48 protein-coding genes, 1 tRNA gene and 2 pseudogenes (1 of these 51 running past the window's edge) are annotated in these 57,671 nt (G+C 59.6%); 26 read left to right on the top strand and 25 right to left on the bottom strand.

The window, feature by feature from the left end:
- Nucleotides 1-530: 530 nt before the first annotated feature.
- The 10 genes and pseudogenes from AB4874_RS02910 to AB4874_RS02955 all read left to right on the top strand — a co-directional run.
- Entirely contained in the window at nt 531-788 is a 258-nt protein-coding gene (locus tag AB4874_RS02910; protein WP_368390867.1) for a transposase, read from the top strand.
- Nucleotides 789-1,111: 323 nt separating this feature from the next.
- Nucleotides 1,112-1,561, top strand: coding sequence for a hypothetical protein (locus AB4874_RS02915; protein ID WP_368390868.1), 450 nt, complete (start codon nt 1,112-1,114; stop codon nt 1,559-1,561).
- 282 nt (nt 1,562-1,843) lie between these two features.
- Nucleotides 1,844-2,016 (top strand): annotated as a pseudogene (locus AB4874_RS02920) (transposase); the annotation flags it as partial.
- An 86-nt stretch (nt 2,017-2,102) separates the two neighbouring features.
- Nucleotides 2,103-2,291 (top strand): methylation-associated defense system helix-turn-helix domain-containing protein MAD1, encoded by a 189-nt coding sequence (gene mads1, locus AB4874_RS02925; RefSeq protein WP_368390869.1) that lies wholly within the window; start codon nt 2,103-2,105, stop codon nt 2,289-2,291.
- Nucleotides 2,288-3,832, top strand: coding sequence for a type I restriction-modification system subunit M (locus tag AB4874_RS02930; protein WP_368390870.1), 1,545 nt, complete (start codon nt 2,288-2,290; stop codon nt 3,830-3,832). The genes mads1 and AB4874_RS02930 overlap by 4 nt, the downstream gene beginning before the upstream one ends.
- Nucleotides 3,829-5,079 (top strand): restriction endonuclease subunit S, encoded by a 1,251-nt coding sequence (locus tag AB4874_RS02935; protein ID WP_368390871.1) that lies wholly within the window; start codon nt 3,829-3,831, stop codon nt 5,077-5,079. Before AB4874_RS02930 ends, AB4874_RS02935 begins: the two co-directional genes overlap by 4 nt.
- Nucleotides 5,076-6,257 (top strand): AAA family ATPase, encoded by a 1,182-nt coding sequence (locus AB4874_RS02940; protein WP_368390872.1) that lies wholly within the window; start codon nt 5,076-5,078, stop codon nt 6,255-6,257. Before AB4874_RS02935 ends, AB4874_RS02940 begins: the two co-directional genes overlap by 4 nt.
- Entirely contained in the window at nt 6,250-9,351 is a 3,102-nt protein-coding gene (locus AB4874_RS02945; protein WP_368390873.1) for a type I restriction endonuclease subunit R, read from the top strand. The genes AB4874_RS02940 and AB4874_RS02945 overlap by 8 nt, the downstream gene beginning before the upstream one ends.
- A 231-nt stretch (nt 9,352-9,582) precedes the next feature.
- Nucleotides 9,583-11,460 carry an ATP-dependent nuclease gene (locus AB4874_RS02950; RefSeq protein WP_368390874.1) on the top strand — a complete coding sequence of 626 codons (1,878 nt, stop codon included), beginning with the start codon at nt 9,583-9,585 and terminating at the stop codon, nt 11,458-11,460.
- Nucleotides 11,439-11,716 (top strand): annotated as a pseudogene (locus AB4874_RS02955) (transposase); the annotation flags it as partial. The gene AB4874_RS02950 and the pseudogene AB4874_RS02955, both read left to right, overlap by 22 nt.
- A 199-nt stretch (nt 11,717-11,915) precedes the next feature.
- Here the strand turns inward: AB4874_RS02955 and AB4874_RS02960 are convergent.
- The gene (locus AB4874_RS02960) at nt 11,916-14,426 is read right to left on the bottom strand and encodes an adenosylcobalamin-dependent ribonucleoside-diphosphate reductase (protein WP_368390875.1); all 2,511 of its coding nucleotides are present in this window, start codon (nt 14,424-14,426) and stop codon (nt 11,916-11,918) included.
- Between the two features lie 124 nt (nt 14,427-14,550).
- Here AB4874_RS02960 and AB4874_RS02965 point away from each other — a divergent pair, with 124 nt between their 5' ends.
- The gene (locus AB4874_RS02965) at nt 14,551-14,973 is read left to right on the top strand and encodes a DUF1489 family protein (RefSeq protein WP_295532894.1); all 423 of its coding nucleotides are present in this window, start codon (nt 14,551-14,553) and stop codon (nt 14,971-14,973) included.
- Here AB4874_RS02965 and AB4874_RS02970 read toward each other — a convergent pair.
- The 7 genes from AB4874_RS02970 to AB4874_RS03000 form a co-directional block, all read right to left on the bottom strand.
- Nucleotides 14,970-15,290, bottom strand: coding sequence for a hypothetical protein (locus tag AB4874_RS02970; RefSeq protein ID WP_368390876.1), 321 nt, complete (start codon nt 15,288-15,290; stop codon nt 14,970-14,972). The two genes, AB4874_RS02965 and AB4874_RS02970, sit on opposite strands and share 4 nt — an antisense overlap.
- A gap of 78 nt (nt 15,291-15,368) precedes the next feature.
- Complete coding sequence (pgi, locus tag AB4874_RS02975; protein WP_368390877.1) at nt 15,369-16,976, bottom strand: glucose-6-phosphate isomerase; 1,608 nt, start codon at nt 16,974-16,976, stop codon at nt 15,369-15,371.
- 2 nt (nt 16,977-16,978) lie between these two features.
- Nucleotides 16,979-17,650 carry a 6-phosphogluconolactonase gene (gene pgl / locus AB4874_RS02980; RefSeq protein WP_368390878.1) on the bottom strand — a complete coding sequence of 224 codons (672 nt, stop codon included), beginning with the start codon at nt 17,648-17,650 and terminating at the stop codon, nt 16,979-16,981.
- Nucleotides 17,647-19,101: a glucose-6-phosphate dehydrogenase gene (zwf, locus tag AB4874_RS02985; RefSeq protein WP_295532898.1), complete on the bottom strand. Its 1,455-nt coding sequence runs from the start codon at nt 19,099-19,101 to the stop codon at nt 17,647-17,649. The genes pgl and zwf overlap by 4 nt, the downstream gene beginning before the upstream one ends.
- A 106-nt stretch (nt 19,102-19,207) precedes the next feature.
- Complete coding sequence (locus AB4874_RS02990; RefSeq protein WP_368390879.1) at nt 19,208-19,708, bottom strand: DUF2478 domain-containing protein; 501 nt, start codon at nt 19,706-19,708, stop codon at nt 19,208-19,210.
- Between the two features lie 96 nt (nt 19,709-19,804).
- Entirely contained in the window at nt 19,805-20,347 is a 543-nt protein-coding gene (locus tag AB4874_RS02995) for an RSP_2648 family PIN domain-containing protein (protein WP_368390880.1), read from the bottom strand.
- On the bottom strand, nt 20,344-21,540 hold the full coding sequence (locus tag AB4874_RS03000) for an RSP_2647 family RNA methyltransferase (protein ID WP_368390881.1): 1,197 nt from the start codon (nt 21,538-21,540) through the stop codon (nt 20,344-20,346). The genes AB4874_RS02995 and AB4874_RS03000 overlap by 4 nt, the downstream gene beginning before the upstream one ends.
- A 196-nt stretch (nt 21,541-21,736) precedes the next feature.
- Between AB4874_RS03000 and edd the strand changes: the two genes are divergently transcribed.
- Both edd and eda read left to right on the top strand, forming a co-directional pair.
- Complete coding sequence (edd, locus tag AB4874_RS03005; protein ID WP_368390882.1) at nt 21,737-23,542, top strand: phosphogluconate dehydratase; 1,806 nt, start codon at nt 21,737-21,739, stop codon at nt 23,540-23,542.
- A 135-nt stretch (nt 23,543-23,677) separates the two neighbouring features.
- Nucleotides 23,678-24,319 carry a bifunctional 4-hydroxy-2-oxoglutarate aldolase/2-dehydro-3-deoxy-phosphogluconate aldolase gene (gene eda / locus AB4874_RS03010; protein ID WP_368390883.1) on the top strand — a complete coding sequence of 214 codons (642 nt, stop codon included), beginning with the start codon at nt 23,678-23,680 and terminating at the stop codon, nt 24,317-24,319.
- An 8-nt stretch (nt 24,320-24,327) separates the two neighbouring features.
- Here eda and AB4874_RS03015 read toward each other — a convergent pair whose 3' ends face one another.
- Both AB4874_RS03015 and glnE read right to left on the bottom strand, forming a co-directional pair.
- Nucleotides 24,328-24,594: a hypothetical protein gene (locus AB4874_RS03015; protein ID WP_295532973.1), complete on the bottom strand. Its 267-nt coding sequence runs from the start codon at nt 24,592-24,594 to the stop codon at nt 24,328-24,330.
- 15 nt (nt 24,595-24,609) lie between these two features.
- Entirely contained in the window at nt 24,610-27,384 is a 2,775-nt protein-coding gene (gene glnE / locus AB4874_RS03020) for a bifunctional [glutamate--ammonia ligase]-adenylyl-L-tyrosine phosphorylase/[glutamate--ammonia-ligase] adenylyltransferase (RefSeq protein WP_368390884.1), read from the bottom strand.
- Nucleotides 27,385-27,519: 135 nt separating this feature from the next.
- On the opposite strand from glnE, the gene AB4874_RS03025 reads away from it, so the two are divergent.
- The 4 genes from AB4874_RS03025 (at nt 27,520) to AB4874_RS03040 (ending at nt 31,013) form a co-directional block, all read left to right on the top strand.
- Nucleotides 27,520-27,987 (top strand): YbaK/EbsC family protein, encoded by a 468-nt coding sequence (locus tag AB4874_RS03025; protein ID WP_295532905.1) that lies wholly within the window; start codon nt 27,520-27,522, stop codon nt 27,985-27,987.
- Between the two features lie 129 nt (nt 27,988-28,116).
- Entirely contained in the window at nt 28,117-28,581 is a 465-nt protein-coding gene (locus AB4874_RS03030; RefSeq protein WP_295532906.1) for a DUF2852 domain-containing protein, read from the top strand.
- Between the two features lie 153 nt (nt 28,582-28,734).
- Nucleotides 28,735-29,565 (top strand): arginyltransferase, encoded by an 831-nt coding sequence (locus AB4874_RS03035; RefSeq protein ID WP_295532907.1) that lies wholly within the window; start codon nt 28,735-28,737, stop codon nt 29,563-29,565.
- Nucleotides 29,566-29,900: 335 nt separating this feature from the next.
- Nucleotides 29,901-31,013 carry a TRAP transporter substrate-binding protein gene (locus AB4874_RS03040; protein WP_368390885.1) on the top strand — a complete coding sequence of 371 codons (1,113 nt, stop codon included), beginning with the start codon at nt 29,901-29,903 and terminating at the stop codon, nt 31,011-31,013.
- Between the two features lie 72 nt (nt 31,014-31,085).
- Here the strand turns inward: AB4874_RS03040 and AB4874_RS03045 are convergent, their stop codons facing one another.
- From AB4874_RS03045 to AB4874_RS03055, 3 genes are all read right to left on the bottom strand, one after another.
- Nucleotides 31,086-31,253, bottom strand: coding sequence for a hypothetical protein (locus tag AB4874_RS03045; RefSeq protein WP_295532909.1), 168 nt, complete (start codon nt 31,251-31,253; stop codon nt 31,086-31,088).
- Between the two features lie 119 nt (nt 31,254-31,372).
- The gene (locus tag AB4874_RS03050; protein ID WP_368390886.1) at nt 31,373-33,097 is read right to left on the bottom strand and encodes a TRAP transporter large permease; all 1,725 of its coding nucleotides are present in this window, start codon (nt 33,095-33,097) and stop codon (nt 31,373-31,375) included.
- Nucleotides 33,097-33,666, bottom strand: coding sequence for a TRAP transporter small permease subunit (locus AB4874_RS03055; protein WP_368390887.1), 570 nt, complete (start codon nt 33,664-33,666; stop codon nt 33,097-33,099). The genes AB4874_RS03050 and AB4874_RS03055 overlap by 1 nt, the downstream gene beginning before the upstream one ends.
- 511 nt (nt 33,667-34,177) lie before the next feature.
- Between AB4874_RS03055 and AB4874_RS03060 the strand changes: the two genes are divergently transcribed.
- The 3 genes from AB4874_RS03060 to AB4874_RS03070 all read left to right on the top strand — a co-directional run bounded on the left by AB4874_RS03060 (nt 34,178) and on the right by AB4874_RS03070 (nt 37,663).
- Nucleotides 34,178-35,923 (top strand): acetolactate synthase 3 large subunit, encoded by a 1,746-nt coding sequence (locus AB4874_RS03060; RefSeq protein WP_295532912.1) that lies wholly within the window; start codon nt 34,178-34,180, stop codon nt 35,921-35,923.
- An 84-nt stretch (nt 35,924-36,007) separates the two neighbouring features.
- Nucleotides 36,008-36,568: an acetolactate synthase small subunit gene (ilvN, locus tag AB4874_RS03065; protein ID WP_295532913.1), complete on the top strand. Its 561-nt coding sequence runs from the start codon at nt 36,008-36,010 to the stop codon at nt 36,566-36,568.
- Between the two features lie 105 nt (nt 36,569-36,673).
- Nucleotides 36,674-37,663 (top strand): glycosyltransferase, encoded by a 990-nt coding sequence (locus AB4874_RS03070; protein WP_368390888.1) that lies wholly within the window; start codon nt 36,674-36,676, stop codon nt 37,661-37,663.
- Here the strand turns inward: AB4874_RS03070 and AB4874_RS03075 are convergent.
- The 6 genes from AB4874_RS03075 to AB4874_RS03100 form a co-directional block, all read right to left on the bottom strand.
- The gene (locus AB4874_RS03075) at nt 37,660-38,865 is read right to left on the bottom strand and encodes a glycosyltransferase family 4 protein (protein WP_368390889.1); all 1,206 of its coding nucleotides are present in this window, start codon (nt 38,863-38,865) and stop codon (nt 37,660-37,662) included. The genes AB4874_RS03070 and AB4874_RS03075 overlap by 4 nt on opposite strands.
- Nucleotides 38,862-40,220, bottom strand: coding sequence for an O-antigen ligase family protein (locus AB4874_RS03080; protein ID WP_368390890.1), 1,359 nt, complete (start codon nt 40,218-40,220; stop codon nt 38,862-38,864). Before AB4874_RS03080 ends, AB4874_RS03075 begins: the two co-directional genes overlap by 4 nt.
- Nucleotides 40,221-40,282: 62 nt before the next feature.
- A complete protein-coding gene (locus tag AB4874_RS03085; RefSeq protein ID WP_368390891.1) occupies nt 40,283-42,424 on the bottom strand; it encodes a right-handed parallel beta-helix repeat-containing protein in 2,142 nt (713 codons plus the stop codon).
- A 146-nt stretch (nt 42,425-42,570) separates the two neighbouring features.
- Entirely contained in the window at nt 42,571-43,431 is an 861-nt protein-coding gene (locus tag AB4874_RS03090) for a glycosyltransferase family 2 protein (RefSeq protein WP_368390892.1), read from the bottom strand.
- Nucleotides 43,424-44,593, bottom strand: coding sequence for a polysaccharide pyruvyl transferase family protein (locus tag AB4874_RS03095; protein WP_368390893.1), 1,170 nt, complete (start codon nt 44,591-44,593; stop codon nt 43,424-43,426). Before AB4874_RS03095 ends, AB4874_RS03090 begins: the two co-directional genes overlap by 8 nt.
- On the bottom strand, nt 44,590-45,831 hold the full coding sequence (locus tag AB4874_RS03100) for a Coenzyme F420 hydrogenase/dehydrogenase, beta subunit C-terminal domain (RefSeq protein WP_368390894.1): 1,242 nt from the start codon (nt 45,829-45,831) through the stop codon (nt 44,590-44,592). Before AB4874_RS03100 ends, AB4874_RS03095 begins: the two co-directional genes overlap by 4 nt.
- Before the next feature lie 213 nt (nt 45,832-46,044).
- Between AB4874_RS03100 and AB4874_RS03105 the strand changes: the two genes are divergently transcribed.
- Nucleotides 46,045-47,448, top strand: coding sequence for an oligosaccharide flippase family protein (locus AB4874_RS03105; protein ID WP_368390895.1), 1,404 nt, complete (start codon nt 46,045-46,047; stop codon nt 47,446-47,448).
- Nucleotides 47,449-47,605: 157 nt separating this feature from the next.
- Here the strand turns inward: AB4874_RS03105 and AB4874_RS03110 are convergent, their stop codons facing one another.
- The 6 genes from AB4874_RS03110 to pdxH form a co-directional block, all read right to left on the bottom strand.
- Entirely contained in the window at nt 47,606-47,854 is a 249-nt protein-coding gene (locus AB4874_RS03110; protein WP_295532922.1) for a hypothetical protein, read from the bottom strand.
- An 80-nt stretch (nt 47,855-47,934) separates the two neighbouring features.
- Nucleotides 47,935-51,606 carry a vitamin B12-dependent ribonucleotide reductase gene (locus tag AB4874_RS03115; protein ID WP_368390896.1) on the bottom strand — a complete coding sequence of 1,224 codons (3,672 nt, stop codon included), beginning with the start codon at nt 51,604-51,606 and terminating at the stop codon, nt 47,935-47,937.
- A 519-nt stretch (nt 51,607-52,125) separates the two neighbouring features.
- Nucleotides 52,126-52,202, bottom strand: a tRNA-Pro gene (locus AB4874_RS03120).
- Between the two features lie 42 nt (nt 52,203-52,244).
- Complete coding sequence (locus AB4874_RS03125) at nt 52,245-52,781, bottom strand: DUF192 domain-containing protein (RefSeq protein WP_368390897.1); 537 nt, start codon at nt 52,779-52,781, stop codon at nt 52,245-52,247.
- Nucleotides 52,751-53,305, bottom strand: coding sequence for a cold-shock protein (locus AB4874_RS03130; RefSeq protein WP_368390898.1), 555 nt, complete (start codon nt 53,303-53,305; stop codon nt 52,751-52,753). The genes AB4874_RS03125 and AB4874_RS03130 overlap by 31 nt, the downstream gene beginning before the upstream one ends.
- Before the next feature lie 116 nt (nt 53,306-53,421).
- Entirely contained in the window at nt 53,422-54,045 is a 624-nt protein-coding gene (gene pdxH, locus AB4874_RS03135) for a pyridoxamine 5'-phosphate oxidase (protein ID WP_295532926.1), read from the bottom strand.
- 138 nt (nt 54,046-54,183) lie between these two features.
- Here pdxH and fabI point away from each other — a divergent pair, with 138 nt between their 5' ends.
- The 5 genes from fabI to AB4874_RS03160 form a co-directional block, all read left to right on the top strand.
- Nucleotides 54,184-55,005 carry an enoyl-ACP reductase FabI gene (gene fabI, locus AB4874_RS03140; protein ID WP_295532927.1) on the top strand — a complete coding sequence of 274 codons (822 nt, stop codon included), beginning with the start codon at nt 54,184-54,186 and terminating at the stop codon, nt 55,003-55,005.
- Nucleotides 55,006-55,020: 15 nt separating this feature from the next.
- On the top strand, nt 55,021-55,638 hold the full coding sequence (locus AB4874_RS03145) for a LysE family translocator (RefSeq protein WP_368390899.1): 618 nt from the start codon (nt 55,021-55,023) through the stop codon (nt 55,636-55,638).
- A 10-nt stretch (nt 55,639-55,648) separates the two neighbouring features.
- Nucleotides 55,649-56,155, top strand: coding sequence for a xanthine phosphoribosyltransferase (gpt, locus tag AB4874_RS03150; protein WP_295532929.1), 507 nt, complete (start codon nt 55,649-55,651; stop codon nt 56,153-56,155).
- Between the two features lie 10 nt (nt 56,156-56,165).
- Complete coding sequence (locus AB4874_RS03155; RefSeq protein ID WP_368390900.1) at nt 56,166-56,678, top strand: DUF2127 domain-containing protein; 513 nt, start codon at nt 56,166-56,168, stop codon at nt 56,676-56,678.
- Between the two features lie 99 nt (nt 56,679-56,777).
- Nucleotides 56,778-57,671: the 5' portion of an aminotransferase gene (locus AB4874_RS03160; RefSeq protein WP_368390901.1), read on the top strand. Its footprint extends 291 nt past the window's final position; only the first 894 of its 1,185 coding nucleotides appear in the window; its start codon is at nt 56,778-56,780; the stop codon falls past the right edge of the window.

The following is a 57,671-nucleotide window of genomic DNA, read 5'->3' on the forward strand; positions in this document are numbered from 1 at the left end:
GCCATGCGGTCATTTGAGAGGCTAGCCATGACGATACCGCTCCTGATCGGATTGCGCAAAACAGCGTGCGATGGTGCGGCAGGGGGCGAGCGTTTGGGGGGATGCGATGATAGACATGGAGGTCTCCTATGGTTGGAAAAACCGAGGGGACCGCGGGCAAAGGCCCGGCATGATTGCGTCAAAGCTGCTGGATTTAGACAGTCGTGACCGGCCCCCAAGGTGGGGTTCAGATGGCGCGTATTACGCGCTGAATATGCCGGTTACTGAGTGTCATAGTGGACGCTGGATAATTCGGGCGCGGGTTGAAGTCAATTCAGGATTTGCCCGGTCAGCCGTCAAGCTATTGTTCCGCTGCGATAAAAAGCGAATTTTTATGCGGGTGTAATGGCTGGTTGCATAGGAGGTGCCCACCTGAGCAGTAGCGGAATTTCAGATCACAGAATCTTGGCCGAGATGGCCCAAGGGGCACCGGAAGATTATGATCTTAGCCATAGAGGCTCGCTTATGACCCAACGGATTGCCTCGGCCACATGTTCGTCATATGTTCTCATCATGCCAGTCTCGCACCCACCCGCCAATCCCTTTCGCGCGCAACGTCTCGCGCAGGCCGCCTTGGACCAGCCTCCGCGGCAATGTTGATCGCCGAACTGCCGGAACTCGGTCGGATGACAGCAGGCGAAGCCGCAGCCATGACAGGCCTGGCACCGGTCCCTCACGATAGCGGGGCGATGAGAGGTCGAAGAGCTATTGCGGGCGGGCGCCGGTCTCCACGGCATGTGCTGTTCTAGGCTGCTCTAGCCGCCGCCTATCATAACCCGGTCCTGAAACCGGTCGCAAAACGCCTCAAAGAACGTGGAAAGCCACACAAACTCGTCATCATTGCAATCGCACGCAGACTGGTCACCATCGCCAACGCAATCATCAAAACCGGCACCCCATGGCAACATCAGTTCGCTGATTAGACGTAGTTGCTAGGCTCCCGAGGGCAAATCCATGGATCGCAGAAATGCGCGCAGCGAACCTATGGAAATTGCGGCTAATATGATTTCGGCGGGTTGTCTAATTCGAGATCTTGGCGCTTATTCGTCGAGCAGCCAACTTTGGAGGAAAAATGCTCAAACGAATTTCAAAAGTATTCTTGATTGCAGCAACCGTCGCATTGTCCGGTTGCGCGTCGCAGAGCATGTTGCCCTCAAGCAGTTCAGACGCGGATTTCTCAGCGCCTGAGGGGAAGGTAGGCTGGTCTTCCTATCGAGAAACCGCGCTATTCCGTAATGCGAGCGAAGAACAAGTGTATGACGCTGCGAAGTTGGCTCTTGGAGAAACTGGCTTTGCCCTTAGATCGGCCGACAGGTCGGCTCGACGCGTAACCGGTGAACATGGCATCACCCTCCACGATTGGAATGTGATCGCTGGCATTTACTACACACCGACACCGGCTGGTATCCGTGTCCTCGTGCAGGTCGAAGGTTCAAAAGACACAGGCTTCAGCGGTGATGTGACCGGAGACGGTTGGACCGGGAAAATCATGAGTAGGATGCGTCAGCATATCGGACGCTGAACACCCGCGCTCGGGAATAGTCGCTTCGAATAGGGAGGGCCAAAGAGCCCTCCCACCTTTTGACGAAAGTCGCGTCCTCACTCTTCCTTAAAGGACATCACGCGGTTCACGTCGACCGTTTAAAGTCGAGGTCGGCCGGGGATAGCGCGCGAGGGTTTATTCCGGCTGACCTGCCACTGAACTTTCATCCAGCCGCGACTTGAGCCCGGTTGGTGTTGACCTGCCCCCCGCGAAATCCCCCATTCTAATGTAGAGTCTGCCCAATCTTGAAGGAGCAGACGAATGCGAAAGAGCCGTTTTACCGAGGCGCAGATTATCCGTTGCCCGACAGGGCATTGCGTAGCAATGGCCCGAGAGGGGGGATGATTAAGGAGCAGGAGGCGGGCATGCCGACGGCGGAGGTGTGCCGCAGGCATGGCCTCAGCCCGGCGACGTTCTACAAGTTCAAGTCCAGGTAGGCACCACGCGCAATTGCCGACTTGCCGCGCCCCCCTGAGTTCCTCTAGTTTCAACCCGGATCCATCTGAAAGGACATTCCCGAATGCCCAACGATGACATCATGACCGTGAAAGAACTCGCCGACTATCTCAAGATCGCGGAAAAAACCGCCTATCGGTTCGCTTCCGAAGGAAAGGTTCCCGGGTTCAAGGTCGGAAGCGCGTGGCGATTTCGCAAGAGCGAGATCAATCGCTGGATCACCCAGCAGGAACAGGAGGGGGGACAAAAATGACCAGCCAGCAACAACGTGACGAACTGCACCGCCAGATCTGGAGCATCGCGAATGACGTGCGCGGGGCCGTCGACGGCTGGGACTTCAAGCAATTCGTCCTAGGGGCTCTGTTCTATCGCTTTATTAGCGAGAACTTCACCACCTACATCGAAGGCGGCGACAGCAAAGTAAACTATGCCGCAATGTCCGACGCCGACATCTCGCGCGAAGTGATCGACGATGCCGTCAAAACCAAGGGCTATTTCATCTACCCTTCGCAGCTTTTCAAGAACCTGGCCAAATCCGCCAACACCAACGAAAGCCTGAACACCGACCTTGCCGCCGTCTTCAAGGCCATCGAAGGCTCGGCCAACGGCTACCCGTCCGAGCAAGACATCAAAGGCCTGTTCTCGGATTTCGACACAACCAGCAACCGCCTTGGCAACACCGTTGCCCAAAAGAATGACCGCCTTGCCAAGGTGCTCAAGGGCGTCGAAAGCCTTAAACTTAATTACACCGAGGCCGAGGGCGATCTTTTCGGCGATGCCTATGAATTCCTGATTTCGAACTATGCCGCCAATGCGGGCAAGTCGGGTGGCGAATTCTTCACCCCGCAGCATGTGTCCAAACTGATAGCCCAGCTTGCCATGCACGGGCAATCCCGCGTCAACAAGATCTATGACCCCGCCTGCGGATCGGGGTCGCTGCTCTTGCAAGCGCGCAAGCATTTCAAAGATCACATCATCGAAGACGGCTTCTTCGGGCAGGAAATCAACTACACTACCTATAACCTCGCCCGCATGAATATGTTCTTGCACGACATCAACTACGACAAATTCAACATCCAGCACGGCAACACGCTGGAAGCCCCGCATTTCCAGGACGACAAGCCCTTTGATGCCATCGTTTCGAACCCGCCCTATTCGGTGAAATGGAAGGGCTCGGATGATCCGACCCTGATCAACGACGAACGCTTCGCCCCCGCTGGCGTGCTGGCCCCGAAATCCAAGGCCGACTTCGCCTTCGTGCTGCATGCGCTGCATTACCTGTCGTCGCGTGGCCGCGCGGCGATTGTCTGCTTTCCGGGCATTTTTTACCGTGGCGGGGCCGAACAGAAAATCCGCCAATATCTGGTGGAGAACAACTATGTCGAAACCGTCATTGCGCTGGCCCCCAACCTGTTTTTCGGCACCACCATTGCGGTGACCATCCTTGTGCTGGCCAAGAACAAGCAAAACACCGATGTGCAGTTCATCGATGCAAGCGGAGAGGCGTTCTTCCGCAAAAGCACCAACACCAACCTGATGGAAGACCGGCATATTGACGAGGTGATCCGCCTTTTCGCCGCCAAAGAAGATGTCCCCCATGTCGCCGCCTGCGTCGATCAGCGTCGGATTGCCGAGAACGGCTATAACCTGTCGGTCAGCGCCTATGTGGAGCCGAAAGACACCCGCGAGGTCACGGATATCGTGGCGCTGAATGCGGATCTGAAGGTCACCGTCGCGCGGATCAATGAGTTGCGCGCCGAGATTGACGCGATTGTCGCGGAGATCGAGGCGTGAGCGGTTTGGGGTATCTGGAGCGGCTTTTGGATGGGGCGGCGGTGGATTGGGTGCCGTTAGGGGAGTTTGCCGAATATTCAACGACACGTGTAAGTTTCGCGGAATTGAATAAGTCAAATTACGTTGGAGTCGACAATCTGCTGCAAAGCAGAGGAGGTCGTATTGACTCGAATTATGTTCCGACTAGTGGAAACCTGACAGAGTATAGAAAAGGCGATGTCTTGATTGGAAATATTCGTCCCTACCTTCGCAAGATTTGGCTGGCGGATAGAAATGGCGGAACGAATGGGGATGTGCTTGTTCTGCGTCCCACTGACAGAATAGTTGATCCCAGTTACCTTTATCAGGTGCTGTCGGATGAAAGTTTCTTTGAGTATAATATTCAGCATTCCAAGGGAGCAAAGATGCCTCGCGGAAGCAAATCACATATACTGCAATACCTCATCCCCATCCCTTGCCCCGAAGAACCCAAAAAATCTTTGGCGATACAGGGCGAGATTGTGCGGGTTCTGGACGCTTTCACCGCGCTTACCGCAGAGCTTACCGCAGAGCTTACCGCAGAGCTTACCGCCCGCAAAACCCAATACAACCACTACCGCAACCAACTCCTCAGCTTCGACGGCGCGGATGTGGAATGGAAGACGTTGGGGGAAGTGACCCTGAAATCCTACTCAGGCGCTACACCAAAAGCAGGAAGCGCCAAATACTATGAAGGGGGCACCATCCCTTGGCTGCGGACACAAGAGGTTGTCTTTTCAGACATTTACGAAGTATCTGAAAAGATCACACCACTTGCACTTAAAGAAACGGCAGCGAAATGGGTGCCCGCAAACTGCGTGATTGTAGCTATCTCGGGGGCAACTGCTGGTCGGTCAGGAATCAACAAAATACGGACCACAACCAATCAGCACTGTTGCTGCTTGGAAATCGACCCAAAGCAAGCGCTCTATCGCTACGTCTTCCATTGGGTAAGCATGAACTACGAAAAAATCAAAGGGATGGGGCAAGGCGCGCGGGGTGATTTGAACTCTGCAATTATTAAAGACTTTGGAATCCCCATCCCTTTCCCCAACGACCCTGAGAATTCCCTCGCCGAACAAGCCCGCATCGTCGCGATCCTCGACAAATTCGGAACGCTGACCACCTCGCTTGCCGAAGGCCTGCCGCGCGAAATCGCGCTGCGGAAAAAGCAATATGAATATTACCGCAACCTGCTTTTGAGCTTTCCCAAAGGGGATAAGGCATGAGCAAAACCCTTGAACAGATCGCCCAGCAACTCCACGCGGCAAACAAAAAGGTGCAGCTGATCTATGCCTTCAACGGCACAGGCAAAACCCGCCTGTCCCGCGCGATGAAGAACGAGATCGCGCCCAAGTTAGAGGGCGAAGAGGCAGAACGCTCGCGCAACAAAATCCTATACTACAACGCCTTCACGGAAGACCTGTTCTATTGGGACAATGACCCTAACGGTGATGCCGAACCAAGGCTGATAATCCAGCCCAACAGCTTCACCGATTGGATTTTGGAAGACGAAGGCAAAGAGCCGAACATCAGCCGCATCTTTCAGCACTACACCAACGCTGCCCTGACGCCGAGATTCAACCAAGCCTATACCCGCGAAAACCCAGATGGCAGCAAGACCGAGGTGAAGGCATTTTCGGAAGTCACCTTCTCGATCCAGGCTGGCGGCGACGAGGAGACGGGGAATTTCAAGATATCCAAGGGCGAAGAGAGCACCTTTATCTGGAGCATCTTCTATTCGCTGCTGGAAACGGTCGTAGCAGAGCTCAACATTCCCGAGCCCGCAGATCGCGCAACCGATCAGTTCAACGCGCTGGACTATGTGTTCATTGACGATCCCGTCAGTTCACTGGACGAAAACCATCTGATTGAACTTGCCGTCAATCTGGCGGAGCTGATCAACACGGCCCCTTCGCAGCTCAAGTTCGTCATCACCACGCACAGCCCGCTCTTTTACAACGTGCTGCACAACGAATTGGACTTGAAGAAGAGACCTGCGAACCAAGGTTGTTATCTACTGGAGCGTCATGCGGATGGGGGCTTTACGCTCAACACCAAGTTGGGCGATGCCAACAAGAGTTTTTCCTACCATTTGCATTTGCGGCGCATACTGGAAGAGGCTATCGCGCAAGACAAGATTGAACGATACCATTTCACTTTGCTGCGCAATCTGTATGAGAAAACGGCGGCATTTCTGGGGCATAACCAATGGGGGGATCTTTTGAACACGGCTTCGGGCAGCAAAGAAGCCTATGTTCGGACGATCAACACGTTCAGCCATTCCTCTCTTTCAACCGATCAAGTGCGCGACCCGACGCCGCAAGAAAAGCAGACGGTCAAATTTCTGCTCGAGAATTTGGTCAATAATTATGGCTTTTGGAAAGAGGACGCACAGAATGGTTGAGCAAACGAAAACCATCGCGGAATCGAAAAACTACATTGTCCTCGACAAATACGAGCGCATCGAAGGCGCCCCCAACGGCTACCAAAGCGAAGACGATCTGGAGCGCGAACTGGTTGAGGACTTGGTCGATCAGGGCTATGAATTTCGCCCTGACATCAACTCCCCTCAGGCGTTGCTCGCCAACGTCCGCGCTCAATTGCAGGAACTGAATGGCGTCACCTTTTCAAACGAAGAATGGGTGCGTTTCGTTGATACCTATCTGGACCGGCCCAGCGAAGGTAACATCGACAAGACCCGCAAGATCCACGACGATTACGTCCATGACTTTGTCTTTGATGATGGCCACATCCAAAACATCTACCTGGTCGACAAGCGCAACAAGGCCCGCAACAAGCTGCAGGTGATCAAGCAGTTCGAGCAGACCGGCACCCACGCCAACCGCTATGATGTGACGATTTTGGTCAACGGCCTGCCGATGGTGCAGATCGAACTAAAACGGCGCGGTGTGGCCATCCGCGAGGCATTCAACCAGATCCACCGCTACAGCAAGGAAAGCCTCAACAGCGACAATTCGCTCTACAAATTCCTGCAGATGTTCATCATCTCGAACGGCACCGATACCCGTTATTTCGCTAACACAACAAAGCGCGACAAGAACAGCTTCGACTTCACAATGAACTGGGCAAAATCGGACAACGGGTTGATCCGAGACCTGAAGGACTTCACCGCGACCTTAATGCAAAAGCGCACGCTTTTGGACGTCTTGCTGCAATATTCGGTCTTCGATGTTAGCGACACCCTGCTGATCATGCGCCCCTACCAGATCGCCGCGACCGAACGCATCCTGTGGAAGATCCGCAGTTCTTATCTGGCCAAGACTTGGTGCAAGCCTGAGAGCGGCGGCTTCATCTGGCACACCACGGGTTCGGGTAAGACCCTGACCAGCTTCAAGGCCGCCCGGCTGGCGACAGAGCTTGATTTCATCGACAAGGTGTTCTTCGTCGTTGACCGCAAAGATCTCGATTACCAGACGATGAAGGAATACCAGCGGTTTTCTCCCGACAGCGTCAACGGCTCTGACAGCACCGCCGGCCTGAAGCGCAACCTGGACAAGGACGACAACAAGATCATCGTCACCACGATCCAGAAGCTGAACAACCTGATGAAGGCCGAAGCTGACCTGCCCGTCTACGGCAACCAGGTGGTGTTCATTTTCGACGAATGCCACCGCAGCCAGTTCGGCGAGGCGCAGAAGAACCTGAAAAAGAAATTCAAAAGGTTCTACCAGTTCGGTTTTACCGGCACGCCGATCTTCCCGGAGAATGCCTTAGGCGCGGAAACCACCGCCAGCGTGTTCGGGCGTGAGTTGCATTCCTACGTGATCACCGATGCCATCCGCGACGAAAAGGTCCTGAAATTCAAGGTCGACTACAACGATGTGCGGCCGCAATTCAAAGCCATTGAAAGCGAACAGGACGAGAAAAAGCTAAGCGCTGCCGAAAACAAACAAGCCTTGTTGCATCCGGAACGGATCAGGGAGGTTTCACAGTATATTCTTAACAATTTCCGCCAGAAGACACACCGACTAAAGGCTGGCAACAGTGGCTTCAACGCCATGTTCGCGGTCAGTAGCGTAGATGCCGCGAAGCTATACTACGAGGCACTGAACACCCTAAAGGTCAGCGGCGACAAACCCCTTAAAATCGCGACGATCTTCTCCTTCGCCGCGAACGAAGAACAAGACGCTGTCGGAGACATTCAGGACGAAAGTTTCGACGTCTCGGCCATGAACAGCAGCGCCAAAGAATTTCTCAATGCGGCGATCAAGGACTACAACGCCTATTTCAAGACGAGCTTCAGCGTCGACGGGCAAGGATTCCAAAACTATTACCGCGACTTGGCGAAGCGCGTTAAGTCCAGAGAAGTCGATCTGCTGATCGTAGTCGGAATGTTCCTCACCGGCTTCGACGCGCCGACCATGAACACTTTGTTCGTCGACAAGAATCTGCGCTTCCACGGGTTGATGCAGGCTTTTTCCAGAACGAACCGGATTTTCGATGCGACCAAGACCTTTGGCAATATCGTCGCCTTCCGCGATCTCGAACAAGCGACCGTCGACGCGATCACGCTGTTTGGGGATAAGAACACCAAAAATGTCGTGCTCGAAAAAAGCTACGACGAATATATGAAAGGTTTCCAGGATCAGGAAAATGGGGATGTGCGTCGCGGCTTCGTCGACATCGTGAACGAACTCGAAAGCCGCTTTCCAAACCCGGATGAGATTGACAGAGAGTCAGATAAGAAAGCATTCGCGAAGCTGTTTGGTGAGTATCTGAGAGCCGAAAACATCTTGCGGAATTATGATGAATTTGCGGCGCTTCAAGCCTTTCAAAGCGTGAATGTCAACGATGCAGAGGCCGTCGAGAGATTCAAGGCTCAGCACTATCTGAACGACGACGACCTGCACGAAATGGAGAAAATTCATCTTCCGCCTGAGCGCAAGATTCAGGATTACAGGTCGACCTACAACGACATTCGGGACTGGCTGCGGCAAGAGAAGAATGCGACCGACGACGAAAAATCCAGCATCGACTGGAACGACGTGGTGTTCGAGGTTGATCTCCTCAAGTCGCAGGAGATCAACCTCGATTACATCCTCGAACTGATCTTTGAGAAAAACAAGAAGTCGAAAGACAAGGCCGGACTGGTTGAGGAAGCACGCCGCGCCATTCGTTCCAGCCTCGGCAACCGGGCGAAAGAGAGTCTGATCGTTGACTTCATCAACCAGACCGACCTTGATCAACTCAACGACAAGGCAAGCCTGATCGACGCGTTTTTCGCCTTCGCCCGGGAAGAGCAACGCCGCGAATTGGGCGAGATCATCACATCCGAAGATCTGAATCCCGAGGCGGCAAAGCGCTACATCGCGGTCTCGGTCAAACGAGAATTCGCTTCTGAAAATGGGGCGGACCTGAATGCCATATTGCCCAAAATGAGCCCGCTGAACCCACAGTTCCGAAGTAAGAAGGCGACGGTGTTTGAGAAGATCTCCGCCTTTGTTGATAAGTTCAAAGGTGTCGGTGGCGAAGTATGAGTGCGGCGGTTAGCACAATGATAAGCATCGCTAACTTCTGAAACGTGCCAAAGACTCAGTAATTCACGGAGTGCCATGCAAAGTTGAAGCTACGAGCACAAGTTGGTTTCACCAGTGGAATTCTGGCTCATGTATTGTCGGCGTTGGATAGAAGAACAAATTTGGCTTGCGCATTGCCTGTATGTCGGCCAACCTGCCTGAGGTCATTTAACTTTATATTTCAGAGAATTAATGAGCCTTCATATCACCAAGATCTACATTCGGAATTTTCGCTCGGCGCTGAACCTGTCCCTGTCACCAGGTAAACTGGCCGTTCTGGTGGGCAAGAACGATTCGGGGAAGTCGAACGTCCTCCGAGCCCTTAACCTGTTCTTCAATGGCCGGACCATGCCCTCCAATGTTTTCGACTTCGAGATCGATCACAATGTGTTCCACAACCCTAATCAACGAGCCAAAGAAATTTCCATCAAGCTCGAAATCGAGATGCCCGAGACGTATAAGGCCACGAACGGCGACTTCGTGGTTTGGGAGCGTCGCTGGCGCTCCGAAGGGATGGTTCATGATGAATACTCTGGCCGGCGGCGGGTGGCTGGTCCACGCGGGGGCGCCAAGCTCGAAACAGTTGAAATCCCTAAAAAGTCTAACGCTCATGCACTGTTGAGGCACATCAATTTCGTCTATGTGCCCGCAATCAAGGATCTGGAATACTTCTCAGAACTCCGTGCCAGCATTTACGACATCATTGCCGAGGTGGCCGACCGAGAATTTCGGAGCTCAAGCCAAGACTTCGAACAATCGATATCCCACCAACTCGAAGACCTGACGAACCAGATTACGGCGTCCCTCGGTTTCCGATCCCGCCTGGCACTGCCCAAGGACCTTAGCCATATTTTCGGAAGCCTCGATTTCCTGAGCGAAGGCCATGACATTTCGCTTGACGCACGGGGCGACGGAATCAAGGCTAGACATATTCCCCTGATCCTCAAATTCATGGCAGACAAGAAGCGTGGCCTTCAGGTGCGGGGGGCGCAGCCGCACACGTTCATCTGGGGATACGAAGAGCCGGAGAACAATCTGGAACTGTCCAGTTGCGTAGAACTCGCCGACCAGTTTTGGGGCTTCATTGACCATGGGGTTTCCCAGATATTCCTGACCACGCATTCCCCAGTCTTCTACAACCTGCACCGCAAGCAGGAAGAAGGCGAGAGCCGAATATCCTGTCACCACATCTTCCGGGAGGCGGACGAGGAGGGAACAAAACAGGTTACCGAACTTGGCGATCTTGATGAGCGGATGGGGACCACGGCCCTGTTTGCACCTTTGGTGACGGAGTTGGAGGAAAGGGTGCGACGCCAGGAACAAGCCCATGCCGAGGTAGAACAGTTAGGCCAGGCCAACCGCCGTAAAATCTTTGTTGAGGGCGTTTCCGACAGATTCATCATCGGCAAGGCCCTGAGCGTGTTTGCCGCTGAAAGGAATGCGGAGATCGATATTGAAACCAAAGACGGAGCTGGCATCAACTACGTCATCGACATGCTCCAATCTTGGCGGAGCCGTGCAAAGCACCATCCAGAACTACCCAGGGCTGCAGGTCTGCTGGACCTCGACCCAGAAGCAAAGACCGCCCTCAAGAACTGGAATGATGTCCCCGGCCATACTAAGTCGGCGAAGTGCTTCAAGCTGCCCACGCCACCGCATCTGTTTCCAGCGCTTCAGGCTGGGTTCCGGGTGCCAGTTGTTCTTGAATGCCTATATGATAAGGAGGCTTGGTTCTGGGCCGAAAGTCATGGGCATCTTAAAGACAGAAGTGTTCTCAGTGTGATCTCGAAGGAACTAAACAACCAGATCGTAAACGCCGAGACCACATTAGATGGCCACTTACACGATGACTGGGCGATCTTCGTAAAGAAGGAGTTCAAACAGGCGGGCAAGGGACCGATGGCCAGACACTACGCGAACAAAACCGATGAAGATTTCCGTGCTCGGATGCCCTACATGGAGCACCTGATAGATGAGATTGTTGCCTACTTGTTTCCAGAGGAAGAGGAAGTCCAAGAACCGAATGGTGAGCCACCCGTGATAGCGTCCGCGGGGTTCAGGACGTTCTGATCGCGGTCGTAGACGGGCTCAAGGGCTTCCCAAAGGCGATCACCGCCGCCTCCCCAGACGCAACCGTCCAGACCTGCATCGTGCATCTAGTGCGCCATTCTCTGAACTTCTGCGCCTAGAAGGATCGCAAGACCGTGGCCGCCGATCTGCGCCTGATTTACGGCGCCCTGACGGCCGATCAGGCTGCCGCTGAGCTGGATGCCTTTGAGGAAAATGGGCCGGGAAATACGCCTCGATTGCCCCGGCATGGCGGCGGGCAACCAAAACCACGCTAGGTGCGAAAGCAAAGACGACAGAACCAAAAGTTCTGCCGTCTTCACAACTCGAGCAAAAAATCTCAGCAGTTTAAGGGGCGCTCAGAGTCGAAGAAGTATCTTGACACGCCCTGCGCAGGCTTATGCTTTCTTTTGCGCACTCATCTGCTTTTTCTGACTTTCATCTCCCCAAATCACCCTTCACCCGCATTTGCTATGCCCGCAATCGGCGCAAGTCATGCAGCCTTCGACCATGCGCATCGCGTAGCTGCCGCAGGAGGGGCAGGCTTTGCCGCGCGGGGCTTCGCCGACGATCATCTTCTCAGCCTCGGGGTCGGTTTTCAGGCCCATCCCCTCGCCCGCGATAAATCCGGTGGCGATCAGGTGGCGTTCAATCACGCCGCCGATGGCCGCCAGAATCGAGGGCACGTATTTGCCCGACATCCAGGCTCCGCCGCGAGGATCGAAGACGGCCTTGAGCTCTTCGACGACGAAGGACACATCTCCACCGCGCCGGAACACCGCCGAGATCATCCGCGTCAGCGCGACGGTCCAGGCGAAATGCTCCATGTTCTTGGAGTTGATAAACACCTCGAACGGGCGGCGATGACCGCCTTGGACGATGTCGTTGATCGTGATGTAGATCGCATGTTCTGAGCCGGGCCACTTGATCTTATAGGTCGCACCTTCGAGTTCCGACGGGCGATCAAGCGGCTCCGAAAGATAGACGACATCCCCGTGAGGCGTCATCGGCTCGCCCATCGATTTCGCTAGCACTTCCGGCCCACTGCTTGCCGACGCCAGACCTAGATCTTTCGAAAGCCAAATCTCAGTAACATCGAAGCAAGCAGCTATCTTGCGCAGCAACTCCGTCCCCGCGAATCCATTGTTCTCGAGTCGATCCACTTCCCCAATTTCAATGCCGACTGCTTTCGCAAGTTGACCGCGGCTCCACCCTTTAAGCTCACGAGCTTCCTTGAGGTGGTCACCCCAAACCTGAACACTGGCTTGCTCCTTCTCCGACACGCTCAACACAGAGCCCGTCACATCGTTGGGGCGATAGGTCGTGCAGCCTTTGCAGCCGCTATCCCACGCCTCCATATAGACCGATTTGAAATCCTCAAAGGCGATGTCTTCGGGGCAGTTGATGGTCTTGGAAATCGAGCTGTCGATCCATTTCTGCGCCGCCGCTTGCATGCGCACGTGATCAAGCGGGGCCAAGGTCTGGGCGTTGACGAAATAGTCGGGCAAAGGCGCGTCGCCTTTCAGGTCACGCCACATCTGCACCGCGTAATCCACGACCTCTTCCTCGGTGCGTGAACCGTCGGGTTGCAGCACTTTGCGGGTGTAGGCATAGGCAAAGACCGGCTCGATCCCCGAGCTGACATTGCCCGCGTAAAGCGAGATCGTCCCGGTCGGCGCGATCGAGGTCAGCAGCGCATTACGGATGCCGTGCTTGGCAATCGCTGCGCGCACATCCTCGTCCATTTGCATCATATTGCCCGAAGCGAGGTATTTCTTCGCGTCAAACAGCGGGAAGGCGCCCTTTTCTTTGGCCAGATCGACAGAGGCGAGATAAGACGCCCGCGCGATCTGCTTCATCCAAGCCTCGGTCTGCGCGGCTGCCTCGGGCGAGCCATAGCGCAACCCCAGCATCAAAAGCGCATCGGCCAAACCCGTCACACCAAGGCCAATCCGACGCTTGTTGCGCGCCTCTTCTTCTTGTTGGGGCAGCGGGAAGCGCGAGGCATCCACGACATTATCCATCATCCGGATCGCCAAGCGCACGATCTCATCAAGCTTGGCGGGGTCGAGTTTCGCCGCGGGCTCGAACGGGTCGCTCACCAGCCGCGCAAGGTTGACCGAGCCCAAAAGACACGCGCCATAGGGCGGCAAAGGTTGCTCGCCGCAGGGGTTGGTGGCCGCGATCTGTTCGCAATAGTTGAGGTTATTCATCGTGTTGATGCGGTCGATGAAGATCACACCGGGCTCGGCAAAATCATAGGTCGCGCGCATGATCTTGTTCCACAGATCGCGCGCATTCAGCGTGTGATAGACGCGGTCATTGAACGTCAATTCCCATGGGCCATCGGCCTTGACCGCCTCCATGAAAGCGTCGGTGATCAGCACGGACAGGTTGAACATCCGCAGCCGCGCCGAGTCCTGTTTGGCGGTGATGAACTGCTCAATATCGGGGTGATCGCAGCGCATCGTGGCCATCATCGCGCCGCGCCGCGAGCCGGCCGACATGATCGTGCGACACATCGCATCCCACACATCCATGAACGACAGCGGCCCCGAGGCATCTGCCGCCACACCCTTCACCTCGGCGCCCTTGGGCCGGATCGTCGAGAAATCATAGCCGATTCCGCCGCCCTGCTGCATCGTCAGCGCCGCCTCTTTGAGCATGTCGAAAATCCCGCCCATATGATCGGGAATCGTGCCCATGACAAAGCAGTTAAACAAGGTGACCGAGCGCCCCGTCCCTGCCCCGGCGGTGATCCGACCTGCAGGCAGATATTTGAAATCTTCCAGCGCGTTATAGAATTTCTCTTCCCATTCGGCCGGGTCTTTCTCAACCACGGCAAGGGCGCGCGCGATACGCCGCCAGCTATCCTCGACCGTGCCGTCAATCGGCGTGCCGTCTTGCTCTTTGAAACGGTATTTCATGTCCCAAATCTGGCGTGCAATCGGGGCGGCAAAACGGGTCATGGGGCGTCCTTCTGGATGTTCGCGGATCAGGTGGAAGGCTGACAAGATACGCGCCACGCAATTGCGGGTCAACGCATTGCAAGCCACGTCCCACGCTTTATATTGGGTGTAACCTGGGGGTGACATGGCCGATATGGTGCATCTGATCAAGCTATGCGTGGGCGCGGAAAAGGTCGAGGACCTGCTGGAATGGCAGGCAAGCCGTTATGGCAACGGCCCGGCCATGCATGTCACGCGGATGTGGCCCAAGCGCGGCGACGAGATCTTGAATGGCGGCTCGCTGTATTGGGTATTCAAGGGCGCGGTGCTGGCGCGTCAACGCGTATTGGAGCTGAGCGAAGTGATGGGCGCGGATGGGATCGTGCGCTGCGCCATCGTGCTGGATCGCGAGGTGGTGCGCACCGAGGCGATGATGCGTCGCCCGTTCCAAGGCTGGCGCTATCTCGCCATCGACGACGCCCCGCGCGACCTGCCCAAGGGGCGCACCCGCGAAGAGGCCTTGCCGCGCGAATTGTCGGTCGCGCTGTCGGAAATCGGGCTGCGCTAGGCGGCCAGCCAGCGCTCCGCCTCTTGCGTTGCGCTAAAGACACGAAAACCCGCGCCCTCGCCCTGCATCGTCGCCTCGGGCATCATGTCATCGGGCACAACCAAGGCGCAGCGCGTGGCCTGACCGTCGCGACAGGCGCGTTGCACGCCGCCCACCAACTCGGCCATATAGCCATCAAACCGCGACGCCACCCGCACCAAAAGCCGATCCGTCGGGGCAACCATGCGGATCGCCTCGTTCACATCGCGCGACAACACGGTGCCAGAGACGTCCAAACCGGTAATACCGGCGGGACACGCAGTCATTCTCTCGATCATCACACAACTCCTTGGAACAGCGCGCTCCTAGGGGCAACGCCGTGGGGGGCTGCGCGTTCCGTCACGATTGCGAGACACTCAGCCGCGCAGCGTCTGAATGCGCGCAACAAGCTGGCGGGTGGAGCCGTCTTTATCCGCCCCGTCGCTTTGCCCCTCAAGCACCGGAGACAGCGCCAGCGCCAGTTCCTTGCCCAGCTCGACCCCCCATTGATCAAAGCTGTTGATCCCCAGAATTACGCCCTCAACGAACACCCGATGCTCATAAAGCGCGACAATCCCGCCCAGCACCTCGGGGGTGAGTTTGGGATAAAGCAGCGTCGTTGAGGGACGCGACCCGGGGAAGACGCGGTGGCGTGCCTGACGCTCCAGCTCTGCCCCCTCAAGCCCCTTTTTACGCATGATTTCCGTCGCTTCTGCAAGCGATCGCCCGCGCATCAACGCCTCGGATTGCGCCAGACAATTGGCCATCAAAAGCATATGCTGATGTGCCAGATCAGGTTCATGGCCCTCAGCGCCCAGCATGAATTCACATGGGATCACCCGCGTGCCCTGATGGATCAGCTGGTAAAACGCATGCTGGCCATTGGTGCCGGGCTCGCCCCAGACGACGGGGCCAGAATGGAATTCGAGATCCTTGCCATCCATGCTGACGCGTTTGCCGTTACTCTCCATCTCAAGCTGCTGAAGATAGGCGGGCAAGCGCGAGAGCCGCTGCTCATAGGGCAGCACCGCGCGGGTCGCGTAGCCGCAAAACTGGTTATGCCAGATCCCGACCAGAGCCAGCAGAACCGGTAGGTTTTCGGCGTAATCGGTTGTACGGAAATGGGCGTCCATCTCGGCCGCACCGTGCAGGAAATCGGCGAAATCCTCGGGCCCGATCGCAAGCATCAGCGATAGCCCGATCGGCCCCCACATCGAATAGCGCCCGCCCACCCAATCGGCAAAGCCAAAGACGCGCTCAGCGGCGATCCCGAAGGCGGCAGTCTTGTCCGCGGCGGTTGAGACGGCAGCGAATTGGGCGGCGGGTTGCGCAACCTTTTCGGCCATCCAACGCTTGGCGGTCTCAGCATTGGTCATCGTCTCGATCGTGGTGAAGGTCTTGGAGGCCACGATCACCAGCGTCGTTTCAGGGTTCAGCCCCTTGAGTGTGTCATGAATATGCGCGCCATCGACGTTCGAGACGAAATGGCAGCGCGGCCCGTCGTGATAAGGCGCCAGCGCCAGTGTCGCCATCGCCGGACCCAGATCAGAGCCGCCGATGCCGATATTGACCACATCCGTGATCGCCCCGCCCTGCCCCACAAACCGCCCTTCCCGCACGTCGCGGCTGAACGCCACCATCCGGTCATAGGTCGCGCGGACCTCGGGCATCACGTCTTGACCGTCCAAGACCACCGACGCGTCGAGGTTGCGCAGCGCGGTGTGCAACACCGCGCGCCCCTCGGTTTCGTTGATCTTGGCTCCAGTGAACATCGCCTCGGCGCGTGCCTGCACATTGCAATCAGCAGCGAGTTTCACAAGTAGACCCAGCGTTTCAGCATCAATGTTCGTCTTGGAGAAATCGAGCATAAACGGCCCGAAGTCCCGGGTGAAACTGGCCGCTCGATTGTCATTATCGAACATTTCCGCGATTTTGCGGGATTTCACGGCCTCGGATTTTGCGATCAGATCTTGCCAGATAGTCATGCTTATTCAGCCCAATGAACGGTGGCGTTTTTCAACACGGCGCGCACCGGCGCCTGTGTTTCTGGAAGGGATTGCGCGGCCTCAATTGCGGCGCGCTTTTCCGCTCCTGTAATCAGAATATGGATGTGCATCGCGTCACGCAAAACGGGCGCAGAGAGGGTGATGCGCGGCTCGCCCGCAGCCTCGGCGCGCATCGCCAATACGATTGGCGCATCGTCAGACAGCGCCTCTTCCAGCCGATCAGCGCCGGGAAACAGGCTGGCGGTGTGCATATCAGCGCCCATGCCCAGCAGCAGCACCGAGATCGGCAGATGCGGCGCGATGCCTGCGGCCAACTCATCCATCTTGTCTTCGGGGCGCGGAGCATCAGCATATAGCGGCACCAGTGTGGCCGCTGCGGCCCGCCCCGTCAAAAGCCGTTCGCGGATCAACCGGGTATTCGAGCGCGGTGAGTCCTCATCCACCCAACGCTCGTCATTGAGCAGCACCGCGACCTTGTCCCACTCGAGATCAATATCGCTGAGCGTGTCGAAAATCGGCCCCGGCGTTGTGCCCCCGGGAACCGAAAGCGTGGCGTGCCCGTCATTGCGGATCGCTTCGCGCAACTGGGTAGCGATGCGGTCAGCAAGGCCGATCATCATCATGTCGCGATCTGGGTAAGACTTGAAATTCATTCGCGAATCTCCCGCCAGCGACGGCCATCGCGATGCATCAACATCAGCGCATCATCGGGCCCCGAGGTGCCGCTGTCATATGGTTGCGGGCGGTCACCGCGCGCCTCCCAACCCTCGATGATCGGGTCGGTCCAGGCCCAAGCGGCCTCGACCTCATCGCCGCGCATGAACAAGGTCTGATTTCCCCGGATCACATCCATGATCAGCCGCTCATAAGCGTCGGTGATGTCCGCCTCTTCGCCCAGCGCCTCGGCAAAAGACATATCGAGCGGCACCTGCACAAGACGCATGCCCCCCGGCCCCGGCTCTTTGATCATCATCTTGAGGTTCATGCCCTCATTGGGTTGCAACCGGATCACCAGCACGTTTTCGCGCCAATCGCCCTCGGCCTCGTCAAAGATTGAATGCGGCGGCTCTTTGAAGGTGATCGCGATTTCCGAGGTGCGCGCGCGCAACCTTTTGCCCGTACGCAGATAAAACGGCGTGCCCGTCCAGCGCCAGTTCGCGATATGACATTTCAGCGCGATATAACTTTCGGTTTTCGACTCCGGGTCTTCGCTATCGGCCAGATAGCCCGGCTCATCCCCCTTGGCGAGGTATTGCCCGCGCACCATGTCATTGGGCGCAACCGATTGCAGCGCACGGATTACCTTGAGCTTTTCATCGCGCACCGCGTCAGGGTCAAAGTGATAGGGCGGCTCCATCGCGATCAGACACAACAGCTGCATCATGTGGTTTTGCACCATGTCGCGCATCGCGCCCGACTTGTCATAATACGACCCTCGGCCGCCCACTCCGACCGTTTCGGCCACTGTTATTTGCACATGATCAACATATTGCGCATTCCACAGGGGTTCGAAAAGGATGTTGGCAAAGCGCACCGCCATCAGGTTTTGAACCGTCTCTTTGCCCAGATAATGGTCGATGCGATAGATTTGCGTCTCATCGAAATGGTCCGCCAGCGCCTTATTCAGCGCCTTCGCCGAGGTCAGGTCACGGCCAAAGGGTTTCTCGACTACGATGCGGGCATCCGGGCCAGCGATGCCGCGCTTGTGCAAGCGTTCGGCCAGATCGCCAAACAGCGAGGGCGCCACGGAAAAGTAAAATGCGTTAATCACATCGGGGCGCACCTTGGCCTTAAGATCGTCCCAGCCGCCCTCGCCCTTGGCGTCGATCACGACGTAATCGAGCATCGCGAGGAACTCTGCGACCGACTCGGGCACGATTTTCGCGGGATTGACGTGCTCTTCGATCGCGCCGCGCACCTGAGCGCGAAACGCTTCGGCATCCATATCAGAGCGGGCCGCGCCGATGATCTGCGAGCCTTGCGGAATTTGGCCGGCCAGCACGCGCCGGTAAAGCCCCGGCAGAATCTTGCGATTGGCCAAATCACCTGTGGCCCCGAAAATCACCAGATCAAATTCATCGACAGGAATGACGCGCGAAACCATGGGGTGCTCCATTCTTAGGGTCTGTTAGCGCTAACGACCCACTTCTAGTCGCCTTCGACCCCGAAGTCTAGCATTGCCCGAAATCAAGGCAAAGGCTTAGCGGGTCTTAGCGCTCGCAAGCGGTTAAAAAAGCGACAAGGGCCTCGATATTTGGTGCAACTTCCTGTGCGAACCCTTCGGAGAAGCGCGCAAAATCGGCGCGGGTCTCGGGCGGGACAGACAAGATCACCGGCACATTCGCCGCAATCGCCTGCGCAATCAAATCGCGGCAACCGCGCCCTGCAGCCTCTTGCTTGCCGAATTTGTTAAACAGCGCGACCGTGCCCGCAGGCGCATCGCTCAGGCTGCGCGCCACCTGCGCGACCACCAGTTCAAGCGCCCCGGCATCAAGCGCACAGGCATTCGCACCACGCCCCAGATCTTGGGAAATTTCATGAATGCTGCCCTCGGGAAGCAGGCGCAGATGCATTTCGCACTCAGAGCGCTGCGCACGCTCGGCACGCACCATACCAATCACGCCTCGCCCCTCGGCCAAAAGCCGGTCGGCAAGGGCTGCGATCAGCCGATCGGCCTCGCCCCGAACTGAGCAGGTGATAAATCCAAGCATAGGCTGTATTTGGCGAGGCTTCGTGGAACCGTCAAGCCTTGGCGTGTTTGGCGCGCGCGGGAGCCTCCGGCGGGAGTATTTTGCGCTAGATGAAAATCAATCCGCCAGGGCCTTGCCAAACCGTGGCAGGCGCGCGCGTTTCATCAGGGCGCGGATCGGTTGCGGGGTGCCCGAAAGGCGTTCAGCCTGCGCGCGCACGGTTTCGGTCAAAGCGCGCATCTGCTCGGGATGCTCGGACAAAAGCTGCCACAAAAAACCGTCAGGATCGCGCCGCTCAAGCCCCTCGCCCGCCAAGGTGCCACGCGGGAAATCGGCCCTGTTCGAAGTCACGATCGCATCTGCATGACCCGCGATTGCCACCGCCAGAACGTGAATGTCGTTTTCATCCGGCAGGTGCAGGCGCGATTCCAACCCCGGTTGGGCGACGATCTCTGCCTTGGGGAACTCTGCGCGCAGCAACGCAATTTCACCGCGCGCGAAGGCTTCATCAACCGGGTTGCGCCGGGCGGCGGCGCGGGCCCATTCCTCAAGGATGCGCGCCGACCACAACGGGCGATAGAGCCCCGCGCGCGCCGCGCCGATCAGAATTTCGCGCAGCACGGTTGGGTAAAGGACGCAGGCGTCGAGGACCGCCCTCATCCGTCGAGCCGGTAGAACAGGGCCTTCAGATAGCCCGATTCGGCAAGTTGCGGCTGCATCGGGTGATCGGCCCCGGCAAATCCGGTATGGATCAGCTGGCCCGAGCGCTCTGCCTTGCCGATACCCCGCGTGCAGGATGAGCGAAACTGCGCCAGATCGGCCGCGTGCGAGCACGAACACAGCACCAAATAGCCCCCCGGCGCAACCAAAGGTGCTGCCAGTCGCGCAACGCGTTCATAGGCGCGCAGCCCTGAATGCAGGGCCGATTTGGCAGGGGCGAAGGCGGGCGGATCGCAGATCACCAGATCAAATTGCGCGCCCTCGGCGCCCAGTGCTTCGAGTTGATCGAACGCGTCACCCTTACGGATGGTGAATCGATCAGAGGCGCCCATCAAATCCGCGCCCTTTTGTGCCAGAGCCAGCGCGGGGGCCGAACTGTCAACGGCCAGCGCCAGCGACGCCCCACCTGCCAAAGCCGCCAGCGCGAAGCCACCGACATGGGTGAACACATCCAGCACGCGCGCATCTTTCGCAAGCCGTGCCGCAAAGGCGTGGTTGGGACGCTGATCGTAGAACAGCCCCGTTTTTTGCCCGCCCAGCAGATCGGCCAGATAGGTCGCGCCATTCATCGGCACTTCAATCGGTGCCTCCAGCGATCCGCGCAACAGCAGGGTTTCTTCGCTCAATCCCTCAAGGGTGCGTGCGCGCCCCGAGGCATTCTTAAGCACATTCGTGACACCCGTGACATCACACAGCGCGGCGGCGAGATCGTCGATCATCACCTCGGACCATGCGGCATTGGGCTGAATAACAGCCGCATCGCCAAATCGGTCGATGATCACGCCGGGCAGCCCATCGGCCTCGGCATGCACTAGCCGGTAAAACGGCTGATCAAACAGGCGCGCACGCATCGCCAAGGCTCGCTCCAGCCGCGCCGCGATCCACGCACGATCGATCTGCGCCTCGGGGTCGCGATCCAGCATCCGCGCAATGATCTTGGAGTTCGGATTGACCGTCACCGTCCCTAACGGCACACGTTCCGCATCTTCGAGCGTGGCAATCGTGCCGGGCACAATCGCCTTGGTGCGCCGGTCCACGACCAGCTCATCGGCAAAGACCCAAGGGAAACCATGGCGGATCGCACGGACCTCGGCCTTGGGGCGCAAACGGATGACGGGGCGGGGATCGGTCATGGGAACTCCTTCACTACACGCGCCTCTCTACCCCCTTGCGCTTTGGCGCGAAAGGCTGATCCTTGTGAAAGCGCCAGCACGCCTCAAAGGAAACTTTCTGTGTGTGGGTTGCGCTGTTAGCGCTAACGGCATAAAATGCCCCCAAACCGGCGGCCCGGCCGCCTAACGCAATTGCCAGCTTGGAAAGGGCCCGCCCATGTCGCTCAATTCCACCATCGCCCGAGTCACCGACCGGATTCGTGCCCGCTCTGAGGGGCCGCGCACTGATTATCTCGCGCGCATCAAGGCCGCCGGTGATGCCGGGCCCTCGCGCGCCCATCTGTCTTGCGGCAATCAGGCCCATGCCTATGCCGCGATGGGACAGGATAAAGACGCGCTGGCAGCGGCGCGCGCGCCCAATGTCGGCATCGTCACGGCCTATAATGACATGCTGTCCGCCCACCAGCCTTATGAAAACTACCCGCAGCTGATCAAAGCCGCGCTGCGCGAGATCGGCGCTACGGCGCAGGTCGCGGGCGGCGTTCCGGCGATGTGCGATGGTGTCACCCAAGGCCAGCCGGGCATGGAGTTGTCGCTGTTTTCGCGCGACGTGATCGCGATGGCCGCGGCAGTGTCGCTTAGCCACAACACCTTTGACGCCGCGATTTACATGGGCGTGTGCGACAAGATCGTGCCGGGGCTGGTGATGGCGGCGGCGACCTTTGGTCATATCCCGGCGGTGTTTTTGCCCGCAGGCCCGATGACCACCGGCCTGCCCAATGACGAAAAGGCCAAGGTCCGTCAGCAATTCGCCACCGGCGAGGTCGGTCGCGACAAATTGATGGCGGCCGAGATGGCCTCCTATCATGGTCCCGGCACCTGCACCTTCTACGGCACGGCCAATACCAACCAGATGCTGATGGAATTCATGGGCCTGCACCTGCCCGGCAGCTCGTTTGTGAACCCCAACACCCCCCTGCGCGAGGCGCTGACCGTAGCGGGTGCCAAACGCGCCGCCGAAATCACAGCGCTTGGCAATGACTACCGTCCTGCTGGCGAGATTCTCGATGAGAAAGCCTTTGTGAACGGGCTGGTTGGGCTGATGGCGACGGGTGGCTCCACCAACCACATCCTGCACCTGCCCGCGATGGCGCGTGCGGCCGGGATCATCCTTGATCTGGCCGATTTTGACGAGGTCAGCTCGGTCACGCCGCTGATGGCCAAGGTCTATCCCAACGGGCTGGCCGATGTGAACCATTTCCACGCTGCGGGCGGTCTGCAATTCATGATCCGCCACCTGCTCGACGCTGGCCTATTGCACAAGGACGCGAAAACCGTCTCTGGCGAGGGGATGGCGCACTACATCCAAGAGCCCAAAATCACCCCCGAAGGTCTGACCTGGGTCGATGGCCCGGTGGACAGCCAAAACGAGAAAGTGCTGCGCAAAACCGCCGATCCGTTTCAGAAAACCGGCGGTCTCAAGCAGCTCGACGGCAATCTCGGGCGCGGCGTGATCAAGCTGTCCGCTGTCGCCGAAGAGCGTCGCCATATCGAGGCCCCCGTGCGGGTCTTCCACGATCAGGACGATGTGAAAGAAGCCTTCAAACGAGGCGAATTCACGCAAGACACCATCGTCGTTGTGCGTTTTCAGGGCCCCAAGGCCAATGGCATGCCCGAATTGCACTCGCTCACCCCGACCCTGTCGGTGCTGCAAGATCGCGGCCTCAAGGTCGCACTGGTCACCGATGGCCGTATGTCAGGTGCAAGCGGCAAAGTGCCCGCCGCGATCCATGTCAGCCCCGAGGCGGCCGATGGTGGCCCCTTGGCCAAGCTGCAAGACGGCGACGTCGTGCGCCTCGACGCGCTTTCAGGCGAATTGACCTGCCTGACCGAAGGGTTCGCCGAGCGTGCCCCCGTACAACCCGACCTAAGCGCCAACCAGTTTGGACTGGGGCGCGAGCTGTTCGGCGCCTTCCGCACCCATGTCGGCCCATCTACCGAGGGTGCCTCCGTGGTGCTTTGATTTTTTTTGCCTCCGGCGGGAGTATTTCTTGCTAGATGAAACACGCCTCCTTCTTTCATCTAGCCTCAAATACTCCCCCGCCGGAGGCGTTCTGCATCTTCCGCCTACGCGGCGGCCTGAGACTGGAGACCCAAAATGACGCCCCAAGACCAATCCAAAGCCGCCCGCAAGGTGTGTGAACTCGCGCCGATCGTGCCCGTCATCGTGGTGCGCGACGTGGCCGATGCCGTCCCTCTCGCCAAAGCGCTGATCGCAGGCGGCTTGCCCGCGCTCGAGGTGACCTTGCGCACGCCCTGCGCGCTCGATGCGATCCGCGCGATGGCCGATATCGAGGGCGGCATGGTCGGCGCGGGCACCTTGCTGACCCCTGCCGATGTGAAAGCCGCCAAGGCGGCGGGCGCGAAATTCGGCGTCTCGCCGGGCGCTACTGAGCGCTTGGTGAAAGCCTGCGAGGATGAAGGCTTGCCACTATTGCCCGGAGCGGCCACCGCATCCGAGGTGATGAAGCTCTATGAATTGGGCTATGACGTGCTGAAATTCTTCCCTGCCGAGGCCTCTGGCGGCGCGCCTGCGATCAAGGCGATCGGAGCGCCGATCCCGCAGGTGTCGTTCTGCCCGACTGGCGGCGTCAGCCTTAAGAACGCCAACGATTACCTCAGCCTGCCGAACGTTCTTTGTGCAGGCGGATCATGGGTTGCGCCCGACTCCATGGTGCAATCGGGCGATTGGGCGGGCATTGAAACGCTGGCCCGCGAGGCCGCAGCTCTGCCGCGATAAACGCCACGCTAAAGCCTGCGCCCGCGCCAGCCCCCGCGGCGCGCGGGCGTCTCGCCAGCGCGGCTCAGCCCCTCGGCCAGAACCACGCTCATCGGGTGATCTTGGGGGGCGTTATAGGCCAGTAAAACGGTGCGGATCGCCTCTTGGTCATCCGAATTCACCGGCAGGCTCAATGCCCAATCCATGAAAATCGAGCGGCATTCGTCTAGCGAAATCCCTTCAATTTGATAGCTTTCGCGGATCAACCCCTTGGGATCGGCCTGCGTGATATCCATCAGTTTGCGCGCCATTTAGCCCTCCAAAACCTGTTCCACGATCTCCGCCACCGCATGCGTTACACTGTCCAGCCGGGCCTGCAGCGCCTCAAGGCTGTCCAGCCCCGTCTCGCGCAGAACAAAGGCCCGCCCGCCCGCTCCAATCGCGTCCATATCAAGTGCGCGATCCGACAATAACCGCGCGCCCGACTGCAAATGCCACAAAAGGCGATAGGCCGAGGCCAGCGTGCCCGCCGCCTCCTTGCTGATAAAGCCTTCGCGCGGACCAATACGCAGCTGCGCCTCGACCTTGCGCGCGGGCTGCGCGGCCCGCAGAGCAAAACTCTGCGCCAGAAGTTCAATGTCTTGCAGCCGACCGGGGCCGATCTTGGCCTCCCATGGCCCATCCACGGGCTTGGCCGCAAAGATCCGCGCGCGCATCTGCGCCAGATCGCTCAACACGGTCTCACCACGGCCTTTGGCGGCGAGAACCTGCATCCGGATCGCCTCGACCTCATCGGCCAGATCGGGATTGCCCGCCACGGCGCGCGCGCGCGTCAGCGCGAGATGCTCCCAAGTCCACGCCTCGGTCATCTGGTAATCGGCAAAGCTTTGCAGCGCCGTCGCCACCGGGCCTTGCCGCCCAGACGGGCGCAGCCGCATATCCACCTCATAAAGCGTGCCTTCGGGCATTGGCGCGGTCAATGCCGTGATCAAAGCTTGGGTGAGCTTTGCGTAATAGACCCTTGCTGCCAAAGGTTTCTTCCCTTCGGAATAGTCCTGCCCGGCGGCGTCATAGATCACGATCAAATCAAGATCGGATTGCGCATTGAGCCGCTCAGCGCCCAAGCTACCCATCCCCAAAACCACCGCTCCGCGCCCGGGCGGTGGGCCATAGCGACGCGCGAATTCGCCCTGTACGACGGGCCATAATGCGGCCAGAACCGCCCCCGCAATATCGGCATATTGGCGCGCGGCCTGCTCGGCTTCGATCAATGCGCGCAAGTGATGCACGCCCACGCGGAACTTCCATTCCTTCGCCCAACGCCGCGCCAGATCAAGCGCGCCCTCGTAATCGTCAAGCCGGTCAAGCTTGCGGCCAAGATCTTGCGACAAGCCATCGCATCCCGGCCAAGGCGCAAAGAACGCGCCCCCCAGCACAGCATCCAGCACGCTGGCATTGCGCGACAGATAGCTCGCCAACGCAGGCGCGGTTGCACAGATATCAACAATCAGATCAATTAGGCTGGGATTGGCCTCAAATAGCGACAAAAGCTGAACGCCAGCGGGAAGGTTTTTCAAAAATCCGTCAAATTGTACAAGCGCCTCATCCGGGTCCGATGCCGCCTGAAAGCGCCCCAGCAATTCCGGCGCAAGACGTTTGAAAATTCCGCGCGCCCGCTCTGATCGCAGCGCCGGATAGCCCGTCCAGCCCTCGACAAGGTCACGCGCCTTCTCGCTGAGATCAGGACGGGGCGCCGCCTCATCGGGCGCGAAAAACGCATTTGTCAGGCTTTCGACCCGTTCCAGTCGCTCTTTGAGCGCCCCCGTCCATACCACCACATCGCCCTGCCCCATCATCGCAGCGATCCGGGCAAGCCCGTCATCCGTATTGGGCAAAATCTGCGTTTGGGCATCATTAACCATCTGGATGCGATGCTCAATCTCGCGATGGTTGCGGTAATGACCTACCAATTCCTCGGCCACATCCGAAGGCACCCAAGATTTCATCGCCAACGCGCGCAACGCCCCCACGGTCGTGCGATCACGTAGGCTTTCATCGCGCCCACCCGCAATCAATTGCCGGGTCTGGGCGAAGAACTCGATTTCCCGAATGCCGCCCTGACCGAGCTTGATATTATGCCCCGCCACCTCAATTGGCCCGTGCAACCCTTTATGCTCGCGGATGCGCAACCGCATGTCATGGGCGTCCTGAATGGCGGCAAAATCGAGATGCTTGCGCCACACGAACGGGCGTAGGGTTGCCAAAAACCGCTCGCCCGCTGCGATATCGCCTGCGCAGGGCCGCGCCTTGATATAGGCGGCGCGCTCCCATGTGCGCCCCTCGGCTTCGTAATAGGCCTCAGCCGAGCCCATCGAGATACAGACCGGCGTCACGCTGGCATCTGGGCGCAGCCGCAGATCGGTGCGAAACACATAGCCCTCAGAGGTGCGATCATTCAGCATCGCCGCCATCTTGCGGGTCGCGCGGATCAGGGCCGCGCGCGCCTCCATCCGGTCATCAGGGTCATAGCGCGTCTCGTCAAACAGACAGATCAGGTCAATATCGGAGGAATAATTCAACTCCCCCGCGCCCATCTTGCCCATCGCAAGCGCCACCATCCCCGCCGCCGTTTCGCCATCTTCAGGGCGCGCACCGGGAATCTTGCCGCGCCGAATTTCCTCGCCCACCAGCCGTTTGAGCGCCAGATCGACCGCCAGATCGGCTAGCCGCGTCAACGCACCGGTCACCTCTTCAAGACACCAAACCCCGCCCAGATCCGCCAAAGCCGCCAAAAGCGCGACGCGCCGCTTGGCCCGGCGCAATTCAGACCCCAAATCGCCCAGCGCAACCGAGGCAAGGCGCGCGAACTCCTCGGCCAAGGCAGCTTCGGGGTTGCCTGCCAAAGCCGCACGTAGCCACTCGGTTTCCGCCTCCATCAGCCCTTTCAGATAGGGGCTGCAACCAGCGGAATTCGCCACCAGATCGCTCAGTTCTGGGGCCAGATCGGCGAATAAGTCCCGCGCCTCCTGCGCGCGCTCGGGCTCGAAGGGGATGGGGCAACGGGTAAGGCGTGACGCAAAAGGCATCTGCGCACACTACGCCGCCAAGAACAGCGGTCAATGGGGGTTGGATCGCTCCTTCATCTAGCTCTAAATACTCCCGCCGGAGGCCCCTGTCGCCAACTACGCACTCCTTGGACGAAATAATTTGGAGCAAAAGCCATGAGCAAATCCTTGAACCGGGTGCGCACCGCGCTCGAGGCGGCGGGGGCCGCGCATGAGATCATCGAACTGGGCGAGGCGCGCACAGCCGAACAGGCGGCGGCCTCGGCGGGCTGCTTGGTGGATCAGATCGCCAAATCCATCATCTTTCGTGGCTTGGACAGCGGTCATGTCGTGCTCTTTATAACCGCAGGCGGCAATCGGGTCAGCGATCGCAAAGCCAGCGCTGTGGCAGGCCAGCCCCTTGGCAAAGCCGATGCCGCGCTGATCCGGGCCGAGACGGGCTTTGCCATTGGCGGCGTGGCACCGTTGGGACACCTGACCCCGGTCACCGCCTATCTGGACCCGCGGCTGATGGAGTTTTCTGAAATCTGGGCGGCAGCGGGCACACCGCGCCATGTTTTTCGCATCTCACCGCCTGATCTGGAACGGATCAGCGGTGCCAAGCAGGCCGATTTTACCGAATAAAACAAAGCGGATTCAATGTTTTCCGCGATGAATGTAAAAAACATTTACATACCCTCTTGCAAGACGCCTGCCCAAACCCGATCTTGGATGATGTAAAAGACATTCACATCAGACTATCGGAGGTTTCTCATGTCTGCCTATACCACCAACTCCAACATCCCCGTGACCCGGGGCAACTGGTTTACCCGCGCCATCGACTGGATGGACGGGTTCGGGCCGGGCGCATGGATCGCGCTGATGGTCGCAGGGTTCATCTTTGCTGGTCCGTTGGGGCTGGTTCTGTTGGCCTTCATCCTGTTCACCGGTCGATTTGGTCGGCGCTGGCGTGGCGAAGGGGCATCGCGCGCGATGACCTCGGGGCGCGGCTGTGGCTTTGGCGGGCGCGTGCATGTTTCGCGCACCACCGGAAACGCCGCGTTTGACGCCTATAAAAGCGATACCTTGGAACGCCTTGAGCGTGAGCAAAGCGAGTTCGAAGACTTCCTGCGCCGTCTGCGCGAATCCCGCGACAAGGCCGAGTTCGACCAATATATGCAAGACCGCGCCAAAGCGGCCGCCCATAGCGATGTCGAGGACGACGCCCCCAAGGCATAAATTCGCCGAAACACACCAGATTGAGCGCCCCGGTTGACCTGACCGGGGCGTTTTCTATGCAATGAGATCAGTAGGCTGCGCGGAAACACTTGGCCCGGGCGCGCCGCTTTGCTAGCCTATGGGCAACATTCTCCGAATTCAAACGGCACCCCAATGCGCCATTCTCTTCCGCTTGCCCCGCAGTTCTACGTGACCGCGCCGCAGCCCTGCCCCTATCTCGATGGGCGGGCCGAGAGAAAGCTATTCACGGCCCTGCAAGGGGAAGGCGCTGAAAAGCTTAACAATTCCTTATCACGCCAAGGGTTTCGTCGCTCGCAAAACGTGCTGTATCGCCCCTCTTGTGCCGATTGCATGGCCTGCCTGTCCGCGCGCGTGCGCGTCGCTGATTTCACCCTGTCGCGCTCGCAGCGCCGGATTCTCAAACGCAACGCCGATCTGCGCCGCACAGCGACCAGCCCCTGGGCGACGGAGGAACAATACGCGCTTTTCCGCCGCTATCTTGATTTGCGCCACGCCGATGGCGGCATGGCCGACATGGATATCTTTGAATTCGCCGCGATGATCGAGGAAACCCCGGTCAAATCGCGCGTCATTGAATATCGCGAAAGCGCGGCCACGCCCGGTTCGGTGCGCGCACTGATCGCAACCTGCCTGACGGATGTGCTCGATGATGGGCTGTCGATGGTGTATTCTTTTTACGAACCCGACCGGGTCAAAGACAGCCTTGGCACCTATTTGATCCTTGATCACATTGAGATCGCGCGTCGCATCGGCCTGCCCTATGTCTATCTGGGCTATTGGGTGCCGGGCTCGCGCAAGATGGGCTATAAGGCGAATTTCGCCGCGCTTGAGATTTTCAAAGGCGGCGAGTGGATTGATATCGGCGACCCCGAAGACCACACGGGCGAGACGCATCCGCTTTCGGTCGACCCGATCTCCGAGCAGGTCGCGCGCATTCAACTGCCCGATACTCGCAGCGGCTGATCCGCGCCCAGCAAAGCGCCTAATCCAAGGGCAATTGCCCAAGCGATAGACAGCGCCCCTTCCCGAAAATCGCAATCAGAAATCGGGCCCTAGCTATGGCTTGCACCGGCTCCGCGCGCGAAATTTGCGGCGAACCTGACCTTTTGGGCAGGTCGCGCGATCGCTCGCACGCTTTGGCGCACAATTGAAGGTGAGAAACCTGCAACAGCATGCAAATCGCGGTTTACAGCCACAATCGGTCAAGTAAGGTGACCGCATGACTGCCCTTTGAGGGGCCCGACGGGGCGGAAGGGGCAGGCCATACAAAAAAACGACACTCACCGGGAGGAAACCATATGGATCGTCGTTCATTCCTGCGCAAAGGCGCGCTTGGCGGGGCTGCAGCTGCTGCAGGCTCGGCTCTTGCCGCACCTGCCATCGCGCAAGAAACCCCGCAAATCACCTGGCGCATGACCTCGTCATTCCCGAAATCGCTCGACACGATTTACGGCGCGGCCGAAACCATGGCGGAGTACGTCAAGGGTGCGACCGGCGGCAAGTTCAACATCCAAGTGTTCGCCGCTGGCGAAATCGTGCCCGGCCTGCAAGCGCTGGATTCGGTCTCCAACGGCACCGTCGAGGCCTGCCACACCGCGTCTTACTATTACTGGGGCAAAGATCCGACTTTCGCGTTTGCCACGGCTGTGCCGTTCGGCCTGAACGCGCGGATGCAAAACGCCTGGTTCTACTATGGCGGCGGCAACGAGCTGATGAACGAGTTCTATCAGGGCTACAACATCACCGCCTACCCCTGTGGCAACACCGGCGCCCAGATGGGTGGTTGGTTCCGCAAGGAAATCAATACGGTTGAGGACCTCAAAGGCGTCAAGATGCGTATCGGTGGCTTTGGCGGCAAGGTCATGGAAAGACTGGGCGTTGTGCCTCAGCAGATCGCGGGTGGCGACATCTACCCCTCGCTTGAAAAAGGCACGATCGACGCGACCGAATGGGTCGGTCCCTATGATGACGAAAAGCTCGGCTTCTACAAAGTTGCGCCCTACTACTACTATCCCGGCTGGTGGGAAGGTGGCGCCTGCTTGCACGCCATGTTCAACAAGAAAGCCTATGATGCGCTGCCCGAGGCCTATCAGATCGCGTTGCAAGCCGGCACTCAGGCCGCCAATTGCGACATGCTGGCCTCGTATGACCATAAGAACCCGACCGCGCTGAAAACTCTGATGGGACAAGGCGCGCAGCTGCGTCCGTTCTCGCAAGACATCATGGATGCCTGCTTCCAGGCGGCGACTGAAGTCTACAGCGAGATCAACGCCTCCAACCCGGCGTTCAAAAAGATCTATGACAGCCAGTTCGCGTTCCGCAATGACGCCTATGGCTGGTGGCAGCTGTCGGAGTTCAACTACGACTACTTCATGATGCGCCAGCAAGCGGCAGGCAAACTCAAGATGTAATCTGCATCTCTTTGAAATCGAAAGGCCCCGGCAATGTCCGGGGCCTTTTGCGTTCCATACAAGGCGGCGAGGCTATTTCTTGGTGACAACACCCACAGTCGCCCCGGCCACAGCGCCAACCGGCCCCGCAACAACAAGTCCGCCAAGCCCGCCGGTAGCAGCACGTTCGGTTACCGTATCGCCACAAGCCGCCAAAGAGACTAGCAGCCCACCCGCAGCCGCCAAAACCAGAATACGCATCCGCAAATCCCTTTCCCATATCGCGCGCCGTATTGGCGCTTATTAAACTAGACGCCAACCACGCGGTTCGGTTCCAGATAAAATGAAACGGCGGCCCCAAGGACCGCCGTTTTTCGTGTTTAGTTGCTGCCGGGCACCGGTAGCGGTGGCAATCCACCCGCGCCCGAGCCTCCGCTTGAACCGCTTGGTCCGGGAAGTCCCGGCAAACCGCCCAAGCCCCCCAGCCCCGGCATCGTGGGCAGCTTCATCTCGACCTTTGAGGGGTCGATCGGCTTGCCCTTGTAATGCATCACCATGCCCGGGAAGGCGATCACGATGGCAATCATCGCGACTTGGATGAACACAAAGGGAATTGCGCCCCAATAGATTTGCGAGGTCTTCACCGGCTCCATCTTGATGCCCGTGACCTTGTCGATATAGGGCACCTTGGCCGCGACCGATCGCAGATAGAACAGCGCAAAACCGAAGGGTGGGTGCATGAACGAGGTCTGCATGTTCACCCCCAAGATCACCCCGAACCAGATCAGGTCGATCCCCAGCTTCTCGGCTGCCGGTGCCAGAAGCGGCACGATGATGAAGGCCAGCTCGAAGAAGTCGAGGAAGAAGGCGAGGAAGAACACCAGAAACGACACCACGATCAGGAAGCCCAACTGGCCGCCCGGAAGCGAGGTCAGCAGATGCTCGACCCAGATTTGCCCGTTCACCCCATAGAAGGTCAGCGAGAACACCCGCGCGCCCAGCAGAATGAACAGCACAAAGGCCGACAGTCGCGTCGTCGCCGCCAGCGCATCGCGCACCACCGGAAAGCTCAGCCGTCCCTTGATCGCAGACAGCACCAAAGCGCCAACCGCGCCCATTGCGCCGCCTTCGGTCGGGGTCGCCACGCCAAGGAAGATCGTGCCAAGAACAAGGAAGATCAGCGCCAGCGGCGGGATCAGCACGATGATCACCTGCTGTGCCAGACGGCTCATCACGTTGATCTTGAGAAACTTGTCCAGCACCGCCACCGCGTAGATCACGATCACCGCAACCCCGGCGGCGAGAATCTCGGAATTGTTCACGCTCGACCCGGACTTCTCGAAATAGCCCATCGCGAAGTAGAAAATCACCCCGGTAAAGACCAGCGCGACAATCAGAGACATCACACCAGAACCCAGCGTACGCGCCTCTTTGGGCAGCGCGGGCATCGAGCCCGGCTTGATGATCGACATCACCATCACATAGCCCAGATAAATGCCGGTCAGCACCATGCCCGGGATCAGCGCGCCCTTATACATATCGCCCACCGAGCGACCCAACTGGTCGGCCAGCACGATCAGCACCAACGAGGGCGGGATGATCTGCGCCAGCGTGCCCGAGGCCGCAATCACGCCCGTGGCCACCTTGCGGTCATAGCCATAGCGCAACATGATCGGCAAGCTGATCAGCCCCATCGCGATCACCGATGCCGCAACAACGCCCGTGGTCGCAGCCAACAGCGCACCCACGATGATCACCGCATAGGCCAGACCGCCGCGCACCGGGCCAAACAACTGCCCGATCGTGTCGAGCAAATCCTCGGCCATGCCAGATTTCTCCAGCACGATGCCCATGAAGGTAAAGAAGGGAATGGCTAAGAGTGTCTCATTCGATAAGACCCCCCAGAACCGTTGCGGCAGCGCATTCAGCAACGGCCAGTCAAGGTTGATCGAGCCGCCCGAATAGCCCGACAGTTCGACGCCAATGACGAAGAACAGCAAGCCATTCGCCGCCAGCGCGAAGGCTGCCGGATAGCCCAGCAGCAGGAAGATAATCAACGAAAGGAACATGATTGGCGCCATGTTCTGCGCAATAAGTTCGAGCATCACAGCGCCTCTTCTTCAACGATAGGATCCATACCGTGATGACCGCTCAGCGAATGCGGGTCTTCGACCAACCCGCGCATCACCGCGATTTTCTTGACGATCTCAGAGATCCCCTGTGCGAAAAGTTGCCAGAACCCGATCAGCAGCAGCATCTTTGCCGGCCACAAGATCAAACCGCCCGCATTGGTAGACATCTCGCCCGAGCGCACCGAAAGCATGACAAACGGCGTCAGCTTGATCAGCATCAGCACCACGAAGGGCATCAAGAAGAAGAGATGCCCGAGCAGGTCGATCCAATGCTGCACCTTGCGCGACAAGGCACCGTAAATGATGTCGATGCGGATATGCTCATTTTGTTTGAGCGTGTAGGCGGCAGCCCCCAGAAAAGCCGCACCAAACAGATACCACTGTAGTTCGAGCCACGAGTTCGACGACTTGTCAAACATCTTGCGCACGATGGCATTGGTTGCACTGACAAGGACTGAAACCAGAATAAGCCAGGACACGGACTTGCCGATCCTCTCATTGATGATGTCAATCCAGCGTGACAGGGCTAGCAATTTGCCCATCATACTCCCTCCCTCATTATTGTCCGTCCCAAGGCCTCGCACCTCTGCTTTGATTGACTGTTCGGACTTCGAAGGTCAAGCATTTCCAAGGCTATCTGGTTCGTTCACTTGACCAAAAAGACAAGGCCGCACATCAAGCCCGCGTGATGACCTTACGGCATGGCGTGGATAGTTCCGCCCATATCGCGCCCGCAATTTTACAAAGTTGCGAACGCCTCGCGGCGCCGCGCAACATTTCACAAGAATAATGTGCCTGCGCGACATTTTATGCAGCCTTTGGGCATTGACGCCCCCTGCCCGCAGCCATAATCTCCGCTCGTTCGCAATCGAAAGGAAGCGCAATGACTGCGATTCTTGTACTTGTCGTAGGAGCCAAGCGCATGGGCCGGTGACGGTTTGACAATGAAGGTTCCCATGCGCCCCCGCCAAAGCCGGGGGCTTTTTATTGGCAAGTCGATTGTGAGACGCGCAGACCGGGGCCACCTGCCCCACGCGAGGATGGAGAAGAGATATGGCACGGCAGATGACCGGCGCGAAAATGGTGGTGCAAGCGCTCAAGGATCAGGGCGTCGATACGGTTTTTGGCTATCCGGGCGGCGCAGTTCTGCCCATCTACGATGAGATTTTTCAGCAAAACGACATTCGCCACATTCTTGTGCGCCATGAACAGGCGGCGGTGCATATGGCCGAAGGCTATGCCCGCTCGACCGGCAAGCCCGGTGTTGTGCTGGTGACCTCGGGTCCGGGGGCGACCAATGCGGTGACCGGGCTGACCGATGCGCTGATGGATTCCATTCCGCTTGTGGTGTTCACGGGTCAGGTGCCGACCTTTATGGTGGGCACCGATGCCTTCCAAGAGGCCGACACCGTGGGCATCACCCGCCCCTGCACGAAACACAACTGGCTGGTCAAAGACACCGCGAAACTGTCGGAAACCATCCATCAGGCGTTCCATGTCGCGACCTCGGGGCGTCCCGGCCCGGTGCTGGTGGACATTCCCAAGGATGTGCAATTCGCCACTGGCGATTACACCGCCCCCAAACAGGCGCGCGTTGATCATTACCAACCCAAAGTGAAGGGCGACCTGGACGCGATCACCGCGCTTGTCGAATTGATCGAAAAAGCCGAGCGCCCGGTGTTCTACACCGGCGGCGGCGTGATCAATTCCGGCCCGGCTGCGTGCCAGTTGATGCGCGAGTTGGTCGACGCGACGGGCTTCCCGATCACTTCGACACTGATGGGCTTGGGTGCCTATCCGGCCTCGGGCAAGCCGTGGCTCGGGATGCTTGGGATGCACGGTCTGTATGAGGCCAATCTGGCAATGCATGGCTGCGATCTGATGATCAATCTGGGCGCGCGCTTTGATGACCGCATCACCGGGCGCATCCCCGATTTCAGCCCGCGCTCGACCAAGGTGCATGTCGATATTGATGCCTCGTCGATCAACAAGATCATCCCGGTCGACCTGCCGATCTTGGGCGATATCGGCCATGTGCTGGAAGATGTTCTCAAGGTGTGGAAATCGCGCGGGCGCAAGGTCAACACGGCCGGGCTGGCGAAATGGTGGACCCAGATTGAAAAATGGCGCGCCGTCAATTGCCTTGATTTCACCAATTCCGACACCACCATCAAGCCGCAATACGCGCTGCAACGCCTTGAGGCGCTGACCAAGGGGCGCGATCGCTACATCACGACCGAAGTGGGTCAACACCAGATGTGGGCGGCGCAATTCTTGGGCTTTGAAGACCCCAATCGCTGGATGACAAGCGGCGGCTTGGGCACGATGGGCTATGGCTTCCCGGCCTCGATCGGGGTGCAGGTGGCCCACCCGGACGCGCTGGTGATCAACGTGGCGGGTGAGGCAAGCTGGCTGATGAACATGCAAGAGCTTGGCACCGCGACCCAGTTCCGCACGCCCGTCAAGCAATTCATCCTCAACAACGAACGCCTCGGGATGGTGCGCCAGTGGCAAGAGCTGCTGCATGGCGAGCGCTACAGCCATTCGTGGTCCGAAAGCCTGCCCGATTTCGTCAAACTGGCGGAAAGTTTCGGCTGGAAAGGGATCCGCTGTGATGACCCCGCCAAGCTGGATGACGCAATCCAAGAGATGCTGGATTACGATGGTCCGGTGCTGTTTGACTGCCGCGTCGAGAAACACGAAAACTGCTTCCCGATGATCCCCTCGGGCAAGCCCCATAATGAGATGCTTCTGGCCGCCGATGCCGAGGCCTTCAAGGAAGGCGCGGGGCTGGTCTGAGGCCGTCCGGGGGCGCGTCTCCCGGACCCTCGCGATGTTTGGGCCAAGTCGCAGGGCTTGGCGATTGAGAAAAGGAGAGAGGCAATGGCCGCTCTGAAAATCAAAAAAGGCGCGTCGAGCCATTCGGCGTATGATCTGCGCGACAGCCACAGCCAGTTGGAGCGCTCGCACACGCTGGCAGTGATCGTGGATAACGAGGCGGGCGTTCTGGCGCGCGTGATCGGGCTGTTCTCGGGGCGCGGCTATAACATCGACAGCCTCACCGTGGCCGAGGTCGATCACAAGGGCCACAAAAGCCGGATCACTGTCGTCACCACCGGCACAGAGTCGGTGATCGAGCAGATCAAGGCGCAGTTGGGTCGCATCGTGCCCGTGCACGAGGTCAAGGATCTGACGGTCGAGGGCCACCCGGTCGAGCGGGAGCTGGCGCTGTTGAAAGTGTCGGGCACGGGGGACAAACGGGTCGAGGCGCTGCGACTGGCCGATATTTTCCGCGCCAATGTGGTGGATAGCACGCTGGAAAGCTTCGTCTTTGAAATCACCGGCACGTCTGAGAAAATCGACGCCTTTGCCGATCTGATGCGTCCCTTGGGGCTGTCAGACGTAGCACGCACCGGCGTGGCTGCCCTGTCACGCGGGGTTTAAACGCCACAGCCCTGCGCGCAATTCGCATTTTGCGCGCAAACACACTGGTCATTGCCGCACCATTCTGATTTTTTGATCAAAATTCAGCACGGATAACAAAGACCTATGGCAGCGAGCCTCGCCTCGACACCCACCCCGCATCTGGGGGTGGTGATTGTGACCTATAACGCCGCAGACGTCATCGCGGACTGTTTGCGCGCGCTTCAGGCCGCGACGGACGTGGTGTTGCATGTGGTGGTGGTGGATAACGCCTCGAGCGATCAGACAAATGCGGTTGTGCGCGACACCATCGGGCCAACGCTGTTGTCGCCCGCGCAGGCAGGCGCGGCAGGCATCGCGCTGATCAAGGCGGGGGTGAATGGTGGTTTCGCAGCGGGCGTCAATCTGGGGCTTGCGCGGCTGGCGCGCGCCCCCGAGATTGACCGGTTCTGGCTGCTCAATCCCGACTGTATCACGCAACCCGATACGCCGCGCACATTGGCAATGTATCGCCAAGACGACCCGCAGATCGGGCTGATCGCACATCGCGTGGTCTATGCCGACAATCCCGAGATGATCCAGATCGACGGTGGCACGATCGACCGGCGCACCGGGATCACGCATAACATCAACCAATTCGCAGATCGCACAGCGCCGGTGCCCAAAGAGTCTCAGATCGAGTTCGTCACCGGGGCCAGCCTGATTGCCACGCGCGCCTTTTACGAGACCGCAGGCCCGATGGCCGAGGAGTATTTCCTCTATTACGAAGAGGTGGATTGGGCGTTGCGCCGCGGCCCCCTGCGCATCGCCTATTGCCCCGAGGCCGTGGTCTTGCACAAGGCAGGATCGGCGATCGGCTCGCAGCGCATGGGCTCGGTTGCCTCTCCGTTTTCGCAGTATTTCAAGCACCGCGCCCGCGCGATGTTCCTGCGCAAGAACTTCCCGCCCGGCCTGATCGGGGGCATGTTCTGGTCCCTCGCCAAAGCGGGGCAACTGGTCTTGCAAGGCCATGGCCCCGAGGCGCGCGCCCTGTTGCGTGGCTATTTTGGACTGGCGCCCCCTGCCTCGGTTCTGGCCGCTCTCTCGCCCGAAGCGCGCGAGCGGATCGGGCGCTAGCGCCCCAAGGCGCGCTTATAAAGGCCAACAAGCCCCTCGGCCTTCACGGGCCAAAGCCCTTCGGCCAACACCTTGGCTTGTCCGCGCGCACCGAACGTCGCGCGCAACCCCGGATCATCGGCAAGCTTTGCAATTGCGCCCGCCACATCGCGCGCCAAGGCATCAGGCGTGGACACGGCACATTTGAAACCCGTCACCCCCTCGTCAACGATCCAATCGGGACCGCCACGCGCCGCCGCAATCACCGGTAGCCCCCAGCGCATCGCCTCATAGAGAACATTCCCAGCGGGTTCTCGCCAGCTTGGGAACACGAATATGTCCGAACCCGCGTAAAGGTCCTCAACCTGATCGCGCGGGATCGCGCCCAGGAACGCGCACCGATCCGCGACGCCGAGGCGCTCGGCCTCGGCCCGACAAAGCGCGATTTCCTCACCAGCGCCCGCGCTGGTAAGATGCAAATCGGGACGCTCGCGCAAAAGTCCCATCGCGCGCACCACATCGCGCAACCCCTTGGTGCGCACGCCGCGTCCGACATGCAGCAAACGTATCGTGCCGTCAGAGCGCAGCTCGCGCGCTGGCGCCGGGCCTTCGATGCCCAATTCCAACACATTTTCATAATCGCGGATCGCAATCGGTGCGAGGTGGTCGCGAATATAGGGCGCAACGCCAAGCACCATCGCCGCATCGCGATACGAGGCCCGCAGCGCAGGATCAAAGCGCAGCCGCAGATGATCAAGCGCGCGCAGGCGCGTATACCATTTTGCCGCCCCCGATTCCGTGCGAAAGGCCGGCGGGGTCGTCAACGCGCCCCCGAGCGGCCCGACAACATAAGGCACCCCGCCCCCACGCAGCGGCGAGGCATAACGCATCGCCTGCGGCATGATCTGATGCGCAATGTCAAATTCGCCGCCGTGCGCGCGCAAATAGGCCCGGATTTTGCGCATGAAGATCGGCCATTCTGGTTTGAGCATCGCGCGCAGCCGGGGGTTGCGATCCAGCACGGTGGGGCGCGGCCATGTGACGATGCGCGCTTGCGGCAATTGCTCGGCCAGCGATGAGTGACGCGGGCTTTGAAAACTCGCAACCGTCAGATCGACCAGCGGCATCAGCGCTTCGGCCCATTTATAGGCAACATAAGCCTCGCCAATCGACTCGCGCGAGAGAGCTGGCGCAATCATCAGAACTCGGAGTTTTTCGCTCATCTCTGGGCCCGCTCGCGCAATGAGGCAAACCGAGTATATCGGCTCGTTGGTGTTGAAGGCTCGTCATTATCGGGGATTTCGTCCTGTTGCTCGGTCGCGCGGATTAGCCAGACGCCCGAACCGAACATGAAAAAGACAAATGAATAAACCGCGCCCCAGACATGCACGGTGCACAGCGCGAAGGACAAGCCGAGAAAGGTGAAAACCCACGCGCGACGAAAGACCAAAAGGCGGAAATCCTGACTGAAGTCGCGCCGCATAATTTGCGCCACGGCCAAAGCATACCCCCCCGCGACGAGCAGAAACCCCGGGATTCCATAGCGCACAGCCATCACCAGCCAGAAGTTATCCATACTGCCCGAATGCATGTAGGACGGGCGTACCCAGTCACGCAAACCCAGACCAAAAATCGGGTTTGCCCAGACATTTTTCATGCCCCAATCAAAGATGATTCCGCGCCAATAAGCGGTATGGGCCGAAAACGTGGCATAGGACATGAACACTTTGATGGGCGTCCGGTTCGACAGCAAATCAATGCCGACATAGGCCGTTACAAACAGCCCCACCAGCAGCCACCAGCGCCATGTGATCGAGCGAAACATGATCGACCAGCCGATCAGCCCGATCTGCAGCAGCAGCGCCAAAAGCGCCCCCGAAGAAAGCGCCAACATCCCCGAGCCAACCACGATAGCGCTCATGAGCACCCGCCAGCGCATCGAGCGCACCCCGTCAAACGCCACGAAGGCAAGCGGGAACGCAACCGAAGCATAAATCCCGAAATGGATCGGATGATCGAAGGGGCCTTGCACGCGCTCCAACCCCATACGCGGATCAGCATAAACGATATTGACCGATCCGAGGCCCGGCACTTTGTCGATCAGCGTCGGGATCAGCGGCGTGCCTGTGATGGTCTCATAGGCGGTGAAGGGCAGCATGAGAACGAAGGAAAAGATCAGCGCGCGCGAGAGGGCGGCAAAATCCTCTCGGGTGCGAATATAGGCACGCCCCATCAGGTATCCGCCCAGAAATTCAAGCCCAACCGAGCCCGCCTGCTGGATCACCCGGTCGGGGTTATTCACCGCAAGCGCGATCGTCAGCCAGAAAAAATGCGCTAGGAAAAGCCAGTCCACCGCCATGAGCCGCCCGTACCGACCTGAAAACAACCCTGCCAGCAATGGCAGGATCATGACGATCAGCACCATGCGCAGCCCTGTCATCGCCAGCGGTCCAAGGTTGAATTCCACTGGCAGCAGGATCGAAATCAACATGATCAGCACGGGAAAAGGCAGCTTGGCCGAAGCCAGGGCAACATCGCCGGGCGCGGCGGTTGGACCCGCCAGAGAAACGCGCCGCATCGCTCCACCCGAAGCCGGTCCTGCCGAAACCGGCGCGCGCCTCATCGTTTCAGTGCGCATCCTTACAGCGCTCCTGCAACCGCAGCGCCGCTCGCGTCCAGCTCAAGGCTTTCCACTTCGCCGTGGAAACTGTCTTTCACACCAAACGGGTTGCCCAACGCCAATCCCCAATATTCCATCGGGCGGGTTTCACCCGACACCGAGCCCTGCCCGATCAGCGCGCCATCGCCGTGGACTTCGAAATGGCTTTTCGCGGCGTCATATTCAAAGCTCACATCATGCCACTTTCCGTCGTAAAGCGGGATCCGCTTGGTGCGCAAAAGCAGCCGTTGGCCATTGGCAGGCCAGAATTCCACGGTAAACGTGCCGCGCCCCGTCGCCTTGATAATCAAGGATTGATGAATGCGCACGACCTCACCTGCGGATTTGAAATCGCCCATCGCACGCAGTCGCATCGACAGTTTAAAGCTGTCCGCCCCGAAAAACGGCGCAATCATCTCGGCGGGCACATCGATTGCGCCGCCGCCTGCGCCAAATTCCAGCGCGCCGGGAGAGACAGCGATGGTGGAAAGCACCTTGGGTTCCGCGCCAACATGCGACACGATCCGACCGATTTCAGGGTCAAACGTGAGCACCCGGCTGTCGCGCACCGCAATCTGCCCCTGTGCCGAGCGGCTTTGGCCATCTGGCAACATGGCCGTCAGGGTGATGCGATAATTGCCGGGGCGCTCAAAGGTAAATGGCACCTTGGCGCCCGCGATCTTGTCGGCCTTGCCGATCTGCCAGTCATAAGTGACTTTGCTTGGGTTAACGCCGTCTGGCAGCACGGTTTTGGCCGCATCAAACAGCAGTTCTTTACCACCTTCCGGCGCAGCCCCGATACGCATCACCGGTTGCAACGTCCTGTCCTGCGCCAGCCCGTCCAACTGCGGCGCCCCGATACCGGCCCCCGCCAGCGCACCGCCGGGAAGATAGTCGAAATTGCGCAGATCATTGGGCAGTCCGGTGCGCGCGGCCACGAACAGCGTGTCGTAGAAATTTGGACGACCAGGAGAGACATCCTGAATCAACAGATTGTCCTTCACGCTCCAGTCGGTCTGCCCGACAGGCCCCGAAATTTCGCCCACAACGTTCTTTTCAATCACCACGTCACGCGCGTCACGCGCCACCCGTATCTGGGGAATCCACAGCTTGGGGTGGCCCTCGACCCCTTGTGAAAACGCGTTATGGATGAGCGTGTTATTGGTAATCTCGACGTGATCGGCTTGCCCCAGCGTGATCCCGTGCAAATGCGCGTTGATGATCACATTGTCGCGGATCGTCACGTTGCTATAAAACATCTCGTCGCCCGCTTCGCCCCGATCCACCAACTCGTTGCGCATCAAAATGGACTGCGTAAACAGCCCCATACCTGAGTTGAAGAGGTTATTCGCAATCAGGATATCGTGGCTGGGTCGGGTGGTCCCAGCGGTCCAGAACTGGATCATATCCGCATGATCGGCCAGCTCAGCGGCGCGCAAGAAATCATGCATATGATTGCCCGTGATGGTCACGCGCGCGACCTGCGCAAAGTTCATCCCGTCCATGCGCATGTCGTGAATATCATTGTCCGTCACCGAGACATCGACGCAGTCGCTGACAACCAAGCCCCGGAAAAAGCGGCGAAATTCGTTGTTCTCGATGTGCAGGCCGTTGGATGAACGCAGTGCCAGACCGAACGCCGTGGGCAACGGGTTATGTTCGGGCGATCCCGCCGTCGGGGGGGCCAGATCGCCATCAAACACTGAGTTCCTGATCGTCACATCGCGCGCGGTAAACACCTGAAAGGGGCGTAAGTTTGCTTTGTCATCGGGGTGATAGTCGTAGTCGAACAGCAGGTCGTCAAACACCAGATGACTGACCTCGCGCAGGTCCATCCGTTCGATGCGGGCAGGTTGTTTGGGGTCGCTTGAGCGAAACGTGATGGGCTTATCATCATCGCCCGCAAGCTTGGACAGATTCAGCGCGGGATAGTCGCCCGCAGCCAGCCTCACCACATCCCCCGGTGCCAGTTGCGGCATGATTTCGGCCAGTGCACTTGGCCCTTGAGCCGTCCAATCGCGCGCCTGTGCCGGGGTCATCAGCGCCAATGCCATCGCGCACGCCAAAGCGCCGCCTTGGAATATCCGCGCCATCAGCCCAAAACTGTGCATCTCATATCGCATAATATATCGCCTGTCGCGGCCGCGTTCAGCGCGGCTCTGCTTACTGCTCGTGCCAATGAGAGTACCCCCTCAACAGAGCGTTAAACAAGAAAAACACGGCAAATTCAGGGCGGCGGAACGGCGATCTGTGGCCAATCGGCACTGCATTACAGATGCCCAAACAGCGCTTGGCGCAGCATCCAGCCCATGCGTGCCAGCCGCAGTCGCGCCAATGTCACCAGCGCACGCCCCCGCTCGCCCGCGCCGTTCAGCCCCTTGTGACGCAGCACTTTGGGGGTATGGGCCAAAATTGAAAGCGGCATCAGCAGCGCTTTGCCCGCCCATTTCAGGCGCTCCAGCGGGGCCGATCCGTTCACGCCGAACCCCTCTTCGGTCAATCGCCGCCATTTGCGTGCCAGCGCCGCCCAATCCTGACGCGAAGGGTGACCCACGCGCAGCTCTTCAGCATAGACCAGCCGGTAGCCTTTCGCCGTCGCGCGTCGGCACCAATCGAGGTCTTCGGACAGACCCGCAATGAACGGTCCCGTGCCCTGATACACATCGCGCCGCGTCAGCAGGTTGCCGGTGCCGGAAAAGCCTTTTTCTTCGATATAGCGGCGGAAATCGAAAGCAAAGACCGTCTCGAACGCCTCCGCCCCCGAACGCGGCGGCGGGGTTTCGTCAAACACCGCGACATGCCCGCCCACCAGATCACCGCGCGCCATCACAGCGAACGCGGTCGCGATCCAGTCGGGATCAGCGACGCAATCGCTATCGATGAAAAACAACCGCTCAGCCATGGTTTCAGCTACGCCACGATTGCGCGCCTCGGCGGCCCCCTTTTTCGTCTCGGTCACGATGCGCAGATCGGGAAAGGCCGCGCGCAGCGGGTTCAGATCGACGGTCGAGTTATTGTCGACCACCAGCAATTCGCAGCGCGCGTCAATCTGGGGTGCAAGCCGTTCCAGGCAGCGGATCAGGCGGGCCACATCATTGTAATGCGGGATGATAACGGCAGCCTCAGCCACGGATCCCCTCCATCAGCTTCAAGAGCGCCGTGTCATAGGCCCCCAACCGCACAAGCCCCTTGGCCAGCGCCTCTTTCATCTCGCGCGCCAGCGTGTCGCGCATGACATAGCCCTCGGTGATCGCGCCAAACACCTGATCGGCGGAACCGGCGGTACAATCCACAGTGCGCGTATAGCCCAGCGTGCCAAACAGCCCCGCGAATTTGCGGCTATAGGCCATCGGCACCACTGGCACACCGCTGGAAAACGCCGCGATACAGGCATGCATCCGCGCGCCGGTAAAGAAATCGAGCCCCGCAATATAGGATTTCGCAGCACCCGGGCTGTCAAACGCAGGCGCGCAGATCACGCCATGCGTGCCAGCCAGCGCCTCGCAGGCGCGCAGATCATCCTCGATCACCATCGGCCCGCTTGGCACGATCACATGGGGCACCAGATGCACCTCGGCACCCTGCCCCTTAAACCACTCAATCAGCCGCGCGATGAGGGCCGGATAATCAAGGCTCATGCCAAAATCATTGCCGCCCTGATACCCCCCCGCCATCAACAGCCCCGAGACGTTGATCCCGACGCGCGGCGCACCTCCCTCGGCGCGTTCAGGCGGTTGATAGGGCAGCCGCAGCGCCAAATCCGAAGCCGCCACAATCGGCCCCCGATAGCCCAGCGCGCGCAACGCCTCACCCGAGCGCTCATCGCGCGCCGCCACCAGCGCCGAGCGGTTGAGCGTGATCCGCGCCAGCCATTTCGACCAGCGTTTCGAAAACGGCCCGATCGTCTGCGGGGCCACCACCAAAGGCGTGCCCGCCAGATGCGCGGCGAACTTCATCCAGAACATTCGGATCAGCCGTTTTGCGCCGTAAATATCGGCGAAGCTATCGCCGCCTCCGATATCAATCACCAAATCGTTTGCTTTAAGAGTGGCAAACAAGCCTTTGGGAGATTTCAGAAAAGCGCCATCCACCTCGATCAATGTGAGGTCATCGCCAGCCACGTAAGGCGCGCGCGCGTCTTTCCAGTCCAACACCGTGATCGCGATCTCGCGGCCCATCTGCCGCCCCAGTTTGCGCAGCAGCGCAACCTCAGACACGGTCAACGCACCAACGCCCAGATTGTCGGAGCGAGTCGAGTGAAAAATCAGGCAGATGCGCAACGGGCGACTCATTTTGGCCTCGAAAATGCGCGTCGGATCGTGCCCGAGAAGTTGCGCAAATTCCGTACAATCGGGTTTTGGCGCGCACAGGCACGCAGGTCCATCCCGACATAAACGGGCACCGGGCGCGCCACCAGTCGCAGCGCAGCAAGGCGGGCAAACAGCGCCCGACGGCGCTCGCGTTGACCCGGCTGGATCGCGGCAAGTTTGGCGACATCGAAAGGCTGCGTTTGCACCGCGCCTGCTGCTTCCGCTTGTGCCAAGATCTCGGCGCCGAGTCGCGTGCGCGCCACGATCAGGCTGACGCCGGGGGCCTCGTCAAAGACCGGATACCCCTTGGCATCGGTCTCCCAGGCATCGGCGCAGACCAGATCGGCGGCCACGCCCGTGCCATCGGCGCAAATCTTGCAGCGATGCTGAACGTGATGCGCTAGCACCCCGCCCCAAGCGGAATGATAGTCGAGATCGCGCGTGCTGCCATCGCCAAGCGTCGCCGTCGCGCGCCCCGGCCACCCGTTTCCGCGATAGCGAAAGGCGGCAAGCTGATCCTCTGCGACGCCCATTTTCGCAAGCAGTTTTTGCGCGCCCGCAGCACTTGGAACGCCCGCACAAAAGAATGACAAGATCACCGGGAAGGCGCGTGCCACGGCCGGGTGTTGCAGGCTTAGCGCGCGCAACGCCGAACAATCGCAGGGTTTCCCGATAAAGGCATAGCGCCGCCCCGAGGCCAGATATTGCGCCAGATCCGCAAGCGGGCTGGAGGGCGCATAGCGCGAGCCCGCCGCCTGTGCCACCTGCTCAGGCGTTTCACTGATGCGCGTGCGGTTGGCGGTGGGAGAGGCCGGATCGGCCTCAATCTGGATCACGCCATCCACCCGCCCCGAGCGTAGCAGATGCGCCGCCAGCGCCGACAATGCACCCCCCGAAGCGCCGGCAAACCGCACGCTTTCATCGCCCGCCCAGCCCGTCACCATCTGCTGATACGGCCCCCAAAGCGGGTCGCGGCCCTCGCCTGCGCGCGCGCTCGATTGCCCCAATCCCGGGCAACTTGCCCAGATCGAGGCCTCTTGCGGCCCGCTCAGATCCGCGACTTGCACTGGGCGGGGAAATCCCGGCGGCGTCATCTCCATTGTAATACGCCCGGGCGCCAAACCGGCACAGAGCCCGCAGCCCGCGCAAAGATCACCCTTGGCGACGCGCAAGAGCGCCGTGCTGGGGCTTGTGAAGGGCTCAGTCTTTTTGGGTGCCATGCTCTGCCAGTCTCATTTTGCATTGAGTTGAACAGGAAGAGCCCTGGGCTGACAAGCCCAATGCGCCTTACAGCGTTGCGAGCATGTCACAACAGCCACAGCCCACGCTTGACCGCAAGCCAGCAAGCGCCGAAACTTGCCCGAAAGCAAACCCGTCCCTTGCCGTTGCGTCACTCGATGCCTCGCGCAGACGCCGCGAGGCCCGATCCATTCATGCTGCGCACCGCACTGTTTATCCTGAGCGGAAATGCCGCGACCTCGGCTTTGCTGCTGGCGCGCAACCTGTTGTTGGCCCGGTTGATCCCGGTGGCCGATTACGGGGTCGCGGCGACGTTTGCGATGGTGATGGCGGTGCTGGAAATGGCCTCGACGCTGGAGCTGCATCAGCAAATCGTGCAATCGCCGCGCGGCAATGATCCGCGCTTTCAGGCCGCTTTGCAGGGGTTTCAGGTGCTGCGCGGCACTCTTTCGGCGGTGGCGCTGTTGGTTCTGGCGGGGCCGATCGCCGATTTCATGGGCATTCCGCAAGCCACCTCGGCCTATCGCTGGCTGGCGCTGATCCCGCTGCTCAATGCGCTGCAACATTTCGACATTCACCGTGCCCAGCGCAGCGGGCGGTATTTGCCGGTACTGCTCACGGGCACGCTGCCCGCATTTGGCGCGCTATTGGCGCTATGGCCCTTGGCAAGCATATTTGGCGATTGGCGCGCGGCGCTTTGGGCGATGCTGATTTACACGATCCTTGGGGTAATCACCTCGCATCTTATGGCCGAGCGGCGCTATCAGTTGCGTCTGGACCGGGCAGAGATGCGCCAATCCATGCAGTTTGGCGCGCCGCTATTGGTCAATGCCGCGATGATGTATCTGGTGTTTCAGGGCGACAAGGTGATTGTCGGGCGCTTGGCCGGGATGGAGGCGCTGGCGATTTTCGCGATGGGGGTCACGCTGACGCTGACGCCAACCTTGATCGGGGCCAAGACGATCCAGAATTTCTTTTTGCCCAAGCTGGCCGCCGCACGCGCAGCAGGTCGGCCCGACGTCCAACGTCATCTGGCCAAGGCCGCGTTCGAAGCCGCTTTGTTGACCGGCTCTGTTCTGGTGCTGGGCGTGTTTTTGCTGGGCACGCCTGTGATCCATCTGCTTTTGGGCGCGAAATACGCCAGCCTGAGCGGGCTGCTCATTCCGTTTGCAGTGTTGCAGGCGGTGCGCGTGGCCAAGACCGGGCCGACGGTGGTCGCGCTGTCGGTCGGGCAAAGCAGCAATGGAATGTGGGGAAACCTGCCGCGCGTGTTGATCTTGCCGGTGAGCTATCTGGTCCTGCGCGAAACCGGATCATTCGTGTTCGTGATCTGGCTTTCGACGGCGGCCGAGGCAGTGGGGCTGGCGTTGACGCTGTGGCGGCTGCACCGGGTCAGCCCGCTGCCGCGCATCCCCGCACCCCTACTGACGAGTGCGCTGACCTTGATTTCCATCACCGCTGCGACCCATTTCGCCCCGCTGCAAGGTCTAGGCGTCAAGGTCGACCTGTTGATGGGGCTGGCGCTGATCGGGATGCACGTGCTGTCGATGCGCGGGCTACGCTTCTATTTCGGGCGCAGGCTACCGGACGAAATCTAAGGCCCCGCCGAATATGAAAAGACCCCCTCCGAAAGGGACGGAAGGGGCCAGTCTCGCTGATCAGGCTCGTTGATTCACCGCCCGAGGTGTTATTGGTTTCGCCTGGGCCTTCTCAGCGTCTAGGGCGAGCGCACCCGCCCCGGATCTCAGTCGTCTCTCAGTGCAGCGCCATCGCGCCTTGGCTGCGCAGCGTGACCGTGGTCGCAGCGCCCGCCATGCGGATGTCGATCACATCCATGCGCTGGCGGTTCAGATCACCGCCCAGCATTTCAATCGAGGCATAGCCCCTAAACGTCGCGTCGATCAGCGAAGTCAGCGCCTCACCGGTCAGATCGGCCTCGATCCCGCCGGGGATTTCACGCAGCGCCTCGGGCGTCACCCGCTTATTTCCAACGATCAGTTCCACTTGCGTCCCTTCTCCGTCCCGTCTTCGCGGGCGTATCGTTCAAGGCCCGGCGCCATGGCACCGGACCTTTGTCATTGTCCTCAGCTACAGCCGCTGGTCGCGCCGCAGGTGTTGCACTTCATGCAGGTGCCGTTGCGCACGAGCGTATAGTTGCCGCAATCGCCGCAGGCCTCGCCCTCATAGCCCTGCAGCTTGGCCTTGACGCGCGCGTCCATTGCGACCCCGCCCGAAGATACGGCGGTTGTCGTGGTGACCTTGGCTTGCACGGTCTCACTGGTCAGCACATCGCTGATCTTGCCCCCGGCCAGCGCGCTGAGACCGCCCCCGCCTTGCAGCACCATCAGCTCTTGCGGCATCCGCTTGCGCAGGTAGCCAGTCGAGGAAATCTGGCGCAGCACTTCCAGCGACTTGCTGGCTTTATCCGAGACCGGCTCGACATTGGGCTTGCCCTCGGTCTCGCCGCCACCCAGATCGTCAAAGCTTGCGCCTTGCGGTTTGACATGGGCCAGATCGGTGCGGTCGAGATAGCTCACCGCCAGTTCGCGGAACACATAATCGAGGATCGAGGTTGCGTTCTTGATGCTGTCATTGCCCTGCACCATGCCCGCAGGTTCGAACTTGGTGAAGGTGAAGGCATCGACGAACTCTTCCAGCGGCACGCCATATTGCAGGCCAACCGACACCGCGATGGCGAAGTTGTTCATCATCGCGCGAAAGCCCGCGCCTTCCTTATGCATGTCGATGAAGATCTCACCCAGATCGCCGTCATCATATTCGCCCGTGCGCAGGTAAACCTTGTGGCCTCCGACCACGGCTTTTTGCGTGTAACCCTTGCGGCGCGAGGGCAGTTTTTCGCGGTGGCTGCGCACGACCTCCTTGACGATCACCTTCTCGATGATCTTCTCGGCCAGCACGGCGGCCTTTTCCTGCGCCGAGCCGTTGGTAAGGATCTCTTCGGCTTCCTCGTCATCCTCGATCAGCGCCGAAGCCAGCGGCTGGCTCAGTTTCGAACCGTCACGATAGAGCGCATTCGCCTTGATCCCCAGCGACCAGCTGAGTTCGTAAGCGGCCAGCGTCTCGTCGATCGAAGCCGAGTTGGGCATGTTGATCGTCTTCGAGATCGCCCCCGAGATGAAGCTTTGCGCCGCCGCCATCATCGTGATGTGGCTGGCCACCGACAGATAGCGCTTGCCGATCTTGCCGCAGGCATTGGCGCAATCGAACACGCCCAGATGCTCGTCTTTCAGATGCGGCGCACCTTCCAGCGTCATCGTGCCGCAAACATGGTTATTGGCGGCCTCGATCTGCGCCTTGGTAAAGCCAAGGTGACGCAGCAGATCAAAGGTCGGATCGTTCAGCTTCTCGGCCGGGATGCCCAGCGTTTTGGTGCAGAACTCTTCGCCCAGCGTCCACTGGTTGAACACGAAGCGGATATCGAAGGCGGTGGGCAGCGCGGCCTCGATCTTCTCGATCTCGCGCGGGCCAAAGCCATGCCCGATCAGCGCGGTGGTGTTGATATCGGGGCAGTTGCCAAGGCTGGCGTGACCCACGGCATGGGCGATCATTTCCTCGACCTGCGCAGACCCATAGCCCAGCTTTTCCAGCGCGGCAGGCACCGAGCGGTTGATGATCTTGAAATAGCCACCGCCTGCGAGTTTCTTGAACTTCACGAGTGCGAAGTCGGGCTCAATGCCGGTGGTGTCGCAATCCATCACCAGACCGATCGTGCCGGTCGGTGCGATGACCGAGACTTGCGCGTTGCGATAGCCGTGCTTCTCGCCAAGGCTCAGCGCCTCGTCCCAAGCCTGTTGCGCCAGCTCGACCAGACCCTGATCGGGGCAGCCTGCATGATCCAATGCGACCGGCTTGACCGCAAGGCCTTCATAGCCTTCGGTTTTGCCGCGCGCAGCGGTGCGGTGGTTGCGGATCACACGCAGCATGTGGGCTGCGTTCTTTTCATAGCCGGGGAACGGCCCCAACTCGCCCGCCATCTCGGCCGAAGTCGCATAGGACACGCCCGTCATCACGGCGGTCAAAGCGCCACACAGCGCACGGCCCTCGGTGCTGTCATAGCCATAGCCCATATTCATCAGCAGACCGCCGATATTGGCATAGCCCAGACCCAGCGTGCGGAAATCATACGAGCGCTGCGCGATCTCTTGGCTCGGGAATTGCGCCATCAGCACCGAAATTTCCAGCGTCACGGTCCAGAGACGAGTCGCGTGGACATAGGCTTGGGCGTCAAACTTGCCGTCCTTGTAGAAGGTCAGCAGGTTCATCGACGCCAAGTTACACGCCGTGTCATCAAGGAACATGTATTCCGAGCACGGGTTGGAGCCACGGATCGCGCCATCTTCGGGGCAGGTGTGCCAATCATTCACGGTGTCGTGGAACTGGATGCCCGGATCGGCACAGGCCCAAGCGGCGTGACCGACCTGCTCCCACAGCTCACGGGCGCGGATGGTTTTCGCAACTTTGCCATCGGTGCGCCGGATCAGCTCCCACGGGGCGTCATCCTTGACCGCTTGCAGGAAGGCATTGGTCACGCGCACCGAGTTATTCGAGTTCTGACCCGAGACCGAGACATAGGCCTCACTATCCCAATCGGTGTCATAGGTCGGGAATTCGATGCTGGCGTAACCCTGACGGGCATATTGCAACACGCGGTTGATATAGGTTTCCGGGATCATCACGCGCTTGGCGGATTTGATCGCCTCTTTCAGCGCCGGATTGCTGGCGGGATCGACCGAGGTTTCGTCCGAGCCATCACATTCGCGGATCGCCGTGAAAATCTTGTTCAGCTCACGCTCATGCAGTTTCGAGCCGGCAACGAGGCTGGCGACTTTCTGCTCTTCGATCACCTTCCAGTTCACGAATTGCTCGATATCGGGGTGATCCATGTCGCAGATCACCATCTTGGCGGCGCGCCGCGTGGTGCCGCCCGATTTGATCGCACCCGCAGCCCGGTCACCAATTTTAAGGAAGCCCATCAGCCCCGAGGATTTGCCCCCCCCCGAAAGCGACTCACCGGCCGCGCGCAGGCTGGAGAAGTTGGTGCCCGTGCCCGAGCCGTATTTGAACAGACGCGCCTCACGTACCCAGAGATCCATGATGCCGCCATCGCCCACCAGATCGTCTTTGACCGACTGGATAAAACAGGCATGGGGCTGGGGATGCTCATAGGCCGAGGCTGATTTCGTCAGCTTGCCGGTTTTGAAATCGACGTAGTAATGACCCTGCGACGGCCCGTCGATGCCATAGGCCCAATGCAGGCCGGTGTTGAACCATTGCGGCGAATTCGGCGCGGCCATCTGTTCGGCCAGCATGAACCGCATCTCGTCATAATAGGCACGCGCATCGGCCTCGGTGGTGAAATAGCCACCTTTCCAGCCCCAGTAGCACCACGCACCCGCCAGACGGTCGAACACTTGCTTGGCCGAGGATTCGCCCGTGAACCGTGCCTCTTCGGGCAGGCCAGCCAGCGCCTCTTCATCAGGAACCGAGCGCCACAGGAATTCGGGCATGCCCTTTTCCTTGACCTTTTTCAGCGCCGCCGGAACGCCTGCCTTGCGGAAATACTTTTGGGCTAGCACGTCCGAGGCGACTTGGCTCCAGCGCTTGGGCACTTCCACCGAATCGTTGCGAAACACCACCGTGCCATCGGGATTGCGAATCTCGGAAGCGGTTGTCGTGAAGGCCAGTGCCCCATAGGCGCCGGTCTCTTCGGTGGTGAATTTCCGTTCGATCTTCATTTGCCCAAATCCCGTCTGATTATTCAAGAGTGGCTGGGCAGTGGGCAAAGTCAGATCGGGCGCTCGCAACACAATTGTGCGAGTCGCGGCAACACAGACTGCTGCCATCCCAATTCCTGTCCCTTAGCCCACCTGCCCCACTACATCTGGTAGTGACGCCGCTGACAAACCACAACCTGCCGTAGGGCTAGCGATCCGTCAACGACTCTTTAATGCTGTTCAGGGCCATTTTTGTGTTGACCAAGCCCATTTGACGAGGTCGACCCGATTCATCCACACCGGGGCTGTGGACAGTCTTGCTTGGGTGCGACAGAAAAATGCCTGTGATCTATAGGACTTGGCGATAACGACGCCGTGATTGTGGGCAATTGATCCACATTCCCCAATATCTTGTGGACAATGTGACAGGGGGATGACGATTTTTCTCGCGGAATCGGCGGGCGTGGCCCTAGTGCCACAGCGCAACGCCGCCACAAGATATAGTGACACGCGAAGTTTTATGACCGAAAGAGAGAGGAATGGTCGGGGCGGCGAGATTCGAACTCACGACCTTCTGTACCCAAAACAGACGCGCTACCAGGCTGCGCTACGCCCCGACTGGGGGTTTCATAGCCGCCCCGCGCGGCCAAGGAAAGGGGTCACGGACAGGGAAATGCCGCGCGCGCCTGATCTATCCTGGGATGAGCCAGCAGAGCGCCCTCTTTGATGCCCAGCCGCGCGGCCAATCCGCCGTTGATTTCAAGCACGAATTGCACCGGCGCACCCGAGGGAAGCGGCGTGTCATCCATCGGCTTGGCGTTGCGCGCAATGTGCACCACCCGGCCCGCCGCATCGATGTAGATAATGTCGAGCCCTAGCAAAGTGTCATGCATCCAGAACGAGACGTCGCGCGCAGTGGGATAGACAAACAACATGCCTGCGCTGCTGGGCATATGGGGGCGCCCCATCAGACCCTGCGCGCGCGCGGCGGGCGTATCGGCGATTTCGACGTTGAATTGCGACAGCTGCCCGTTCTGAGACACGATCGCCAAATCATCGCGGCACTGAGGGGCGCTTTGGTTTTGCGCATGCGCCGATGTAACATCCAGAAACAGCGCCACACTCAGCGCCAGAATCGGGATCATCAGCCGCAACAGCGCTGCGCCTAACGCGTCTCGCGCAAGGTTGCGTCCCATGCCAGAACCTGTGCTGCCATCCGACCGCGCTTGCCCTCGATCACACGCAGACACACCGCTTCGCCCGGTGCCAGATCGGCAAAGCCCGAGCGGCGCAACACTTCCATGTGAATAAACACGTCCTCGTCGCGCTCGAACACATTGGCAAAGCCAAAGCCCTTGCCCTTCTCGAACCACTTCACCCGAGCAGGCTCCAGCGGCAGCGCTATAAGTTCTTCGGGCGAGTTCTCGCCCAAATCCTCGATCGGGGCGACCATTTCGCCCTCGGGCGGTGTGATCGCCGTAACCTCGACGGCCTGTGCACCCCGCGGCGTAGTCTGCACCTTGACCGTGATCTGGGCATGATCGGCCACCGAGCCCTGACCAAAATTGCGCAAGACATTGGCATGCAGCAAAATGTCTGGCCCACCGGTCTGATCCAGAATGAATCCGAACCCTTTGACCGGGTCGAACCACTTCACCTCTCCCGTGATCTCGCTCAGCAATTCGGGGCGCTCGCCTAACATCTTCCATCCCGTCTGCATGTTCGAGCTTTCCTGTTCGCATGTCTTTCGTGCGGACAGTCTGGCGCTTCAAGAGGTGGATCATCAAGAGAATTCCTCGTGATTCAAGTGGCTTCGCATTTCACGAAGCGTGAAATTCAGGGATTCAGCCGAGTAATTTGCCACGCGGCATCGGGCGTTACCCGGGCCCAACGGAACCGATCATGCAGACGAAACGCGCCATCCGCCCAGAATTCTATCTCCAAGGGCTTGATTCTGAACCCTCCCCAGAACTCGGGGCGTTTTGGGTTCGTGCCATGCGTCGCGGTGATCTTTGCGACATCGGCCATCAGGCTCGCGCGCGATGACAATGGCTCACTTTGTCGCGAGGCCCAGGCACCAAGCCGGGATTTGAGCGAACGCGACGCGTAATAGGCATCCGCCTGCGGCCCATCCTCGCGCGTCACCAGCCCGCGCACCCGAATCTGGCGGCGCAGCGATTTCCAATGCATCACGAAGGCCGCCTTACCCGCGCCCTCGACTTCGCGCGCCTTGACCGAGCCGTAATTGGTATAAAACACAAAAGCCCCGCCCGAGGGCGCGTCCAGCCTCTCGATTTCCTTGAGAAGCACCATGCGCGCATTGGGCAAACCGTCCGCGTCAACACTCGCCAGCGCAATCGCGTTGGGATCGTTGATCTCAGATTGCTGGGCCTCATCAAGCCAGCTTTGTGCAATCGCAAACGGGTCATCGCCCGCAAAAATTCCACTTCTGTCGCTCATATTTCCCCCGATCCTGCGTGTGGCTTTCACCCTGCCCCGCGTCAGAATGCTCTTACCGAGGGTCAGTAGCCTTGATGCCTCTTCACCTTTCGCCTAAAGCATTCAGACTTACCAGACCGAAGCGGGGGAAAACCTGACATGTCGAATAACCTGATGGCGGGCAAACGCGGCCTGATTATGGGCCTCGCGAATGATAAATCCATCGCTTGGGGGATTGCCAAATCGCTGGGCGATGCCGGCGCGGAACTCGCCTTTTCCTACCAAGGCGAAGCGCTGAAAAAGCGCGTGGGGCCGCTGGCCGCCCAATTGGGCGCGGATACTCTGATCGAATGCGATGTCGCCGATGGCGCCTCGATCGACCGGCTGTTCGAGACGCTCAAAGAGAAATGGGGCAAGCTGGATTTCGTCGTCCACGCCATTGGCTTCTCGGACAAAAATGAATTGCGCGGCCGGTACGTCGACACCTCGCGCGACAATTTCACTATGACGATGGACATTTCGGTCTATTCCTTCACCGCCGTCTGCGCACGCGCCTCGGCGCTGATGACTGATGGCGGCTCGCTGCTGACGCTGACCTATTACGGCGCCGAGCAGGTGATGCCGCATTACAACGTGATGGGCGTCGCCAAAGCCGCGCTTGAGGCCTCGGTGAAATACATCGCCGAGGATCTGGGCAAGAACAACATCCGCTGCAACGCGATTTCCGCAGGTCCGATCAAGACGCTGGCGGCCTCGGGCATCGGCGATTTCCGCTACATCATGAAGTGGAACGAGCTGAACTCACCGCTGCGCCGCAACGTGACGCAGGAAGAGGTCGGCAAGGCCGCGCTCTATCTGCTCTCCGATCTGGGCTCGGGCACGACGGGCGAGACGCTGCATGTCGATGCGGGCTATCACGTCGTGGGCATGAAGGCGGTCGATGCGCCCGATATCGACGTGGTCACCGGTCGCAAAGACTGATCTGAAAGAGCGGATATGAGCCTCGCGGCCTTCACAGCGCTGTATTTCGTGCATCTGGCGGCAGCAATGTCGCCGGGGCCTGCGGTGTTGCTGGCGATGCGCACCAGCCTGCGCGAGGGCTTCGTGCGCGGCGTCTGGCTGGCGATTGGAATCGGCCTTGGCGCGTGTATCTGGGCGGCGGCGGCGCTGTTTGGTCTGGCTTTGGTGTTCAAGATTGCGCCCGGCCTGCTGAGCGTGCTGAAATTCGCAGGTGCCGCCTATCTGCTGTGGCTGGCCTTCAAGATGTGGCGCCATGCAAGCGATCCGCTCGAGACCGACCTGCCCCGCCTGCCACAAGACCGCTCGCCTCTGCGGCTGATCTGGCTGGGCATCTCGACGCAACTCGCCAATCCCAAACCGGCCGTGTTCTTTGGCACGATTTTTCTTACCTTCATTCCCCCCGCTGCCCCGCTTTGGGCCTATGCGGCGATCCTTGGCATCGTGTTTTTCAACGATGCGGGCTGGAATGTGATTGTGGCGCGCGTGTTCTCGCTTGCGAAAACCCGCGCCGCCTATCTAAACCTTAAATCCGTGATCGAGCGTGTCTTTGGCGGCCTTCTCGCCCTGCTCGGCCTCAAACTCGCCCTGACCTAAGGAGAGACCGATGCCCGACTTGCTGCCCCATGAAAAAGGTTTCCATGTCAGCTGGGATCAGCTGCATCGCGACGCCCGCGCTCTGGCGTGGCGGCTGGATGGTAAAGGGCCCGACAGTGGCAGCTGGCGCGGTGTGCTGGGGATCACGCGGGGCGGTCTGGTGCCCGCCGCGATCGTCGCGCGCGAGCTCGACATCCGGATGGTCGATACGATCTCGGTGAAAAGCTATAATCACCAAGAACAACGCGCCCCCGAGGTCATCAAACCCGCGCAAGACTCGTTTCTGCACGATGGCGGCGAAGGCATTCTGATCGTCGATGATCTGGTGGATACCGGCAAAACGCTGCAACTGGTGCGCGATCTGTTCCCCAAGGCGCATTTCGCGACCTGCTACGCCAAACCCCAAGGCGAGCCGCTGGTCGATACCTTCATCACCGAGGTCAGCCAGGACACCTGGATCTTCTTCCCCTGGGACATGGCGCTGCAATACGTTCAGCCCTATCGCGGCACGGATTGAGCCCCAATAAATGCGCCTGACAGACCCCAACACCCGCCTTGGGCGGTTTCTGCACTGGTTGTTTGAGATCAGTCTCGTGCTCAAGGGGCTGTTCGCGGCGGCTGAAACGCTGTCGGGGCTGGCGCTGCTGGGCATGCCCGGCAACGCGGTGCTGCGACTGGCGCAATGGCTGACCCATCGAGAATTGACCGAAGACCCCCATGACGCGATTGCTGCGGCGCTGCTCAACGCAGCCCAGCATTTCTCGATCGAAACGCAAAGTTTTTATGGTTTTTACTTCACCAGTCACGGCGCGTTGAAACTGGTCGTGGTGGTCTTGCTGATGCGCGGCGTGCTTTGGGCCTATCCGGGCGCGGTTGCGCTATTGACCGCCTTTGTGGTCTATCAAATGTATCTCTGGAGCCTGCATCATGCGATCTCGATGCTGTTGCTGACGGCGCTTGATCTGGTGGTGATCGCGTTGACGGTGCGCGAATGGTATGTGCGTCACGGCTTTGCGATCCGCCACTCATCGCAGAAATAACCGTTTCATCTGGCCAAAAATACTCCCGCCGGAGGCATCCGCGACTTGCCAATCCCGCCGCCCTCTGGTGATCTCGCGCGATCAGCCAAAGGACACCCGATGCCCCACCCGCTCAATCCCGCAATTGCCGCCACCTTTGCCCCCCCGGTGATGGAGGCGCGGCGCTGGCTGGACGGGGTGCACTTCCCCCCCGAGCGCCCCTTGATCAATGTTAGCCAAGCCGCGCCGCTCGATCTGCCCCCCGAAGGATTGCGCCAAGCGATTGCGCAGGCCGCGCTGCATGACCCGCAAGCGCATCTGTATGGCCCTGTTCTGGGTCTGCCCGAATTGCGCGCCGAGATTGCAGCGCAATGGGTGCCCCATTATGGCGGCACCATCGCGCCTGAACAGGTCGCGATCACGCAGGGCTGCAATCAGGCGTTTTGCGCCGCGATTGCCACGCTGGCAGGGGCGGGTGATGAGGTGATCTTGCCCACGCCATGGTATTTCAATCACAAGATGTGGCTTGATATGTCCGGCGTAAAGACCGTGCCGCTTGTCCCCGGCGCGGGACTGCTGCCGGACCCGGACGAGGCGGCCGCCAAAATCACGCCGCGCACCCGCGCAATTGTTCTGGTCAGCCCGAACAATCCGGGCGGAGCGGAATATCCCGCCGATCTGATCCGCGCTTTCGCGGAACTGGCGCGCCGTCATTCCATCGCGCTGATTGTGGATGAAACCTATCGCGATTTTGACAGCCGCGAGGGCGCACCCCATGATCTGTTCACCAATCCCGATTGGTCGGATTATTTCATCCAGCTCTACAGCTTTTCCAAGGCCTACCGCCTAACCGGTCATCGCGTGGGTGCGATCGTCGCCAGCGAGGCACGCCTCGCCGAGGTTGAAAAATTCCTCGATACGGTCGCGATCTGCCCCAATCAGCTTGGCCAGATGGCCGCGCTTTGGGGGATGCGCAATCTTGGGGACTGGCTGGCAGGCGAGCGTCGCGAAATC

Source organism: Thioclava arctica, assembly GCF_040892615.1.
Classification (GTDB): domain Bacteria; phylum Pseudomonadota; class Alphaproteobacteria; order Rhodobacterales; family Rhodobacteraceae; genus Thioclava; species Thioclava arctica.

Bases quoted from the DNA above. Each gene is read 5' to 3' on its own strand.
- AB4874_RS02910 (WP_368390867.1), top strand. From the start codon at position 531: ATGTTCGTCATATGTTCTCATCATGCCAGTCTCGCACCCACCCGCCAA.
- AB4874_RS02915 (WP_368390868.1), top strand. From the start codon at position 1,112: ATGCTCAAACGAATTTCAAAAGTATTCTTGATTGCAGCAACCGTCGCA.
- mads1 (WP_368390869.1), top strand. From the start codon at position 2,103: ATGCCCAACGATGACATCATGACCGTGAAAGAACTCGCCGACTATCTC.
- AB4874_RS02930 (WP_368390870.1), top strand. From the start codon at position 2,288: ATGACCAGCCAGCAACAACGTGACGAACTGCACCGCCAGATCTGGAGC.
- AB4874_RS02940 (WP_368390872.1), top strand. From the start codon at position 5,076: ATGAGCAAAACCCTTGAACAGATCGCCCAGCAACTCCACGCGGCAAAC.
- AB4874_RS02945 (WP_368390873.1), top strand. From the start codon at position 6,250: ATGGTTGAGCAAACGAAAACCATCGCGGAATCGAAAAACTACATTGTC.
- AB4874_RS02950 (WP_368390874.1), top strand. From the start codon at position 9,583: ATGAGCCTTCATATCACCAAGATCTACATTCGGAATTTTCGCTCGGCG.
- AB4874_RS02960 (WP_368390875.1), bottom strand. From the start codon at position 14,426: ATGACCCGTTTTGCCGCCCCGATTGCACGCCAGATTTGGGACATGAAA.
- AB4874_RS02965 (WP_295532894.1), top strand. From the start codon at position 14,551: ATGGCCGATATGGTGCATCTGATCAAGCTATGCGTGGGCGCGGAAAAG.
- AB4874_RS02970 (WP_368390876.1), bottom strand. From the start codon at position 15,290: ATGATCGAGAGAATGACTGCGTGTCCCGCCGGTATTACCGGTTTGGAC.
- pgi (WP_368390877.1), bottom strand. From the start codon at position 16,976: ATGACTATCTGGCAAGATCTGATCGCAAAATCCGAGGCCGTGAAATCC.
- pgl (WP_368390878.1), bottom strand. From the start codon at position 17,650: ATGAATTTCAAGTCTTACCCAGATCGCGACATGATGATGATCGGCCTT.
- zwf (WP_295532898.1), bottom strand. From the start codon at position 19,101: ATGGTTTCGCGCGTCATTCCTGTCGATGAATTTGATCTGGTGATTTTC.
- AB4874_RS02990 (WP_368390879.1), bottom strand. From the start codon at position 19,708: ATGCTTGGATTTATCACCTGCTCAGTTCGGGGCGAGGCCGATCGGCTG.
- AB4874_RS02995 (WP_368390880.1), bottom strand. From the start codon at position 20,347: ATGAGGGCGGTCCTCGACGCCTGCGTCCTTTACCCAACCGTGCTGCGC.
- AB4874_RS03000 (WP_368390881.1), bottom strand. From the start codon at position 21,540: ATGACCGATCCCCGCCCCGTCATCCGTTTGCGCCCCAAGGCCGAGGTC.
- edd (WP_368390882.1), top strand. From the start codon at position 21,737: ATGTCGCTCAATTCCACCATCGCCCGAGTCACCGACCGGATTCGTGCC.
- eda (WP_368390883.1), top strand. From the start codon at position 23,678: ATGACGCCCCAAGACCAATCCAAAGCCGCCCGCAAGGTGTGTGAACTC.
- AB4874_RS03015 (WP_295532973.1), bottom strand. From the start codon at position 24,594: ATGGATATCACGCAGGCCGATCCCAAGGGGTTGATCCGCGAAAGCTAT.
- glnE (WP_368390884.1), bottom strand. From the start codon at position 27,384: ATGCCTTTTGCGTCACGCCTTACCCGTTGCCCCATCCCCTTCGAGCCC.
- AB4874_RS03025 (WP_295532905.1), top strand. From the start codon at position 27,520: ATGAGCAAATCCTTGAACCGGGTGCGCACCGCGCTCGAGGCGGCGGGG.
- AB4874_RS03030 (WP_295532906.1), top strand. From the start codon at position 28,117: ATGTCTGCCTATACCACCAACTCCAACATCCCCGTGACCCGGGGCAAC.
- AB4874_RS03035 (WP_295532907.1), top strand. From the start codon at position 28,735: ATGCGCCATTCTCTTCCGCTTGCCCCGCAGTTCTACGTGACCGCGCCG.
- AB4874_RS03040 (WP_368390885.1), top strand. From the start codon at position 29,901: ATGGATCGTCGTTCATTCCTGCGCAAAGGCGCGCTTGGCGGGGCTGCA.
- AB4874_RS03045 (WP_295532909.1), bottom strand. From the start codon at position 31,253: ATGCGTATTCTGGTTTTGGCGGCTGCGGGTGGGCTGCTAGTCTCTTTG.
- AB4874_RS03050 (WP_368390886.1), bottom strand. From the start codon at position 33,097: ATGCTCGAACTTATTGCGCAGAACATGGCGCCAATCATGTTCCTTTCG.
- AB4874_RS03055 (WP_368390887.1), bottom strand. From the start codon at position 33,666: ATGGGCAAATTGCTAGCCCTGTCACGCTGGATTGACATCATCAATGAG.
- AB4874_RS03060 (WP_295532912.1), top strand. From the start codon at position 34,178: ATGGCACGGCAGATGACCGGCGCGAAAATGGTGGTGCAAGCGCTCAAG.
- ilvN (WP_295532913.1), top strand. From the start codon at position 36,008: ATGGCCGCTCTGAAAATCAAAAAAGGCGCGTCGAGCCATTCGGCGTAT.
- AB4874_RS03070 (WP_368390888.1), top strand. From the start codon at position 36,674: ATGGCAGCGAGCCTCGCCTCGACACCCACCCCGCATCTGGGGGTGGTG.
- AB4874_RS03075 (WP_368390889.1), bottom strand. From the start codon at position 38,865: ATGAGCGAAAAACTCCGAGTTCTGATGATTGCGCCAGCTCTCTCGCGC.
- AB4874_RS03080 (WP_368390890.1), bottom strand. From the start codon at position 40,220: ATGCGGCGCGTTTCTCTGGCGGGTCCAACCGCCGCGCCCGGCGATGTT.
- AB4874_RS03085 (WP_368390891.1), bottom strand. From the start codon at position 42,424: ATGCGATATGAGATGCACAGTTTTGGGCTGATGGCGCGGATATTCCAA.
- AB4874_RS03095 (WP_368390893.1), bottom strand. From the start codon at position 44,593: ATGAGTCGCCCGTTGCGCATCTGCCTGATTTTTCACTCGACTCGCTCC.
- AB4874_RS03100 (WP_368390894.1), bottom strand. From the start codon at position 45,831: ATGGCACCCAAAAAGACTGAGCCCTTCACAAGCCCCAGCACGGCGCTC.
- AB4874_RS03105 (WP_368390895.1), top strand. From the start codon at position 46,045: ATGCTGCGCACCGCACTGTTTATCCTGAGCGGAAATGCCGCGACCTCG.
- AB4874_RS03115 (WP_368390896.1), bottom strand. From the start codon at position 51,606: ATGAAGATCGAACGGAAATTCACCACCGAAGAGACCGGCGCCTATGGG.
- AB4874_RS03125 (WP_368390897.1), bottom strand. From the start codon at position 52,781: ATGGGACGCAACCTTGCGCGAGACGCGTTAGGCGCAGCGCTGTTGCGG.
- AB4874_RS03130 (WP_368390898.1), bottom strand. From the start codon at position 53,305: ATGCAGACGGGATGGAAGATGTTAGGCGAGCGCCCCGAATTGCTGAGC.
- pdxH (WP_295532926.1), bottom strand. From the start codon at position 54,045: ATGAGCGACAGAAGTGGAATTTTTGCGGGCGATGACCCGTTTGCGATT.
- fabI (WP_295532927.1), top strand. From the start codon at position 54,184: ATGTCGAATAACCTGATGGCGGGCAAACGCGGCCTGATTATGGGCCTC.
- AB4874_RS03145 (WP_368390899.1), top strand. From the start codon at position 55,021: ATGAGCCTCGCGGCCTTCACAGCGCTGTATTTCGTGCATCTGGCGGCA.
- gpt (WP_295532929.1), top strand. From the start codon at position 55,649: ATGCCCGACTTGCTGCCCCATGAAAAAGGTTTCCATGTCAGCTGGGAT.
- AB4874_RS03155 (WP_368390900.1), top strand. From the start codon at position 56,166: ATGCGCCTGACAGACCCCAACACCCGCCTTGGGCGGTTTCTGCACTGG.